Raw genomic sequence first — 54,525 nt, forward strand, 5'->3', positions numbered from 1 at the left:
TAAAGACTGTCGGAGCTGACCGGTACTAATAAGCCGATAACTTGATAATCACTACACTCATACCGTTGTAAAGGCTGGTAGGAGTGGTCAGAGATTGCTTGCGTCCACTTTGTGGTTCCCAGAAGACGGGCACCCCGCATCCTCCTTCGGGAGGAGCGGAACAATTGAATACACGCACGGCGTGTAACCCAGATTTGACCATGTGCCCTCGGGTGCGTGTGTCGCCAGGGTTACGGCGGCCATAGCGAGAGGGAAACGCCCGGTCACATTCCGAACCCGGAAGCTAAGACTCTCAGCGCCGATGGTACTGCAGGGGGGACCCTGTGGGAGAGTAGGACACCGCCGGACACCATTCACGATGGCCACCCAGAAATGGGTGGCCATCGCTGTTTAACCACCACCTCGGATCCCCGCTGCTCACTGGAGCGCGGTGCGGGTTAGGGTGGTGCGACGGTTACGGCCGTCCTCCCCGCCCTCGGGCGGGTCAACTCCACAGAGCATCACCACGACAGGCGAGGAACGCATGGACGACTCAGGATCCGACCGCAACGACCGGGACTCCGGACGTCGTGACGAGCGGCCGCCTCGCGCCGGCGGCCCCGGCCGCTCCTCGAACGATCGCGGCGGCTCGGGCGACTCCCGCCCCCGCCGCGACGGTGATGCTCGTCCTCCCTATCGTGGCGGTGGCGATTCCCGTCCGCAGCGCGACGGGGACTCTCGTCCTCCGTACCGTGGTGGTGGGGACTCTCGTCCGCAGCGTGATGGGGACTCCCGTCCGCAGCGCGATGGGGACTCCCGTCCTCCTTACCGTGGCGGTGGGGATTCGCGTCCGCAGCGTGATGGTGACTCGCGTCCTCCTTACCGCGGTGGTGGCGATTCCCGTCCGCAGCGCGACGGGGACTCCCGTCCTCCTTACCGTGGCGGTGGGGATTCGCGTCCGCAGCGTGATGGTGACTCGCGTCCTCCTTACCGCGGTGGTGGCGATTCTCGTCCGCAACGTGACAGTGACTCTCGTCCTCCTTACCGCGGGGGTGGGGATTCCCGTCCTCAGCGCGATGGGGACTCCCGTCCTCCGTACCGGGGTGGTGGGGATTCCCGTCCGCAGCGCGATGGGGACTCGCGTCCTCCCTATCGCGGTGGCGACTCGCGTCCGCAGCGGGACGGTGACTCTCGGCCTCCCTATCGCGGTGGCGAGTCGCGTCCCCAGCGTGACGGGGACTCCCGTCCTCCTTACCGTGGCGGTGGAGATTCGCGTCCGCAGCGTGATGGTGACTCCCGGCCTTCCTACCGTGGTGGTGGCGACTCTCGTCCGCAGCGTGACGGGGACTCGCGTCCGCCGTTCCGCGGTGGATCGCGCGATGGGGGAAGCAGGCCGTGGTCGGACGATCGTCGGGGCGGCGGAGACCGCCAGGGCGGCGGACGCGGACGCGAGGGCTTCGGCGGCGGACGCGGCGGCCCCCGCGAGGAGCCGGAGCTCACCGAGGAGGAGCGCGAGCGGCGCTCCCTCCAGTCGGTGCGTCCGCGCCACGACGACCCGGACCTTCCGGACGACGTGCAGGCCAAGGACCTCGACAAGGTCGCCCGCAACGAGCTGCGCACGCTCTCGAAGGACAACGCCGAATGGGTCGCCCGTCACCTGGTGATGGCCGGCCGCCTCCTCGAGGAGGACCCCGAGCTGGCGCACCGCCACGTGCTCTCGGCGGCCCGCCGCGCGGGACGTATCGCCGTGGTCCGCGAGTCGCTGGCCATCTCGGCGTACGCGACGGGCGACTTCGCCCTGGCGCTGCGCGAGCTGCGGACCTTCCGTCGGATCTCCGGCTCGGACGAGCAGGTGCCGCTGATGGTCGACTCCGAGCGCGGCGTCGGCCGACCCGACAAGGCGCTCGAGCTGGGACGGTCGATCGACCGCACCACGCTGAGTCCCGGCGCGCAAGTGTCGCTGGCCATCGCCATGTCCGGCGCCCGCCTCGACCTCGGGCAGGCGGAGCTCGCTCTCATGGAGCTCGAGATCCCGCAGCTGGACCCGGACCGCGCGTTCTCGTACAGCCCGGATCTCTTCGCCGCCTACTCGCTCGTCCTCGAGGAGGTCGGCCGCTCCGAGGAGGCGGCCGAGTGGCAGCGTCGCGCCGACATCGCGGCGCAGGCCGTCTTCGCGGCCGAGGGCGGCGGTGATGACGAGACGATCGAGGTGATCGAGGAGGAGCACGAGTCGGCCGACGCCGCGTCCGCTCCCGATCGCGCCGAGGAAGGGACCGCGGTCGACGACGCGGACGACTACCTGGACGACGAGGACGGCCCGACCGCCGTCGACGACGCGGACGAGGACGAGGTCCACCGGACTGTGTCCGAGGAGATCGCCGACGACGACGACGACGACGACGCGGACGCGGACGACGCCGATGCGACCGCTGACGCCGAGGCCGACGTCGTCGACACGGACGAGCCGACCTTCGCGGACGAGTCCCTCGAGTCCGACGATCTCGCCGAGACGGACGCGGACGAGGCTCTCGACTCGGCCGAGCCGACCGCCGACGAGTCGGTCGAACCCGCCGACACCACCGAGGAGGACGCCGATGTTCCGCAGCAGCAGGACTGAGCCCACTCCGCTCGACGGCCGCGACTCCGTCCTGGCCGACCTCGACGGGGTCGTCTACAAGGGTGCCGACGCGATCCCCTTCGCGGTGGAGAGCCTCAACCGAGCGGCCGAGACGCTGCGGGTCGGCTACATCACCAACAACGCCTCCCGCACGGACGCGTCCGTCGCCGGGCACCTCTCCGAGCTGGGGCTGAGCGTCCGGCCCGAGGACGTCGTCACCTCCCCGCAGGCGGCGGTCGTGCTGCTCGCCGACCTGGTGCCGGCCGGCTCGACGATCCTCGTCGTCGGGGCGGAGGGCCTCACCTCCGAGGTCGAGCGCGCCGGGTTCACCGTGACGCGCAGCGCGGAGGACTCGCCGGCGGCGGTCATCCAGGGCTTCGCACCCACGGTCGGCTGGGAGCAGCTGGCCGAGGCCTCGTTCGCGCTCCACACGGGGATCCCGTGGGTCGCGACGAACACCGACTGGACAATCCCCGTCGCGCGCGGCATCGCCCCGGGCAACGGGACCCTCGTCTCGGCCGTGCACACCGCGGTCGGCCGGCTCCCGGTCGTCGCGGGCAAGCCCGAGCGGGCCATCTTCGACGCGGCGACCGCGCGCTTCGGCTCGACGAACCCGCTGTTCCTCGGCGACCGGCTCGACACCGACATCGCCGGCGCGAACGGCGCCGACATGGAGAGCGCCCACGTGCTCACCGGGATCGACCGGGCCAAGCAGCTCCTCGCGGCGGAGCCCAAGCTCCGGCCGACGTACATCCTCGGCGACCTGCGCGAGCTGCACCTGCCCTACCCGGCGACGACGGTCTCGCGGAACGGCACGCACGCCGTCCGCGGCGCCAAGGTCCGCCTCGACGGCGACTCCGTGGTGATCGTGGACGCCGGCGACGACGCGACCGATCTGCTCCGGGCCGCCTGCTCGGTGATCTGGTCGTCCGGCCGCGCGATCTACGGCCTCGACGTGCCGGAGTCGCTCTACAGCTGAGCCTGCTCGGCGGGCTCCCGGCGTCCCTCGCGGCGCAGGAGCCCGTCGAGCCGGCCGGCCAGACCGACCGCGACGATCGCGATCAGCGCGGCGTACGAGAAGGTCGCGGCGAAGACCCCGGTCCCGGCCCCGATCAGCCCGGTGACCGCCGCCGCGAGGAGGCCCGTCAGCGCGAGGGAGACCGAGGCGCCGGTCGAGTCGGCGATCTGCAGGGCCGAGCTGTTGAAGCCCTCCCGGCCCGGAGCGGAGAGCGCGAGCGTCATCGTCCCCATCCGCGGGAACATCGTGCCCATGCCGCCGCCGGCCAGGAACCAGCCCACGCCCGCGACGATCGGGCTGAGGGCGAGCACCGTGACGAGCAGCACGACTCCGATGCCGGCGAGCACGAGCGACGTGCCGAGCCGCATCGCTCCGCCGTGGCTGAGGCGGGTACCCGGGCGTCCCTGGATGTTCGAGCCGAGAGCCCAGGAGACGGCGCCCGCGGTGAGCATGGCGCCCGAGAGCCAGGGCGGCAGGCCGTACTGCTCCGAGAGCAGCAGCGGCAGGTAGACCTCGGTGCCGAAGAACGCGGCGGCGACGAGGGCGCGGAGGAGGATCACCGACGGCAGGACGCCCCGGGCGCGCAGCGTGCCGGCGGGCAGGAGCGCGCGAACCGCCACGACCACGACCACCACGGCGGCCGCGGCCAGGAGCCCGGCGAGGTCGGGCGCGAGTTCGGCGCTCGTGCTCAGCACGACGACTCCGGCCGAGACGACCACGGCGCGGGCGATGCGGCCCACTGCCCGGCGATCGAAGGGGAGGCGCTCGCGCGGCTCGAGCGAGCGGAGCGTCGGCGCGATCGCGGCGCTCGCGAGGGCCACCAGGGCGACGACTCCGAAGAAGACCCAGTGCCAGCTCGCGAGCTCGGCGACGACTCCGGCCACCAGCGGCCCCACCAGCGACGGCACGACCCAGGCCGCGGCGAAGGCGCCGAAGATCCTCGGATGCAGCTCGCTCGGGTAGACCCGCGCGACGAGCACGTAGAGGGTGACGGTGATCCCTCCGCTGCCCAGCCCCTGCAGCAGGCGGGCCGCCACGAAGACCGGCATCGACTGCGCGGCACCGGCGGCGACGAGACCCAGGGTGAAGAGCAGGATCGCGACCACGAGCGACGGCGTCGGGCCGCGGCGGTCGGCCGAGGAGCCGGCCGCGACCATCCCGACCACGGCGGCGGCGAGCGTCGCCGCGAAGGCCAGGGGGTAGAGGGCGCGGCCGTCGAGGTCGGCGCTGACGATCGGCATGATCGTCGTCACGGCGAGCGACTCGAACGCGCAGAGGAAGACGAGGCTCGTCGTTCCGATGGTCGTCAGGAGGAGGGGAGCCGAGGTGATGCCGCGGCGATCACGAGAACGCACCTGCTCAACAGTACGCCGAGCGCAGAGCCGGTCAGCGGTAGACGGCCCAGTCGTCCTTCGCGAGCACCGTCGGGGTGCCCTCGATCTCGACCAGCCAGCCGCGGTCGTCGCGCTCGAGGTAGCGCCCCTGCACGATCTCGGGGGCCCAGCCGCCGTCGCGGGAGGAGATCCAGCGGACGAAGCGGACGGTGCCTCCGCGCCGGAACAGTGTGCCGTTGTGGTCGCTCATGCGGGGATCTTCTTCACGGAGAGGTCGTCGGGCGACGAGGTTTCGGGGAGGAGGTGGAGGCCGAGGCGGCCGTTCGAGGCGTTCGAGAGCTCGCGCAGCCAGTGCGGGTTCAGCTCGATCGCGGCGGTGCCGTCGTACTCGTAGCGGGTGGGGATGCCGGGGTGGAGCCACAGTTCGGACCGGCGGCCCTCGGCGTCCTCGATCGTCAGGAGGAAGCCCTCGCCGCGGCGGAACCGCGAGGTGATCACGGTCTGGAGGTGGGCCAGGGCGCGGTCCTCGAAGGAGTGCGAGCTGGCGGGTGCGCCGTAGAGCAGTCGTCCCATCGCGCGCACCTCCTCACCGTCGGCGGCGCACGGAAGGCGTGCCGCACCGTCGACACTAGGTATTGCTAAGTCGGTTGACTAACAGTCTCCGCGCCGACTGCGCTTTCGGGACACACGCCGTCCGATCGCCGGAGAAGTGGTTCGATGGGGGCAGCGAGTTCCCGTCCGGGGCGCCTGCCGCTCGGAAGGTGCACCTCGATGGACGCTCGGCCAGACCTGTTCGCTCTGCTCGCGCGATTGCGCACGGCGGAGCGCGACTACGACGGCCGCGTGGAGCGCCGCCTGGGCATCGGCGCCACGGATCTCGCGGCCCTGCGGCTGATCGGGGTCGGGGAGCGGCGCGACGAGATCGTCCGCGCCGTCGACCTGTCCGCGGCCCTGTCGATCACGACGGCGGCCGTCTCCCTCCTCGTCGACCGCCTCGCCCGCGCCGGCTACGTGAACCGCACTCCCGACCCGTCCGACGGCCGCGGCCGCATCCTCTGCCTGACGGAGCGCGCGCAGAAGGCCATCGTCGGCACCGACGACCCGACCTACGAGCAGATCCGCGCGATGGTCGCGAAGGTGCCCGAATCGGAGGCCGCGACCGTCGCGGTGCTGCTCGACGGCCTCAGCCGCATCCTCGAGGGGCAGCCGCCGCCCGAGCTCGTCGACTGATCAGCGCTGCAGCGTGGCGCTCGGCGACTCGCCGAACCGCTCCGCGTAGGCCGCGCTGAAGCGGCCCGCGTTCCCGAAGCCCCAGTGCCGGGCGACGGCGGCGACCGTCGTCCCGAGGGGCGGACTCACGGCGAGCTCCTCCCGGGCGCGGTCGAGCCGCACCAGGCGCAGGTAGGCGATCGGGCGCATCCCGAGCACCCGCTGGAACGCGGACTGCAGGCCCCGGACGGTCAGGCCCGACGCCGCCGCCATCTCGGCGGGGCCGATCGGCTCGCTGCAGTGGGCGTGCACGTACTCGACGGCCGTGCGGATCCGTGCGTTCCGGGGGGCGAGGAGCTCGGGCGGGACCGGAGCGGACTCCGGAGGGTAGAGGTCGAGCAGCGCGGAGGCCGTGGCACGGGTGAGCTCGTCCCAGAGCAGCTGCTCGACGCGCTCGCTGCGCAGCGCGCGGGCGGAGTCGGCGACGGCCGTGCGCCACCGGCGGATCGCCGCGGCGTCGGGGCGGTGCTCGGAGTCGAAGACGAGGGAGCCGACGAGGCCGCGCTCGGCGGCGACCCGGTCGACCACTCCCCGGTCGAGGTGCACCAGGCGCTGGTCGAAGTCGACGTAGTCGAAGGCGAACGGCCGGCCGACGGGGAAGAGGACGGGACGGTTCTCCTCCATCGCGATCGAGGCGCGGCCGACGTCGATCCGGCCGGAGCCGCCCACGATCCACTGCACGACGACATCGTCCGAGTCACCCACGCCGCCCGCGAGGCGCCCGGACATCCGCGAGGTGCGGAGGGTCATCCCGCCGTCGCCGATGGCGGCGTAGCGGTAGCTGAAGTCTGCAGCGGTGGTGGCGGCGCGCCACTCGTCGCCGTTGTAGAGCCGCGCGAGGCTGTGCCGCGCCTCGTCCGGATCCTCGCCGCGGGCCTCCAGCCGGACGCGAGGGTGGTGATCGTCCACAGGTCGTTCCGGTGCCTCAGCGCGTGAGGCGCTCGATGAGCTCGCGGTAGCGCGCGGCCGTGCGCTCGACGATCTCGGACGGGAGGGTCGGCGGGAGGCCCTGGCCGTCCCAGTTGTCGGAGAGCCAGTCGCGCACGATCTGCTTGTCGAACGAGCGGCCGCGGATGCCGGCGTCGTAGTCGTCGGCGTCCCAGTAGCGGGAGGAGTCGCTCGTGAGGACCTCGTCGCCGAGGGTGACGACTCCGGTCCCGCGGTCGACCCCGAACTCGAACTTCGTGTCGGCCAGCAGCACGCCGCGGGCCAGGGCGATGGTGGACGCCTCGCGGAAGACGGCGAGCGAGAGGGTGCGCAGCGCCTCCGCGGCCTCCTCCCCGACGATCTCGACCGTGCGCTCGAAGGTGATGTTCTCGTCGTGCTCGCCCTGCGGGGCCTTCCACGCGGGGGTGTAGATCGGCTCGGGGAGCGCGTCGCCGTCGTGGAGGCCCTCGGGGAGCGGGACGCCGCAGACGGAGCCCGTCTCCCGGTACTCCTTCCAGCCGCTGCCGGAGAGGTAGCCGCGCACGACGCACTCGATCGGGAACATGTCGAGCGTCTTCACCAGCATCGACCGGCCGCGGACCGCCTCGGGGATGTCGCCGGGGATCAGGTGGTTGGGGACGTCGGAGAGCTGCGCGAACCACCAGAGGGAGAGCGTGGTCAGCAGCTCGCCCTTGCCGGGGATACCGGGCTCGAGGACCGCGTCGTACGCGCTGACCCGGTCGCTGGCGACGACGAGCATGCGGTCGGCGCCGAGCACGGGGTCGGCGTCGTCGGGGGTGTAGAGGTCGCGCACCTTGCCGGAGTAGGCGTGCTGCCAGCCGGGCAGCGGCGCCGTGGTGTCGAAGGACAGGGAGTCGTCGCGGGTCACCGCACCATTCTCCCCGATCCGGGGGGCTCCGCGGCTCCTGAAGACCTCCTGTGTCCTGGCGGATCGGGGCTGTCAAGCACGCGCGGCCGCCGATCCCGCGCGCCTAGCGTCGAGACATGACTTCGCAGAACGACCAGACTCCGCAGAACGACCAGTACACGTTCCAAGACCCGACCGCGATGTTCGCCGACATCGACACGGAGGCCCAGTACCAGGAGGGCTCCGGCCTCGACTCGAAGATGGACGACCCCGCCGACCGCGGCGAGTCGACCTACCGCGGCTCCGGCCGTCTGACCGGGCGCAAGGCGCTCGTCACCGGAGGCGACTCGGGCATCGGCGCGGCCGTCGCCATCGCCTACGCCCGCGAGGGCGCCGACGTCGCGATCGTCTACCTCCCCGAGGAGGAGTCCGACGCGAAGAAGGTCGTCGCGTTGATCGAGGAGGCCGGCCGCACCGCCGTCGCCATCCCCGGCGACATCACCGACCACGACTTCGCGGTGGGCGCCGTCGCGAAGGCCGTCGAGGGCCTGGGCGGACTCGACATCCTGGTCAACAACGCGGGCAAGCAGCAGCACGTCGAGGACTTCCTCGAGCTCTCGGACGAGCAGTTCGACGAGACCTTCAAGACCAACGTCTACGCGATGTTCTGGATGACGAAGGCGGCCGTGCCGCACCTCGCCCCGGGCTCCGCGATCATCAGCACCTCGTCGATCCAGGCCTACCAGCCGTCGCCGATGCTGGTCGACTACGCCAGCACGAAGGCCACGATCAACACGTTCTCGAAGGCGCTCGCGCAGCAGCTCGCGCCCAAGGGGATCCGCGTGAACGTCGTCGCCCCGGGCCCGATCTGGACGCCGCTGCAGACCGCGGGCGGCCAGCCGTCCGACAAGCTGCCCGAGGTCGGCTCGCAGACGCCGCTCGGACGCTGGGGCCAGCCGGCCGAGCTCGCTCCCGCCTACGTGTTCCTCGCCTCCCCGGAGTCGAGCTACGTCGTCGGCGAGACGCTGCACGTCAACGGCGGCATGCCCACGCCGTAACACTCGGCGCTCACGGCGGGCCCGGTCGCGGCGCGGAGGAACCCTCTTCCGTGCCGTGGCGGGGCCCGCCGTTTTGGTTGTCGTAACAATCGACTGCTGTGCAGGTTCGTGCGCGAGAGTCGGTGCATGACCGATTCCCTGCCGATCCTCGACCTGTCCCGCCTCGACCAGGGGGAGGCGGAGGCCGCCGCCTTCCGCCGCGACCTCCGGGAGACCACGCACGACGTGGGCTTCTTCTACCTCGTCGGCCACGGCGTGCCCCAGGACCTCCTCGACGACGTCGTCGCCGTCTCCCGCCGCTTCTTCGACCTGCCGGAGGAGGAGAAGCTCGCGATCGAGAACACCCTCAGCCCGCAGTTCCGCGGCTACACCCGCTTCGGCGCCGAGCTCACCAACGGCGACGTCGACTACCGCGAGCAGGTCGACATCGGCATCGACCGACCGGCCGTTCCCGCCGGGCCCGGCGTCGCCGACTACGAGCGCCTCGAGGGGCCGAACCTCTGGCCCGAGGCGCTGCCGGAGTTCCGCGAGGTCTTCGAGCGCTGGCACGCGGAGCTCGCTGCGGTCGCCATCCGGCTGCTGCGCACCTGGGCCGTCGCACTCGACGCCCCGGAGGACGTGTTCGACGAGGCGTTCGCCGAGCGGCCGTTCTCGCTGGTGAAGGTCGTCCGCTACCCGGGCACCTCCGACCCGGAGCCCAAGCAGGGCGTGGGCGCGCACCGCGACGGCGGCGTGCTGACGCTGCTGCTGGTCGAGCCCGGCAAGGGCGGCCTGCAGGTCGAGCACGACGGCTCGTGGATCGAGGCACCCGCGATGGAGGGCGCGTTCGTCGTCAACATCGGCGAGATGCTGGAGCTCGCCACGGGCGGCTACCTCAAGGCCACGCTGCACCGCGTGATCTCGCCGCTGATCGGAACGGACCGGATCTCGATCCCGTTCTTCTTCAATCCCGCGCTCTCGGCCACCATGCCCTCGCTCCCGCTGCCCGAGGAGCTCAAGTCCGGCCTCTCGGTCGACCCGACGAACGCGCCGATCCTCGAGACCTACGGCGAGAACGCGCTGCGCTACCGCCTCCGGGCCCACCCGAACGTGGCGGCCGCCCACCACGCGGACCTGCTCGCTCCCACCGTCTGACCCGGGAACGACGAAGGGCCCCCTCCCGCGCGAGCGCAGGAGGGGGCCCTTCGTCGTCAGTGCGTCAGCAGCGCGCGGCGGCGACGGGGACCGTCGCGGTGAACGCGGGCTGGCCGGTCGCCGATCCGGTCACCGTCACCGTGCCGGCCGGCATCGAGGCCAGGCGGGTGGTGAAGGCGGCGGAGGCGGACGAGCCGGGAGCGACCGCGGTGAACGACTTCGAGCCGTAGGCCGAGGTGATCGTGACGTCCGCGGCAGCGGTGTCGGTGTTCTTCACGGTCGCGGTGAGCACGATCTTGCCGGCGACGCAGCGCGTGGCGACGGCGGGGACGAGCTCGAGGGTGTCCAGCGGGACGGCGGCCGAGACCGACGTGCGCACCAGCTTGTCCGCGTACCCGGTGTAGGAGGCCGTGACGCCGGTCACGTCCGCCGGGACCGAGACGCTCGCCGAGCCGCCGGAGAGCGGGACGGTCGAGGTCCACGAGCCGCCGGTGAAGGTGACCGAGCCGACGACGTCGCCCTTGTCGGCCGCCGCGACCGTCGCCGTGACCGTGCGGCCGTCGGCGGTGAGGGTCGTGGTGGAGTCGACGGCGGTGACGCCGGTCCAGTTCTTCATGGCGGTGAGGACCGTCTGCGGGACGCTCACGAACGCACCGTGCCGCGGGCTGGCCGGGAGGCCGGCGCGGCTCTTGGGCGAGACGTTCCAGTCGGCCGACTGCGAGAGGCGGTTCGTCTGCGAGCTGCCGGCGATGGCCGCTCCGGATGTGAGGAAGGCCTTGTAGCCGCCGTCGCCGTAGTTGTCGACGAGGAACGCGTAGCCGTCGCCCGTGCCGGTGGTGTCGTTCGGGTCGCCCGCGTTCAGCTTGATGATCTCGGGTCCCTCACCGGCCTGGCCGGTCTCGAGCGAGGTCATCCGGGTGTCGGTGAGCTGCCAGGTGGTGTTCGGGTCGGCACTCCAGTTCGAGGAGGTCGTCCCGGCGGTCAGGACCTTCGACTTCTCGAGGAAGATGTCCTTTCCGGCCTCGAGGGTGCCGGCGGCGCCGCCCTCCTCGTTCTTGGTGAAGCGGTAGTAGTAGTCGCCGATCTTCGTGATCGTCGAGTCGATCCGCGCGTAGCCGGTGTCCTGCCAGGTGGCGGGAGGAGCGGTGAAGGTGCGGAAGTCGCGGGTGATCACGGAGAAGACGCGGGCGTAGAGCTTGTCGCTGTTGGTCTTCGTCGCGTCGGAGTAGAGGCGCGAGGAGAAGAACACGACGTAGGACTGCAGGGCGTCGTCCCAGTACGCCTCGGGCGCCCAGGTCATTCCGGCGGCCGGCTGGTTCACCGTGATGCCGGTGTCGGCGCCGTTGGTACGGGTCCACTGCACCAGGTCGGTCGACTCCCAGACCTCGATCTTCAGGCTGCCCTTGGACTGGGCGTCGCCCCAGCCGGTGCCGCAGGAGATGCAGAGGTCGGTGGCGACCATGTAGTACTTGTCGCCGTTGTGCGAGCGGAGGATGAACGGGTCGCGCAGGCCCTTCGTGTCGGTCGTCGAGGTGATGACCGCCTTGCCGCCGTTGACCGGCGAGAAGGTGAAGAAGTCGTTGCCCGAGGTCGCGGCCTGGTAGATCTTCTCGTCGCCGTCCGACTTGAAGTACGCCGAGGCGTAGCCCGCGTCGGGAGCGGTGCGGCCGAGCTCGGCGACCGTCAGCGTGAAGGCGCGCGTCTCGGTGACGCCGTTGAGGGTGGCCGTCGCGGTGAGGGTGACGGTCCTGTCCCCGGAGCCGTAGGCCGGTCGGGTGACCACGCCGCCGCCGCGGTAGGGGTCGGCCGCGCCGACCGCCGGAGCCGCGTAGGAGGTGTTCGTCGGTGTGACGAGGGCCGGGTCCGAGGAGGTCCAGGTGATGTCGGTGCCGTTACGGGCGCCCTTCACTGCGAGGGGGAGGTTCTCGGTGGTGCGCGTGGCGAGCTTCAGCGCGTCGAGGTCGTCGTTGATGCTCGGGGCGAGCACGACCACCTCGAAGGCGATCGTCGCGCCCTGGGCGGTGGTCGCCGTCAGGGTGACCGGGGTGTTCTGCGCGATCGAGCGCGAGACGACGCCGGTGGCCGAGACGACCGCGCTGTTCGAGGAGGTCCAGGTGAGCGGGACGCCGCTGGTGGAGGCGGGCAGCGTCAGGTTCGAGGAGACCTGGGTCAGCGACGGGTTGCCGGCCAGCAGGACGGGCTGGATGTCCGAGCGCAGCAGGGCGGAGGTCGCGGACGCCTTCGCCGCGGCGGTCGGCATGCTCGAGGCGACCTGCTCGGCGGTGAGGGAGGTGTCCCAGAACTTCACGTCGGTGACGTCGGCGGTCACGAGCGCGTCGCCGGAGTAGAGCGAGCGGCCGAGGTAGCCGAGCGTGGACCCGGTCGGGACGATGCTCGCCATCGACTTCGTGGTGTTCGCGGTCGAGATCTGCGTGCCGTCGCGGTAGAGGGTCAGCACGGTGCTCGACCCCGTGCCGGTGCCGACGAGCGTGAGCGTCGTGAACCCGGGGTTCAGCGTGCCGCCGAACGGCATGCGGGTCTCGCCGTTGTTGGTGGGCTCCTTGACGCGGATGCCCGCGAGGACCTGTCCGCTGGGCGAGCCGTCGGGGTTGCGCGGGTTCACGAAGACGTGGTTGCCGAGCTGCGTGGTGTTCCACGGGCCGACGCCGTCGCCGATGACCCAGCCGAACTGGTTGGCGGTGGTCTGCGTCTTCACCGTGTACTCGACGGCGAACGCGTTGTCGGCTCCGGTGACCAGGCCCTGGGGCAGGCTCGCGTAGCCGTCGTTCTTGAACCGGGCGACCTGGTCGCCGCCGGCGTTCGCGAAGGACGCGTCGGTGAGGCCGGTCAGGGTGGCGTTGCGTCCGTTGCCCGAGATGTCGAGCAGGGCCGAGCCGGCGTGGGACATGTCGTAGTGCGCGGTGGGCGCCGGGACGTCGACGGCCTGCGCCGAGACGGGGACGAGAGCGCCGGTGAGGGCGACGCTCGTGCAGGCGAGAGCGGAGAGGAAGAGGGATCGCACGCGGCGCCGAGGCGCGGCGGCAGGGGGCTCCGGGGAGCGTCGTCTCATCGTCGAGACCTTTCCTTCAGGGGAGGGATGCGTCGAGCCGAGGGGACCGACGCGTGTGTTCACGTTAACATGTGAGCCGCCTCAGAGCCATGGGGGAATTGCTCCGGCGGCGAGAGCGAACCATGCGACAGGGGAGCGCTTCGGCGCAAGACCTGCACCCCCGAGCGCCCAGGGCGTAGCGTGAGCGCACCGCATCCTGGCCCCCGGTGACGGAACCATGCCCATCCGCCTGCCCTGCGAGGACTTGACCATGACGACGCTCTTCCACACCGGTGGCTCCCTCTCCCTCGACGACGCGACCGCCGACGCCGTCCTCCGCTACTCGCTCGCGCTCGCGCAGCGGCACCGGATGAGCACGGTCAGCGTCGCCGACGACTCGGCCCCCTCCTCCGTCGTGACGCTCACCGTCGGGCTCGGCGTCCCCCTGGTGGTCGCAGGGGCCGGTAGCGCAGCGGCGGAGTCGAGCACCGAGATCCTCGAGCGCCTCGACGCGCTCGACAGTGCGGGCGGACCGGTGCCCGCCTCGGACGTCGACCCCCGCGCGACGTGGGAGCTCGAGAACGAGTACTGAGCTCTGAGCCGCGGCGCCGCCGGCGCGGATCCGCCCCGCTCCTGCTCCGCGCGCGCGGAGCGTCAGCGCCGGTAGTCGCGGATGATCTCCTGGGCGAGCGTCGTGATCGGGGTCGACGTCGCTCGCGCGCGGACCCGCAGCACCTCGAAGGCCTGCTCGACCGTGGTGCGGTGGGCGTAGGCGAGGATCCCCTTCGCCTGCTCGATCAGCACCCGGCTGTCGAGGGCGTGCTGCAGCTGCTCCTGAGTGACCGTGCTCTGCTGGAGCGCGCGCTGGTGCAGGATCCCGATCGTCGCGACGTCGGCGAACGCCTGCACGACCGCGATGTCGTCCGGATCGAGCCGCCCCGGCCGGGCCTGGAAGAGGTTGAGGGAGCCGATCGTCGTCCCCGCCGAGCGCATCGGCACGCAGTGCGCCGAGAGCACGTCGAGCTCTACCGCCAGCGTCCGGAACTCCGCCCACTCCTCGCCCACGGCGCGGGCGTCCTCGACGATCACCGGCCGCCCGGTCTCGAAGCACTGGATGCACGGGCCCGACCCGCTGTCGAGCTGGAGCAGCTCGATCAGCCGGGTGTCCTCGTCCGTGGAGGCGAGCACCTCGAGGGAGCCAGTGGAGTCGGCGAGGACGAGCCCCGCCGAGACGGCGTCGAAGAGGGTCGCGCTGCTCTCCACGAGGGTCTGGGTGAAGTCGACGACGTCGTAGTCGTCGACCAGTGTGTCGGAGAGGGCGACGAACGTCTGGATGACGCTGCGCTCGCGGGAGTTCGTCACCATGTGTCGTCCTGGGCGGTGAGAGGGCGGTCGGGGAACCCGTCGTGCCGGGCCACGATGCCGGAGGCGACATCGACGACGGAGCGCTGCTGGGCGAAGGCGTGGGCGCGCAGCAGCAGCTGCGCCTCCTCGGCCGTGCTGCCGTAGCGCGCGATGATCATGCCGGTCGCCTGGTGCACCACGCGTCGCGAGCGCGGATTCGTGCTCTCCTCGACCTCGTTGTCGCGCAGCACCGCGGCCAGCACCAGCAGCGCCGTCGCGGTGGTCGAGGCGCTGATCCGGCCGAGGAGGGAGTCGCTGAGCGACGTGGGGCGGCGGGAGTAGAGGTCGACCGCGCCGATCGAGAGCCCCGCGATCGAGAGCGGGAAGGCGAAGACCGCGCGCACCGCCGTGGGGCCGATCGCCTCGGTGAAGAGCGGCCAGCGCTCCTCCGCGCCGGTGTCCGGCACCGAGACGGGGCCGGCAGCGCGGATCGCCTCCCAGCACGGGCCCTCGCCGAGGTCGATCTGGATCTCGTCCAGCCGGCTCGCGGTGCTGTCGCTCGCGGCGACGGTCTCGCCGCCGAAGGGGCTGCCGAGCGTGGAGATCGCGACGCCGTCGATCGGATACCCGCGCAGATACGGGTCGCAGAGAGCGTCGGAGTCGGTCACCGCGCCCATTTTAGCCGTCGGCTCCGCTCGGAGCGACGCTCCGCCGGACCGGCGGGGACCACGACGCGGTGACGCGCGGGAGCCCGCCTGGCTGCGCTGCCCGGGCGCAAAAGCCGACGGCCCGTGAAGCGGCTCGTCGGGCGCGGACGGTGCGCGGTGCGGGGCGACGGGAGGCGGAGGACGGCGGCCTGCACGGCGACGGAGCGGCTCAGGCCGGGGTCGATCGAGCCGGGACGCTCGAGGGCGGCGATGAGGTCGTCGAGGACGGCGAAGGCGGGATCTGTCATCACGGCTCCTGGCCGGGTGTCCGCGGCCGTTGTTCTGCGCGCCGGGGCGCGGGCGGTGTCGATCGGGTGTCGCCGTGCGGGGTCCGCGCACGACGTCGACGAGGTCCTGCACGACGGTACGGGGCGCGGATCGACCGGACGACGTGGTTGACCTCCCCGAGGTCCGCCGCTACTCGTGCTCTGCGTTGAGCTCGTCGAAGTCGTTCGTGATGATCGACAGCGGGGTGTACGGCGTGATGAGGAGGAGCGCCGGATTCGCGCGTCCCTCGCCGTAGTTGACGGTCAGCCACTGCGGGGTCGGGGAGGCGAGGGCGGCCTCGACCTCGGCGCGGAACTCCTCGAGGCTCCTGTTGTTGACCGTGTAGGCGGTGCCGTTGTAGATCAGGTCGATGCGCTTCACAGCTGATCGCCCTTCGCCGGAGGACGCACCGGTTCGGCGGGCTCCGAGATCACGTACAGCCCGCCCGCGGAGTTCGCGAGGTCGGTGAGCGCGGAGATCCAGGCGGGGTTGATGCGGGGCATCCGGCCGCCGAAGTACTTGTAGCGGAGCGCGTGGGAGGGGTGGATCCAGATCGCGCTGCGGCCGTCGCCCATGCTGTGGTCGTCGCGCCAGCTGAGCAGGAACGACTCGTTGCGGCGCAGCTTCGCGGTGATGACGATCTGCAGGTGCGCGAGCACGCGGTCCTCGAAGTCGATCTCGACGGTCCCGTCGTAGTGCAGCTTCCCCATCGGCGTCTCCAGCCCCTGATCTCCGGCAGGCAGACGCCCGCCGTTGCCTCCACCCTTCCGCAGACCGGACGGATCAGACAACCCGGGTCTGCCATTCTCTGCTCGATCTGTCCAGGTCTTCCGTCAGCGGCGGTCCTCTGTCAACCTCCTCCCTCCACGCAGCCGGCGCTGCCGAGCATGGGCGGCATGAAGCACATCCTCTTCGCCGACAAGACGATCCTGGTGGGGGACGAGGCGGCCGACGCACTCGTCGAGTACGCCGTCGCCCTCGCCTCGAAGGGCGCGGCCGACACCGTCGAGTACACGGGGATCGGCGCCGACGGCGGGACGGTCGACGCCACCTTCCTCGTGAACGCCGCGGCCGCCCTCATCGTCGAGACCACGCCGAGCGACCTGCCCGAACCGGACAACGCGGCGGAGGTGGCGCGGCTGCGCGCTCGTATCGACGCGCTCACCGGCGAGCATCCGGTGCAGCCCGGCGACGGCGAGCTGACCAGTGGTGCCGACTACGAGGACTCCTACGAGCAGTGAGTGGTTCCCCGTGGTGCGGACCCGGACCCGGACCCGGACCGGGGCGCGACCGGCGTCCGCTACCACTGCGAGGCTCCGCAGTGAACCCCCTGATCGGCTGAGGGGAGGCGGACGTACCGTGGCCCTGCGGGTCGCCGACGACACGATCACCGGTCGACCGCTACGGGCACGGCCGCGGGTCGGCCGGGGAGGACGGACACCATGACCGGAGACCATCCCTTCTGGGTGCGCCTCGCGCGCAAGGAGCCGCAGTGCGCCATCGTGCGCGGCCGGGTCTTCGAGATCGGCGCCCCCGACGAGCGGGACGGCGCCTTCCTCCTCACGGTCTGGGAGAAGGGGCGGCCCGTCGGGCACGTCCTGAACGTGGATCCGCCCGCCTACAAGCCGTGCGGACCCGGGCACCCGGTCGAGCCGCAGCGGGTCGACGGGGTCGAGGAGCTGCTCGAGCTCCTGGTGCCCCAGCGCACCCGGCTCGCGGCGCACGGCTGACGCCGCTCTCGTCCGCGGGGGCCGCCCGAGTCCTGTGCACCGGGAGCGGGGCGAGCGCTGAGCACCCGCCGGCGGACGCCCGGGACGGGGGAGTCGTGCGGCCGGGCGGCGGCTGGCATCCTGACCTCGGTGCGACGAGCGCGCCCGCGAGGGGGAGCCCGATGAGCACCACCGAGGACGTCGACGACGGGACCGCTGAGTTCGGGTACCGCCCCTCCCTCACCCGCGGCATCGGCCGCTTCGGCAGCTTCGCCGCGGGCGTGAGCTACATCTCGATCCTGACCGGCACGTTCCAGCTCTTCTCCTTCGGCTTCGCGCTCGGCGGTCCCGCCTACTGGTGGTCCTGGCCGATCGTGTTCACCGGGCAGCTCATGGTCGCGCTGTGCTTCGCCGAGCTCGCCGCCCGCTACCCGGTCGCCGGCTCCGTCTACAACTGGAGCAAGCGCCTCGCCGGGCCGACGGTGAGCTGGCTGGCGGGCTGGCTGATGGCCACCGCGTCCGTGGTCACGCTCGCGGCCGTCGTGCTGGCGTACCAGGCGACGCTCCCGCAGATCTGGAGCGGGTTCCAGCTCGGCGGCTCCGCGGGGGTGAGCGCGGTGGTCTGGGGAGCGCTGCTGATCGCGTTCACCACCGCGGTCAACGCGCGCGGCGTGCGGCTGATGGCCCGGATCAACAGCGTCGGCGTGCTGATCGAGCTCGTCGCGGCGGTGCTGCTGGTGGCGGTGCTCGCGGTGAACGTGGTGCATCCGCCGACCGTGCTCCTCGACACCAGCGGCTACGGCGGGAGTACGCCGGGCGGGTACGCCGGCGCGTTCCTCATCGCCGCGATCGCGTCGGCGTACGTCATGTACGGGTTCGACACCGCGGGCTCGCTCGGCGAGGAGACGGTCGACCCGCGCCGGACCGCGCCGACGGCGATCCTGCGGGCGGTGACCGCCTCCTTCGTCCTCGGCGGCCTCATCCTGCTGCTGGGGATCCTCTCGGCGCCCGACCTCGCCGACCCGGCGCTCGGGCAGGCGTCGGGCGGGCTGCAGCGGATCGTGCTGCAGGTGCTCGGCGGCCCCCTCGGATCGGTCCTCCTGCTCTGCGTGGTCGTCGCGATCACGGTGTGCGCGCTGGCGGTGCACACGGCGGCCATCCGACTGATCTTCGCGATGGCCCGCGACAACGCCCTGCCTGGCAGCCGCGTGCTCGCCCGCGTCGACCCGCGGCGCGGGACACCGGTGGCGCCGGCGCTGGTCGTCGGGGTGCTCGCGGTGCTGATCCTGGTCGTGAACATCGGGACGCCGGCGATCTTCACGGCCGTGACGAGCGTGGCGGTCATCCTGATCTACCTCGCCTACCTGCTGGTGACGGTGCCGCTGCTGATCGCCCGGCACCGCGGCCGGTGGCCCGCAGCCGCGCCCGGGCGCTTCTCGCTCGGCCGCGCGGGCCTGCCGGTGAACGTCGTCGCGGTGCTCTGGGGCGCGGCGATGACGGTCGACCTCGCGTGGCCGCGCGTCGAGGTCTACGGGGAGGAGCTGCGCTGGAGCGCGGTCGTCGTGATCGCCGCGGTCGTCGGGATCGGCCTGGCCTGGTTCCTCCTCCGCGGCCGGCACCGCCTCGGCACCCTGCCCGCGCACGCGCTCCCCTCGCCGCCGCCGCAGGGCTGAGTCGCACGAGAAGGCCCGTTCTCGAGGGGGCAGGACGATCCCTTCCGGGCGACTCGGCGGCGGCACCGGGAGGAGGATGGGGGAGCGGGTGCTCGGCCGAGCGCCGCGGGAAGGAGCGCGCGTGCGGAACCGCCTGGCGACTCCGTCCCTGCTCGCGCACGCCGTGCTCATCCAGGCCGTCGCGTTCCTGCTCCGGCCGGCCGCCGTCTACCAGGCGATCCGGCTCGACGTGCCGGCCTGGGCGCTCGGGGCGCTCGGCGCCTCGTTCGCGCTGGTGCCGCTGCTGATCGCGCTGCCGGTGGGCGGGCTGGTCGACCGGGTCGGCGCCCGGGCCGTGATGGCCGTCGGCTCGCTCGTCGCGGTGGGAGCGGCCGCGGTGCTGCTCCTGGCGGGCGGGAGCGTCGCGGGGCTGCTCCTCGGCATCGCCCTGCTCGGCGCGGGGCACCTGGGCTGCGTGGTCGGGCAGCAGACCGTCGTCGCGGGCGGCACCGGAGGGACGCGGCTCGACAGCCGCTTCGGCTACTACACGTTCGCCGCGTCGCTCGGGCAGGCGATCGGGCCCGCGTTCATCCCGGTGCTCGCGGGCGGCTCGGTGCGGCCCGACCCGGCGCCGCTGTTCCTCGTGGGCGGGATCCTCGCGGTGCTGCTGCTGGTCTCGACGGCGGGGATCCGCAGCCCGTCCCCGCGCGGACCCGCGGCGGAGGGGGCTGCGGCTCCGGGCTCGACGCTCGGTCTCCTCCGGGTGCCGGGCCTCGCGCGCGCCCTGCTGACCAGCGCGACCGTCGTCGCCGCCGTCGACCTGACCGTCGTCTACCTCCCCGCCCTCGGCGCCGAGCGCGGGCTCCCGGCCGGCGTCGTCGGGGCCCTGCTCACCGTGCGCGCGCTCGCGTCGATGGCCTCGCGGCTCCTCCTCGGCGCGGCCACCGCCCGGCTCGGGCGCACCCGGGTGATGGTGGGCGGCATCCTGATCTCGGCGCTCTGCCTGGTGCTGGTCGCCCTGCCCGCGCCGACCGTGCTCCTCTTCGTCGCGGTCGCCGCCCTCGGCCTGGGCCTCGGGATCGGCCAGCCCATCACGATGTCGTGGCTGATCGAGCGCACCCCCGCCGACCGCCACGGCCGCGCCCTCGCGCTGCGCCTGGCCGGGAACCGCCTCGGGCTGATCGCCCTGCCCAGCCTCCTCGGCGTCCTCGCGGCAGCGGCCGGAGCGGGCGGTGTCCTCATCGGCACCGGTGCCGCGGTCGGCGCGACCCTCCTCCTGCTGCGCGGGGTGCGCCTGGACTGAGGTGCCCGGGGGCGCAGCGGATCGGCGGCGCGAGCCGCGTTCCCGGGCCTCTCCGTAGGAAGACCGGAGGGTCAGCTGCCCGGCTCCTCCACGCGGACGTCCTCGGCGGCCTTGTCGGCGCGCCAGCCGCGCCAGACCGGCTGGCGGAGGGTGCCGGAGGCGGTGCGCTCGCGGTAGCGGACCTCGCCGACCAGGACGGGCGACACCCAGTGCACGCCGCGCGACTCGAGCGGAGGGACGGAGACGGCGGGCTCCTCGGTGGCGTGCTCGGCCAGGCGGTCGACCAGGCCGCGGCGCTCGCGGTCGCTGAAGCCGGTGCCCACACGGCCGGAGTACGCGAGCCCGTCCTCGCCGGGGATCGCGGTCAGCAGCGCCCCGACCGACCCCTGGAGGCCGCCCTCGCCCTCGCGCCAGCCCACGATCACGACCTCCTGCAGCCGGTGGTGGGTGAGCTTGATCCAGTCGCGCGAGCGGCTGCCCTCCTGGTAGCGCGAGTCGCGGCGCTTGGCGACCACGCCCTCGAGGCCGAGGGTGCGGCTGGTGGCCATCGCCTCCTCCAGGTCGCCGTCGAACACGGACGGGACGTGCACGCGCTCGTTCTCGGCGACGAGCTCGACCAGTGCCGAGCGACGGGTGTCGTAATCGCTCCCGGTCAGGTCCTCTCCTGCGCGCTCGAGCAGGTCGAAGACCATCAGGTGCACCGGAGTGGACCGGGCGGCCGCCTCGATCTCGCGCGGCTTCGTCAGCCCGCCGCGGGTCTGCAGGGCGCCGAAGTCGGGGCGCCCGCGAGCGTCGAGGGCGACGATCTCGCCGTCGAGCACGGCGTCGGCGGCGGCCTCGGCGAGCGGGGCGAGCAGGTCGGGGAACGCCGCGGTCAGGTCGTTGCCGTTGCGGCTCGTGAGGGTCGCGGTGCCGCCCTGCACCCGCACGAGAGCGCGGTAGCCGTCCCACTTCATCTCGATCGCGGCCCCGGGGTCCACGTCGCCGCGGCGTCCGGCCGTGGCGAGCATGGGGCGGTGGCGGCGCGGAGCGGAGTCCTCGGCCGGGCGGTCTGCGGAGGGTGCGCTGCGGGGAGCGGGCGACGCGGCGGACGCGGCCGCCCGGCCCCGTCGCTGCGTCCCGTGCCCGTGAGCGGGACCCGGCGCCATCAGGTGCAGGAGCCAGTTCTTCTCGGCGCCCTCCCTCGAGCCCGTGTGCAGCAGGGCGTAGCGACGGGGCTCGCCGCCGAGCCCGCCGTCGGGGCGGCCGGTCAGCACCGCGATCACCTCCTTCCCCTCGCGCCACTTCTCGAGCGCGTAGGTGCCCTCGTCCCAGATGCGCACCTCGCCGCCGCCGTACTCGCCGGCCGGGATCGTGCCCTCGAAGGTCGCGTACTCGAGGGGGTGGTCCTCGGTCTGCACCGCGAGCCGGTTCGGGTCGCCCTCCAGCGGCGGGCCCTTCGGCACCGCCCAGCTGACCAGGACGCCGTCGTGCTCGAGCCGGAAGTCGTAGTGCAGGCGCCGCGCGTGGTGCTCCTGGATGACGAAGGAGTCGCCCGAGGAGGAGCCCGCGGACCCCGCCTCGGGCACCGGCTCCGGCGTCCTCGACGCGTCGCGCATGCTGCGGTAGGTCGCCAGGCGGTCGGAGGAGGCGTCCGTCGCGGCGAAGCCCGCCATCCGCTCCGGGGTCGGCTCGAGCCCGGCACCCCGGGCGGCGAGCAGCGGGCGGAGGAGGTCGCCGTCGCTCCGCAGCCGCTCCACCACCTCGTCGGGCGACAGGTGGCGCAGGTCCTCGGCACCCAGCTCCTCCCACGTGCGGGGCGCGGCGGCGGCCGGCCGGAGGCGCCCGCGGAGGGAGTAGGGGGCGATGGTCGTCTTCGCCGCGCTGTTCTGGCTCCAGTCGACGAGGACCTTGCCCTCGCGCAGGGTTTTCTTCATGTCCGAGACGACGAGGTCGCGGTGGTCCGACTCGAGCGCGCGCGCCAGCTCGTGCGCGACCGCCGAGATCTGGTCGCTGGAGGCGGAGGCGTCCAGCGGGCAGTAGAGGTGGATCCCCTTGCTCCCACTGGTCACCGGCAGCGGAGCCAGCCCCATCCCCTCCAGCAGGTCGCGGGCGAGGAACGCGACCTCGGCGCACTCGGCGAGGCCCGCCCCCTCGCCCGGGTCGAGGTCGAGCACGAGGCGGTCGGGCGGACGGCGCTCGCCGTCGGAGCCCACCCGCCACTGCGGGACGTGCAGCTCGAGCGCCGCCTGCTGCGCCAGCCAGGTGAGCCCGGCGACGTCGTCGACCAGCGGGTACTCGACGTCGCGCGACGAGTGCGCGAGCCGGGTCCGGCTCAGCCAGTAGGGGGCGGAGGAGGGGAGGTTCTTCTCGAAGAAGACCTCGCCCGGATGCTCGGCGGTGCCCACTCCGTCGACCCAGCGCTTCCGGGTGACCGGGCGGCGCGCGAGATGGGGCAGCATCGCGGAGGCGACGGAGGCGTAGTAGGAGAGCACGTCGGCCTTGGTGAAGCCCGTCTCCGGGTAGACGACCTTGTCGAGGTTCGTCAGCCGCAGCCTCCGCCCGCCGACCGAGACGATCTGCTGCGAGGCGGCCATCCCCCCATGGTGGAGGCAGGTGCGCGCCGAGGGAACCCCGGACCGTCGCGGGAACCCGCAGCGAGCCGCCTCCACGACTCGGGGTTCCCTCGGCGGCGGGGAGTAGCGTCGACGCACCACGTCCGAAGGAGCCCTCCGTGCCCGACACGATCGCCGACATCCCCCTCACCACGATCGACGGCACCACGTCGACCCTCGCCGACTACCCGCCCGTGCGGCTGATCGTCAACGTCGCCTCCCGCTGCGGCCTCGCCCCGCAGTACGAGAAGCTCGAGGCCCTGCAGAAGAGCTACGGGGAGCGCGGATTCACGGTCCTCGGCTTCCCGAGCAACCAGTTCCTCCAGGAGCTGAGCGACGAGGACAAGATCAAGGCGTACTGCTCGACGACCTGGGGGGTCACCTTCCCGATGTTCGAGAAGGTCCGCGTCAACGGCCGCTCGGCGCACCCGCTCTACGCGGAGCTCACCAAGGCCGAGGACGAGAACGGCAAGGCCGGCCGGGTGAAGTGGAACTTCGAGAAGTTCCTGATCACGGCCGACGGCACGGTCCACCGGTTCCGCCCGACGGTCGAGCCCGACGACCCGCGGATCGTCGACCTGATCGAGGCGTCGCTCCCCAACTGATCCCGCTCAGGGGCGGGCGCGGGGCGGAGCACGCCACCCGTCGCGGATCAGCGGTCGCGGAGCCCCAGGGCAGAGCGGGCGTCCGCGGGCTCGACGCCCTCGGGGCAGACGATGTCCGAGACGTCGAACGGCGTCGCGCGCGAGAACGGGATCATCTCGATCCCGTCGACGTGGCGCAGCAGCACGAGGCCGCCCTCGCCCTCGCGCAGGCTCCGTCGCACCTGGCGCAGGAAGATGCCGGCCATGTCGAGCTCGACGACGAAGGAGCGGCCGCTCACGTCGATCCGGCAGCCGATGACCGGCTGGGAGCCGACGGAGACGGAGTCCGGCACGCGGCGCGGCTCGATCGGCTGCTCCTTGCGGAGGGTCCGCACCGGGGTGAGGGTGGGCAGGCCGGTCGCTCGCGCGGTGTCCGTCATGGTCGTCTCCGTCCGTCGACGTCCGCCGATGGTTCCGGGGACGTCTTCTCGACGGTACTTCGCGTCCCCCGCAGAGGGGACGGGGTTGACGGCCGCGCGATCAGGGGGCAGCGGGGCCCCAGGAGCGGCGGAGCTCAGGAGCCCTGGCGCTGCTCCTCGGGCTCCGGCAGGACCGAGAGCTCGCCGTGCATGCTGGCGACGCTGAGCATCTGCTCGATCCACGCGCGGTTGAGCTTGGGCTGGTGCGCCTCGGTGAAGCGGAAGTGCAGCGGCACCGACGGGTGCAGCCAGACGGAGCTCCGGCCGTGTCCGGTGGAGGCGTCCTCCATCCACGAGAGCGAGAAGGCTTCGTTGCGGCGCAGCTTCGAGAGGACGGCGACCTTCAGGTGCGCGAGGACGCGCTCCTCGAATTCGATCTCGAGGTTCTGCGGTCCGTAGATGAGCGTGGCCACGGGCCCCCTTCGTTCATCGGGCCGGCCCTGGCGGACGGCTCCTCGGGGGACGGTATCCGCTCGGACCCCGGTGCGGGGAATCGGGCGGGAGACACGCCGGACCCCCATTGACAGTCCCGCGGACGGGACGTAACACTGCCGGGCGTGCTGGGCGCCACGTTAGCCGACGCGTGACGGCGGAGTCGATGCTCCGTCGCGGATCTCCCGTCGGCCGGGGCCGGCCCGGGAGCGAGCGCGGGCACCTCCGGCTGCCGGTCGCGCCGCTCAGGATCCCGTCACGGCCCGGCCGGCGCGTCCCACCCCTCCTGCGGAGTCGCACAGGTGCCGCGGAAAACGTACTGCGACGGCAGCTTCCGCTGGTGGGAGGACCAGTCGATCGCCGGCCGCCGCTGCTCCGGAGGCAGGTAGCCGAGCCGGTACACCGCCATCAGCTCCAGCTCGTCGGGCACGGCGAGCAGCGACTCGATCCGCGCCCAGGCTCCCGGCACCTCCATCGGGAACGACACGAACTGGATCCCCATCCCCAGCTCGACCGTGCTCAGCCAGACGTTCTCCATCGCGGCGCCCATGCTGAACACCGAGTAGAAGGAGGAGAGCTCGCCCGGCCGGTACTCGGAGCGGTCGAGCATCACCCCGAGCAGCAGCGGCGATCCCGCGACGAGCCGGCGGTTCTCCTCGCCGAGCGTCTGCGGGACGCGGAGGGAGTTCATCAGGAACTGCCCGCGCTTCGTGAAGACCTGCTTCGTGAAGGGGCGGAGCGGAGCCGGCAGCTTGTCGAACAGCATCCCGTCGCGCCGCTGCTCCATCTCCTCGCTGCTGAAGCGGAAGTAGGGCTTGTAGCGCTCGAAGAACGTGCCGTTCGACATCGCGGTGGTCATGCTCTCGCCGCTGATCGCGGCGATCCGGTCGATCGTCTCGCGCTCCTCGACGAGCACGAACCGCCACGGCTGGCTGTTGAGCTGCGAGGGCGCCCGGCCGGCCACCTCCAGCAGGAGCCGCTGGTGCTCCTCGGAGACGGGGTCGGGCAGGAACGCGCCGTTGGTGGTCTTCCGGCGCCGGACGACATCGAGGAACTCCATGCCTCGATCCTGCCCCGATCGATCGCGCAGAGGGGGGAGCGGCGGCGGCCCGGGGCGCGCGCGGTAGCATCGAGGGTCCTGTGCAGGCTCGAGGGAAGCGGTGGAACGGTGAAGACGAGGGTCATCTTCTACCTCCTCGGAGGTGTGTTCGTGCTCGGCGCGGGCATCAACTCGGTCGTGGGCAGCGGCTTCTCGGTGCCGAACCTGCTGACGATGCTCTGCGGCGCGCTGATCCTCGCGATCGCCGGCTGGCAGGCGCTGCGCTCGTACCGCTCCGACCCCGACCGCGACGTCGAGCCCCCGCGCTAGAAGCCGGGGCGCGTCAGCGCAGGGCCGACCCGGCCCTCAGACGCTGGAGCACGCCTCGGCGCCGCGCCGGCCGCCGCGTCCGCCCGAGAGCGGCGAGCACGAACGGAGCCGCCGCCAGCGCGATCGCCGGGTGCCGGCGTCCGTGCGTCCCCGCGAAGGGGATCACCGCCAGGGGGACGGCGGCGGGAGCCAGCGCGGACGCGGCGCGGGTGTCCGACCGCCGCAGCGTCGCCCAGGCCAGAGCGGTGAGCGTCGACGTGCAGATGTAGAGCGCGTGATGGATCCAGTGCCAGCGGCCCGTGCGGAGAGCGCCGGTGGCGACGGCGGTGCCGAGGGCGCAGTTGGCGGAGTAGCTGACAGCGGCGGCGCGCAGCCAGAGCGGACCGGAAGCGCTCGCCCTCCGCCGCGTCCTCACACCTCGCCCCGCGCGAGCAGCAGCCGGTAGGGCGCCGCGCGCTCGACCCGCCACCCCTCGGGCGCCACAGCCCGCAGCTCGGCGGCGGTGAAGCTGCGCCGCACCGACAGCGACCCGTCGTAGTGGAGGAACGAGCCGGCCGCGATCGGTCGCGTGGCCAGCAGGTAGGCCGTGTAGGCCAGCCGCGAGCGCTCGATGTCATTGTGGAGGGCGCGCGGGGCCAGGCGCTCGCTGTCGGCGAGCAGGTCGGCGAGTGAGTCCGGCGACAGGTGGTGCAGCACGTGGTTGGAGGTCACCAGGTCGAAGTGCTCGCCCTCGGCGACCAGGTCGGCGCTGCTCGCGCGGCGGAACTCGACTCCGGGCGGCGCGGGCGTCGACGTGGCGAAGGCGGAGGCGCGCTCGTCCGGATCGACGGCGGTGATCGCCAGGCGGAGGCCGTCCTCGCGGGCCCAGCCGGCGAGGGAGCGGGCGACGTCGCCGCCTCCGGAGCCGATGTCGAGCAGGCGGAACGGCTCGTCGGGCCGCAGCAGCGGACGCAGGCGCGAGCGGTAGAGGCCACGCCACCCCGAGACCAGCCGGTTCACGGTGCCGAAGCGGGCGTAGGTGGCGTCGAGCAGGGTGCGGTCGCAGTCCGGGTCGTCCATCAGCTCCTGCTCGGAGACCTCGCGGTGGCGCAGGTCCGGCGCGAGAGGGGCTCGCGGAGTCACTCCCCGCCCCGCTTGGTGAGCAGCGCGAGCTCGACGGTGAGGCCGGGGCCGAACGCCATCGCGCCGATCCGCTCGCCGTCGGCCGCCTCGCCGTGCAACAGGCGCCGCAGGATGAAGAGGACGGTCGCGCTCGACATGTTGCCGTTGGTCCGCAGCACCTCGCGCGACGGGGCCAGCTGCTCGTCGCTGAGGGCGAGCGAGGCCTGCACCTTGTCGAGGATGCTGCGGCCGCCGGGGTGGATCGCCCAGCGCTGCACGTCGCTCCGCTCGACCTCGGCGCCGGCCAGCAGCGGGGCGACGGCCGCCTCGATGTTCGCTCCGATGATCGAGGGCACGTAGGTGCTCAGCCGCATCGAGAAGCCGTGGTCGCCGATCGTCCACGCCATCTCGGTCTCGCCCTCGTCGGTGAGCGTCGTGGCGAGCGCGTCGAGCTCGAGCACCGGGGTGCCGGGCGCGGCCTCGCGGGCGGTGACGACGGCCGCCGCACCGCCGTCGGCGAAGACGGAGGTCGCGACGATCTGCTCCGGGTCGTTGGAGCTCGTGAGGTGGATGGTGCACAGCTCGACCGCGACGACGAGGACGACCGCCTCCGGGTCGGCCTCGCAGAACTGGCGGGCGGCGCGCAGGCCGGGGAAGGCGCCGTAGCAGCCCATGAAGCCGAGGTGGAAGCGCTGCGTCGAGGGCGCGAGGCCGAGGCGGCGGACCAGCTGGTAGTCGGGCCCCGGGGCGTAGAAGCCGGTGCAGGAGACCGTCACCACGTGGGTGACGTCCTCGGGGGTCATCGACGCGGACGCGAGGGCGCGGCGGGCCGCCTCCGTGAAGAGCTCGGGAGCGCGCTCGGTGTAGACGGCGTTGCGCGCGGCCGTCCCCGGGTCGAGCACCAGGCCGCTCCCCGCGTCGTAGAAGACGCTCGCACCCTCCCGCTCGACCCGGTCGAGCTCGTCGACCACCGTGCTGCGGGTGTCGATCCCGGACGCGTCGAAGGCCGCGCCGATCAGGCGGGACCCGAGCCGGGTCATCGCGGGCTGGGACGCGAAGAGGTCGCGCACCTCGGACTGGCGCAGGACCGTGGTCGGCACCGCCGTCTCGATGCTGCGGATGTGGACACTCACCCGCAGGAACCTATCGCGGAATCCTGCGGGTGAGCGGTGCCCTGGAGCGTGATCAGAGGATCGGCTTCCCGCCGGTGACGGCGATCGTCGACCCGCTGATGTAGCTCGCCTCGTCGGAGGCGAGGAGGACGTAGGCGGGGGCCACCTCGGCCGGCTGCCCGGGGCGGCCCAGCGGGACCTGCTCGCCGAACTCGGCGACGGCCTCCTCCGGCATGGTCGAGGGGATCAGCGGCGTCCAGATCGGGCCGGGCGCGACGGAATTGGCGCGGATGCCCTTCTCGCCGAGCGCCTGCGCGAACGAGGCGGTGAGGCTGAGGATCGCCGACTTCGTGGCGGCGTAGGGGAGCAGCTGGTACGACGGCTGGTCGGACTGCACCGAGCTCGTCGCGATGATCGATGCGCCCTCCTTCAGGTGGGGCAGCGCCGACTTCACGAGGTGGAAGTAGGCGCTGATGTTCGTCGCGATCGTGCGGTCCCACTCCTCGTCCGGGATGTCGGTGACGCTCTCGCGGCTCATCTGGAAGGCGGCGTTGCTGACGAGCACCTCGAGGTGGCCGAAGCGCTCGACGGTCTCGGTGACGACGGCGCGGCAGTGCGCCGGGTCCTGCAGGTCGCCGGGGAGGAGCAGCGCCTCGCGGCCGGCCTCCCGGACCCACTTGGCGGTGTCCTCGGCGTCGTCGTGCTCGTCGAGGTACGAGATCGCGACGTCGGCGCCCTCGCGCGCGAACGCGATCGCGACGGCCTTGCCGATGCCGCTGTCGCCGCCCGTGATGAGGGCGACCTTGCCGCTGAGGCGGCCGGTGCCGCGGTAGGTGGTCTCGCCGTGGTCGGCCTTCGGCGTCAGCTCGGCCTCGGTGCCGGGCGGTGTCTGCTCGGGGGATTCCGGAGTCATGACTCTCCCTCTCGTGTCGTCGGTCGGTCCCTCCATGCAAGCGGGTGGGAGGGAGGGGGCGCAGGGGGTTGACGCCCGGACCGCTCCGTCGTGTCGTCAAGCCCGCGACACCGAGGGCTCCCTGGGTCTTGACTGAGCGTGTCGCCCTTCTTCGGGGCGCTCGGCCAGGAGGTTCGACATGAGCACGACAGACAGGGATCCGGCTGACGGCGGACTGCCGCGACGGGCAGAGGGCTCGGCAGCGGGCGGCACGGCGCGCATCGACTCCGCGGGGGATACGGGAGCGGCTGCGGCGACGGACCGCTCCGCGACTCCGGACCGTTCCGCCTCCTCGGACCGCTCCGCTTCGACGGACCGCTCCGCCTCGACGGACCGCTCCGACTCCGCGCACTCGGTCCCCGAGCACCGCGCGCCCGTCGACCCCGACTCCGCCGAGGCGAAGCAGGCCCGTGCGGCCGCGCGCAAGGACATCCACCAGCGCGAGCGCGACCGCTTCGGCGGCTTCAAGATCGGCTGCGCCTTCTTCGGCTGGCTCGCCGCCACCGGACTCGCCGTCCTCCTGACCGCCCTCGTCACCGCGATCGGGGCCGCCGTCATCGGCACCCAGGACGTCACCGGCGACCTCGCGGCCGACCCCGCCGCGTTCGGCTGGGCGGGCGCGATCGCCCTGCTGGTCATCCTCCTCGTCGCCTACTACTGCGGCGGCTACGTGGCAGGCCGCATGGCCCGCTTCAGCGGAGCGAAGCAGGGCGTCGGAGTGTGGGCCTGGGCGGTCGTCGTCGCGATCGTCGTGGGCATCGTCTCGGCGATCACCGGCGGCAGCCAGGCGCTCTCCGCGGTGAGCGGCTTCCCGACGATCCCCCTGGACGCCGGCGACGCCACGGCCGCGGCGGTCGTGACGGCGCTCGCCGCCCTGGTCGTCGCGCTGGTCGGCGCCGTGCTCGGCGGTCTCGCCGGCATGCGCTTCCACCGCCGCGTCGACCGCGAGGGCCTCTCCGGCCTCTCCGTCTGACGCTCCCGTCCCTCCTCTCTCCGCGAGACGCCGCTCCGGTACGCCACGCACGCCGTGCAGCGCACCGGAGGGGCAGCTCCCGGAGGGGAGGTAGGGTCCTTCGCGTGACGGGGGAGCGAGGGACGCGGCTGGCGGGCGAGCTGCGGGAGTGGGACGCGGGCGCGCTCGCGGACCTGCGGGACGAGTACCTGGCGTTCCTCGAGCAGCGCGGCGAGTCGGCGCTCGAGCGCGACGGCGGCCCCGAGCACGTCACGGCGAGCTGCTTCGTGCTCTCGCCGAATCTGGCGCAGGTGCTGCTCTGCTTCCACCGCAAGGGCCGGTTCTGGGTGCAGCTCGGCGGTCATGTCGAGCCCGGTGACGACTCCACGGCCGACGCGGCCCTCCGCGAGGCGCAGGAGGAGAGCGGAGCGGCACGACTGCAGCCGCTCGGCGTCCTGCCCCTCGACCTCGACCGGCACGCGCTCGGCGACGGCTTCGGCCGCTGCTCCCGCCACTGGGACGTGGGCTACGGTGCGATCGCCGATCCGGACGCTCCCGTGACCGTCAGCGACGAGAGCGACGACGTGGCCTGGTGGCCGGTCGACGCGCTGCCCGCCGAGGTGCCGCCGGGGTTCGCCGAGCGGCTGGCCGGGGCGCTCGCCGCGGCGCGTCTCCTCCGCGATGCGGGGTCGCTCGGCGGCTGATCGAGGCCCGCCTCCACCCACTCCGCGTCCCGGCAGCGCGCCTGCGACGAGTCCTCCCCGTGACTCCGGCGCCGTGCGGCACGATGGGGCGATGAGCAGCACCGCTGACCCCGTCGTCGTCCTCGCCGGTGCGAGCGGATTCCTCGGGACGGACCTCGCCCGCCGCTTCACCGCCGACGGCTGGACGGTGCGGAGGATCGGCCGCTCCGGGCCGGACGCGCGCTGGGGCGACACCGTCGGCATCACCCGCGTGCTCGACGGTGCGCGCCTCCTGGTGAACCTGGCCGGCAAGAGCGTCGACTGCCGGTACACCGCGGCGAACCGCGCCGAGATCCTCCGCTCGCGCGTGGCGACCACCGCGGAGCTGCACCGGGCGGTCGCGGCGGCCGCGACTCCTCCGCCGGTCTGGATGAACGCGAGCACGGCCACGATCTACCGGCACGAGGAGGAGCGGGCGAACACCGAGGACGAGGGCGTGCTCGGCGAGGGCTTCTCGGTCGACGTGGCGCGGGCGTGGGAGTCGGAGTTCTTCGCCGGGGAGACGCCCGGCGTGCGGCGCGTGGCGCTGCGGATGTCCATCGTGCTCGGAGACGGTCCGGCGACGGCGATCCTGCTGCGGCTGGCGCGGCTCGGCCTCGGCGGTCCGCAGTTCGACGGGCCGTGGCCCTCGACGCGCGCGCGCCGCGAGGCCGGTGTGCACCACGAGCACCGGCGCACCTGCGGCCGTCAGCACTTCAGCTGGATCCACGTGGAGGACGTCCACCGGTCGATCCGCTTCCTCGAGGAGTCGACCCTCGACGGGCCGGTGAACCTCGCGTCGCCGAATCCGAGCGACAACACCGAGCTCTCCCGGCTGCTCCGCGCCGCCGTCGGCCGCCGGATCGGCGTGCCGGCTCCGCGCTTCGTCCTCGAGCCCGCGACGCTCCTGCTCCGCACCGAGTCCGAGCTCCTGCTCAAGTCCCGCTGGGTCGTGCCCGCCCGCCTCGAGGACGCCGGCTTCACCTTCGCGCACCCCCACCTCGCCGAGGCCCTCCGCACCCTGGCCTGACCCGCCCCCGCGAGGCGACCGACCTCCGCCGCGAGCCCGTGTCGCGGAGGTCCGAGTCCGAGCGCGGATCCACCCCACCCCGGCCACCCTCGAGGCGTCGACCGGAACGCGTGCCGAGCGTTCTGGACGCGCCGACCGCGCCCCGCTCTCCGAGTACCCGGCCGGTCTCTGAGTCGACCGCGCCACGCCGCGCGGGGAGCGGCGTGGCCGACATCACGCTGAGGTCGCTCTACTTCGCGACCTTCGCCGCGATGTCGCTCCGATACAGCCCGCCGTCGAGGTGGATCAGGTCGAGCGCGCGGTACGCCCGCTCCCGCGCCTCGGCGAAGTCGGCACCGCGTGCGACGACGTTGAGCACGCGGCCGCCGGTGGCGACGAAGCTCCCGTCGACCAGCTGGGTCGCCGCGTGGGCGATGGTGACGCCGGGGACGTCCGCCGCCGCGTCGAGTCCGGTGATGGTCCGTCCGGTGACGGCGTTCTCGGGGTAGCCCTCGCTCGCGAGGACGACGGTGACGGCGACCTCGTCCGTGAACGCGGGCCACGGGACGGAGGCGAGCGCGCCGGTGGCCGCCGCGTGCAGCAGCGCGGACAGCGGGGAGGCGAGGCGGGGGAGGACGACCTGGGTCTCGGGGTCTCCGAAGCGGGCGTTGAACTCGATCACGCGCAGGCCCGCGTCGGTCACGATGAGGCCGCAGTAGAGGAGTCCGACGAAGGGGGTGCGCTCGCGCTCGAGCTGCCGGATGGTCGGGATGGCGACCGTGTCGATCACCTCGTCGACGAAGGCGCGCTCGCTCTCCCAGCGGTCGGCGAGCCAGGGGAGCGGGGAGTAGGCGCCCATGCCGCCGGTGTTCGGCCCCTCGTCGCCGTCGCTCAGGCGCTTGAAGTCCTGCGCGGGGGAGAGGGGGACGACGTCGTGGCCGTCGGAGAGGAGGAAGAGGGAGACCTCCTGGCCGGCGAGGAACTCCTCGATGAGGACGTCGCCGGACTGCAGCCAGAACTCGGCGTGCGCGATCGCGGCGCTGCGCGACTCCGTCACCAGGACGCCCTTGCCCGCGGCGAGGCCGTCGGCCTTGACGACCGAGGGGAGTCCGTACTCGTCGATGGCGCGGGTGGCGTCGACCAGGGTGGAGACGCGGGTCGCGCGGCCGGTGGGCACGCGGGCCATGTCCATCACGCGCTTCGCGAAGGTCTTCGAGCCCTCGAGTGCGGCGGCGGCCCGGTCGGGGCCGAAGGTGGGGATGCGGCGCTTGCGGAGCGCGTCGGCGACTCCGGCGACCAGGGGCGCCTCGGGGCCGATGACGACGAGCTCGATGCCCTGCTCCACCGCGAAGTCGCTGACCAGCCGGGGGCTGTTCGTGTCGAAGTGGATGACCTCGACGTCGCGCGCGATGCCGGCGTTGCCGGGCGCCGCGATGATCTCGTGGTGCTCCTCCTCCGCGAGGAGAGCCGTGATGATGGCGTGCTCACGGGCACCCGAACCGAGGACGAGGATCTTCACCTTGACAGGATAGGGCGCCCCGCGCCGGGGCTGGTCCCTGTGACGTCCTCCTCCGCAGGGCGGCGCTGCGGACGCCGACACGCCGGGCGGAGCCCCGCGGAGGCCTCCGGGAGCGAGCGGCGGCGGCAGGATGGGTGGATGGCCAAGGGCAGGATCGACGAGGCGAGCGGGCAGTCCGCGGTGCGGGCGGCGCTCGCCGGAGGAGCGGACCGGAACACGACGGCGACGGCGGTGCGGTTCCTCCTGCAGATCATCGAGACGAACGTCCCCGGGCGCAGCGTCGAGGTGCGCGTTCCGCCGTTCGGCGCGGCCCAGTGCGTCGAGGGCCCGGGCCACACCCGCGGGACTCCGCCGAACGTGATCGAGATGGACGCGGCGACCTGGCTGCCGCTCGCGACCGGCTCGCTGCCGTGGAGCGAGGGTCTCGCGAGCGGGCGGATCCACGCCTCCGGAGTGCGCGCGGACCTCACGCCGTTCCTCCCCATCCTGCGCGTCGGCTGAGCGTCGGCGAGTTAACTTCTCGTAAACGCGGCGGCGAGCCGTCGTCAGAACGTTTGACCTGGGCTCCGCCGTCGGGTTGTCTGGGAATAACCCCCTCACGCGGCACGAATCCTCTCCGGATCCACCGCTCGATGCTTGGAGTCCCCTTCACGATGCGCAGTACTTCCCCGGGCCGACGCGGCCTCACCCGACTCCTCTCCGCGACCGCCGTCGGCGCCGTCGCCGGAGCGGCCCTCCTCGGCGCCACGCCCGCCGCGGCGGCCGAGGGCGATGTCGCCATCGACATCCTCTCGATCAACGACTTCCACGGGCGGCTCGCCGCCGACCGCGCCGTCGCCGGAGCCGCCGTGCTCGCCGGTGCCGTCGACTCCTACCGCGCCGCCAACCCGAACACGCTGTTCGTCTCGGCCGGCGACAACATCGGCGCCTCGACCTTCGTGTCGAAGGTGCAGGGCGACATCCCCACGCTCGACTCGCTCAACGCGATGGGCCTCGACGTCAGCACCCTGGGCAACCACGAGTTCGACCAGGGCCGCGCCGACGTCGACGGCCGCGTCGTGGACGCCTCGGCGTTCCCCTACGTGAACGCGAACCTCTACGACACCGCGACCGGCGAGCGCGCCTACTCCCCGTACGTGATCACCGAGCAGGACGGCGTCTCCGTCGCCTTCATCGGCGCGATCACCGAGGACCTCGGCAAGCTCGTCAGCCCCGCCACGATCTCGACGCTCTCCATCGAGCCGATCGCCGAGAACGTCAACGAGGTCGCCGCGCAGCTCCAGGACGGCGACGCCGCCAACGACGAGGCCGACGTGGTCGTCCTGCTCCTGCACGAGGGAGCCGACGCCGACGCGGCCGAGCTGAACACTCCGGAGGCGGACCCCAAGTTCGGCGCGATCGTCAACGCGGTCGCCCCGAACGTCGACGCGATCGTCTCGGGCCACAGCCACCAGGAGTACGACGCGGGCATCGACGCGGGCCGGGCCTTCCCGACCGTCGTGTCGCAGACCGGCAGCTACGCCGAGAACATCGGCCGCATGTCCCTGACCGTCGACCCGGCGACCAAGCAGCTCACCTCGCTCACCAGCGAGGTCGTGCCGCTGACGAAGGTCGTCGACGACCCGACCTCCGACGACCCGGCCAAGACGATCGTCGTCGGCGCCTTCGAGCCCGACCCCGAGGTCGAGACCATCGTCGCCGACGCCCAGGCCGTCGCCGTCCGCGAGGGCAGCGTGAAGGTCGGCACCATCACCGAGGACATCTCGCGCGCCTACCGCCCGGACGGCACCACGACCAACCGCGGCTCGGAGTCGACCCTCGGCAACCTCGTCTCGGACGCCCAGCTCTGGGCCACCCGTGAGCTCGGCACGCAGATCGCCTTCTCGAACGCGGGCGGCCTGCGCGACGACCTCTCCTTCACCGCGACTCCGGACCAGCCCGGCGACGCGGACGGCGTGGTCACCTACGCCGAGGCCTCCGACGCCCAGCCCTTCGCGAACACCCTGGTGACCCTGCAGCTGACCGGCGAGCAGATCTCCGACCTGCTCGAGGAGCAGTGGGTGGGCAGCTCCAGCCACCCGCAGCTGAACCTCTCCACCTCGAAGGACCTCACCTACGTCTTCGACGCCACGGCGCCCGAGGGCTCGCGCATCTCGCAGGTGTTCTTCCAGAACGAGCCGATCGACCCGGCCGCGACCTTCACCGTCGTGACCAGCAGCTTCCTCGCGAGCGGCGGCGACGGCTTCAGCACCTTCACCGAGGGCACCGGCACGGCCGACTCCGGCCGCATCGACCTGGACGCCTTCGTCGGCTACATCCAGGACCTCGGCACCGTCAGCCCCGACCCCGTGCAGCGCACGATCGGCCTGACCGACAACGTCCCGGACTCGGGCGAGTACGCGGTCGGCGACACGATGACCGTCGACCTCTCCTCGCTCCTGTTCAGCACCGGAGCCGCGGCCGACACCACCGTGACCGCGAGCGTCGACGGCACCGTCGTCGGCACCGCGACGATCGACCCGACCCGGGCCGTCACCGACGACTCGACCGGTCGCGCCTCGTTCTCGGTCCCGATCGACGAGAGTCTGGCGGGCGGCGCGCACACCGCGACGTTCGTGCTCGACACCACCGGCACCGAGATCAGCGTCGGCTTCGCCGTCGCGGCCGGCGCCGGAGCGGGCACCCCGACTCCCGGACCGACCACGGAGCCGACGCCCGCGCCGACCACGCCGCCCACCACGGGCCCCGCGCCGACGCCGACCACTGCTCCGGTCGCCGGCTCGCACCACCTCGCCGAGACCGGAGTGGACGCGACCCCCGCGTTCGCCGCCGGGATCGCCGCTCTGCTGCTCGGTCTGGGCATGACGGTCGCGCGCCTGCGCCGCCGCACCGCCGCGAAGTAGCCGCACCGCGCGCACGACGGGCCCTCGACTCCGGTCGGGGGCCCGTCGTCGTGTGCGGGGCGAGCCGATGGTCGACCCCCGGGAGCCGCGGCGGGGGGCGCTCCCCGAGGAGCGGCAGCAGCCCCCGGAGACGCGAGAACGCCGCCTCCCGGTCGGGAGACGGCGTCGGAACGCGATGAGGTGCTGTCGCGGAGCGGCGGGGCTCAGTGCTGCGCGGGGACCTGACGGTAGCCGTCGCGGCTGGCGACGAGCACCGTCGACACCGTTCCCCATGCGGCGAGGCCACTGAGGACGACGAGGATTGCGATGCTCATGAGTGTTCTGCCTTTCGTTGCGGCGGCTTCTGATCGATCCGCCGAGATGCTGTGTACAACGTCCAGTGTCCGGCCCTGTGTTCCGTAGGACAATCGAACTGTTCTTGCCCTGACGTGTAGTTTCTCTACATGGACGTGCGGCGACTGGAACTGCTCCGCGAGCTCTCGATGCGCCGCTCGATCACGGCCGTGGCGGAGGCGACGCACCGCACGCCCTCCGCGGTCTCGCAGCAACTCAAGGTGCTCGAGCGCGAGGCCGGCGTGCCGCTGATCGAGCGCTCCGGCCGCGGCGTGGTGCTCACGGCGGCGGGACGCGAGCTCGCCCGGAGCGCCACCGAGATCGCGATCGCGCTCGAGCGGGCCGACGCCGTCTGGCAGACGTTCAAGAACAACCCGATCGGCGAGGTCACCATCGCGACCTTCCCCACTGCGGGCCAGATGCTCCTCCCGAACGCGCTGGTCGCGCTCCGGAGCGTCGAGGGACTCGTCGTGCAGTGCGAGGACGCGGACCCCGGCACCGACGAGTTCGCCGACCTGACCGCCGACTTCGACATCGTGCTCGCCCACTCGCCCACCGGCAGAAGCGCCTGGGCCGGCCGCGGCCTCGCGATGGCGGAGCTGATGATCGAGCCTCTCGACATCGGCCTGCCGGCCGGGCACCGCCTCGCGGACCGGGCGACGGTCTCGGCGGCGGATCTGGTCGGCGAGACCTGGATCGGCGTCCCGGACGGGTTCCCGTTCGAGCGCGTGATGCAGGACATCGAGACCGCGTCCGGCGAGGCGGTGCGGGTGGAGCAGCGCTTCGCGTCGACCCGCGTGACCGAGGCGTTCGTCGCGGCGGGCCTGGGGATCGCGGTGCTCCCGCGCTACACGGCGGGCGGCGCGGGAGTGGTGGTGAAGCCGCTCCGTGGAGTGAACTCCGTGCGGCACATCGTCGCGCTGATGCGGCCCGACCGGGCGGAGCGGCTCTCGGTCCGCACCGTCGTCCGCGAGCTGCGCGCCCAGGCGGGCCGGCTCGTGCACGCGCTCTGAGCGATCACGGTGCCTCGCCCTCGCCCGCGCGGGGGAGAATGGAGGCATGAGCGATCCCGCCCGCCCCGAGGTCACCCGCGAAGAGGTCGACGTCCGCCGCTCCCCGCGCGTCTGGCGCATCCTGACCCTCGGCGTCGGGCTCGGAGCGATCGCGGCCTTCGTGCTGACCTTCGCGCTGCCCGAGACTCAGGGCTTCTCCCGCGGGCAGGTCTTCGGCTTCAGCCTGCTGCTCTTCGTGACGCTGTTCGGCGCTCTCGCGGGGCTCGTCGTGGTGCTGCTCGACCGGGTCGTCGGCCGGAAGGTCGTCCGGACCACCGCCGAGCGGATCGTCGAGCGCGAGGACGCGGCCGAGGAGCCCGTGGCCGAGGAGGCCCTGCCCGACGTGCGGACGACGTCCGACGAGGACGACCCGCGGACGGGGTCCGACCGGGTCTAGCAGGCGGAGGCGGGCCGCATTGCGGCCGCGGCACTCCGCCCTGCGCTGAGGGTCCCGCCCGCGGCTCGCGCTCGCGGACGGGACCGCGGCGTCAGCGTCCCCGGCGCGACGAGGAGCGGCGGCTGCTGCTCGGGGTGGACGTCGGGCGCTTGGCGGCGGCGCGCTTGGCCTTCTGCGACTTCGAGATCTTCTTGGCCACGAAGGTGAGCAGGAACGGCAGGATTCGGTAGATCACGGGGGACTCCTCGGGTGCATGCGCGCGGGGCCGCGCACCCTCCGATCATGGAGCGGCGCACGGATCCGCGGCACCCGTTGCGCCGCGCCCGGCGCTGTGCAGAGCTCAGCTCAGCTGCGTGCGCTCCACCCAGTCGAGGTACTCCGGGGTGACGGTGCCCGTGACGTACTCGCCGGTGAAGCAGCTGGTCTCGAGGTCGGTGACGTCCGAGCCCTCGAGGATCGCCGCCTTCATGTCGGCGACCTCCTGGTAGATCAGCTGGTCGGCGCCGATCGCCTCCGAGATCTCGGGGATGCGGCGGTTGTGGGCCACGAGCTCCTGGCGCGAGGGCATGTTGATCCCGTACACGTGCGGGTAGCGCACGGGAGGCGCGGCGGACGCGAAGGTGACCGTGTTCGCGCCGGCCGCGCGGGCCATGTCGACGATCTCCTTGGAGGTGGTGCCGCGGACGATCGAGTCGTCGACGATCAGGACGTTCTTGCCCTTGAACTCGCTCGACATCGCGTTGAGCTTCTGACGCACCGACTTCTTGCGGACCGCCTGCCCGGGCATGATGAACGTCCGGCCGACGTAGCGGTTCTTGTAGAAGCCCTCGCGGTACTCGATCCCGAGCTTCTGCGCGACCTGCATCGCGGCGGGGCGGGAGGAGTCGGGGATCGGCATGACGACGTCGATCGCTCCGCCCGGGGTGTACTGCGCGATGGTGTCGGCGAGCCGGTCGCCCAGGCGCAGGCGCGCCTCGTAGACCGAGATTCCGGACATCACGGAGTCGGGGCGGGCGAGGTAGACGTACTCGAACGAGCACGGGATGAGTCGCGGATCCTTCGCGCACTGGCGGCTGGCCATCCGGCCGTCGGGGGTGATGAAGACCGCCTCGCCGGGAGCGACGTCGCGGACGATCTCGAAGCCCTGCGCCTCGAGCACGAGCGACTCGGAGGCGACGACCCAGTCGTCCGGCGCGCCCGTGTTGCTGCGGCGGCCGACGATGAGCGGGCGGATGCCGAAGGGGTCGCGGAACGCCAGCAGCCCGACGCCGGCGATCAGCGCGATCGTGGCGTAGGAGCCCTCGACGCGTTCGTGCACGCGGGCGACGGCGTCGAACACCTCGTCGGCGTCGAGGTCGCGGCCCGACATCGAGGCCTGCAGCTCGTTCGCCAGCACGTTGACCAGCAGCTCCGTGTCGGAGGTGGTGTTGAGGTGGCGGCGGTCGATGCGGAAGAGCTCCTCGGTGAGCTCGCGCGTGTTCGTGAGGTTGCCGTTGTGGACGAGGATGATGCCGTACGGCGCGTTCACGTAGAACGGCTGGGCCTCCTCCTCGCGCTCGGCGTTGCCCTTCGTCGCGTAGCGCACGTGGCCGAGGCCCATGGATCCGAGCAGCGAGCGCATGTCGCGGGTGCGGAACGCCTCGCGGACCTGTCCCGCGGCCTTCTTGATGTGCAGGGTGCTGCCGTCGGCGGTCGCGATGCCGGTCGAGTCCTGGCCGCGGTGCTGCAGGAGGGAGAGGCTGTCGTAGATGGACTGGTTGACCGGTCCGGAGGACACGATCCCAACGATTCCGCACATGCCGGAGGGGCTCCCAAGGGGATAGCAGGGGGGTTTGACGGTCCATCCTGGCACGCGGGGGACTCATCCCCTAATGGTTCGCCGTGGGCGGATCCGTGGTCGCGGGGGTGCTCAGGGCGGGGCCGACCGGCGGATCGGCCGGGCGGTCGGTCGGGGAGCCGCGCGGCCGCTCAGCTGCTCGGAGCCGTCCAGGCGCCGGCGAGGCTGCGGTCCAGGACGCGGCGCCAGCCCTGCGGAGCCGCGGACTCGCGGCTGGTCGTGCCCGCCATCCAGAGCAGGGCCATCAGGTCGTCGTGGGTGAAGTCGGGGGAGAGGGATCCGTCGCGGTGGGCGGCCTCGACGAGATCCCGGCCGAGCTCGATCGAGCGGTCGCAGGCCTCGATGAGGGCGACCGCGTCGGGGAAGCGGAGCAGCATCGCGTCGTTGAGGGCGGGGTCCTCCAGCTGGAGGTCGATCATCCCGGAGACGAAGCGCTCCAGGCGTCCGCGGGAGGACCGCTCGGCGAGAGCGCGCTCGGTCAGGCCCTTCAGCTTCTCGCCGGCGACGGCCGGGACGACGGCGTCGATGAGCTCCTCACGGGAGCCGACGCGGTTGTAGAGGGTGCCGATGCTCACGCCGGCGTGACGGGCGATGTCCTCGAGGGGGGCGGCCAGGCCGCGGGAGCCGAAGACCTCGAGGGCGGCGGCGTGCAGCTTCTCGACGTTCCGCTGCGCGTCCCGGCGCAGGACCTTCTGCTCGTCCATGCGATCCTCCCGATGATCTTGAGGTGCCACTCAAGTTATGGTCCGATGAGTGTTGAGGCTGACCTCAACTTAGCAGCCCCGCTCATCGCGCCCCGGGGCGCACGACGACAGGACCTCCCATGCCCCTTCTCACCGTCGTCGGCGCGGGCCCCGGCCTCGGCCTCGAGATCGCCCGCGTCTTCGGCCGGGCCGGCTTCACCGTCGCCCTCGTCTCGCGGAACCAGGAGAAGCTGGACGGCCTGGCCGCCCGCCTCGCCGAGGAGGGCATCGAGGCGACGGGGTTCGCCGCCGACATCGCTCAGCCCGAGACCCTGACCGCCGCGCTGCGGGCGATCCGTGCCGACCTCGGTCCGATCGACGTCCTCGAGTTCTCCCCCGCCGACTCCGCGCTCACCCCGGTCGGCGTCCTGGACGTCACGCCCGAGAACCTGCAGCCGCAGATCGACTTCTACCTCGGCGGCGCGCTCCGCGCCGTCGGCGAGGTGGTTCCGGACATGATCGCCGCCGGCAGCGGGACGATCCTCGTCACCACCGGCGGCGGCTCCGTCTCCCCGCACGCGGCGCTGGCGAACATCAACATCGCCGCCGCGGGCCTGCGGAACTGGGTCCTCAACCTCCATTCCGCGCTCGAGCCCCGGGGCGTCTACGCCGCCCACGTGGCGATCACCGCGCTCATCGACGGCGGCCACCCGGACGCGGCGGCCGAGGTCATCGCCCGGTCCTACCTCGACCTCCACCGCAGCCGCGACCGCGCCGAGCTGCACTACGTGGCCTGGGACGCGTGACCGCGGGCGCGGAGCGGGAGCCGCCGGTGCGGCGGATCCGGATCCGCGCCGCGGCGGGAGAGGGCAGTCGGTAGGGTCGTCGCGTGAGTGATGAGACGAGCAGCTACGCCCGCGCAGGAGTCGACACGGCGGCGGGGGACCTCGCCGTCGAGCTGATGAAGTCGGCGGTGTCGGCGACGCACGACAGCCGGGTCCTCGGCGGGGTCGGCGGCTTCGCGGGTCTGTACGACGTCTCCTTCCTCCGCGACTTCCGAGCCCCCCTCCTCGCGACCTCGACCGACGGCGTCGGCACCAAGGTCGCGCTCGCCCAGGCGATCGACAAGCACGACACCATCGGGCAGGACCTCGTCGGCATGGTCGTCGACGACATCGTCGTGGTCGGCGCCCGCCCCTTCTTCATGACCGACTACATCGCGTGCGGCAAGGTCGTCCCGGCCCGCATCGCCGACATCGTCGCCGGCATCGCGCGCGCCTGTTCCGAGACGGGCACCGCGCTCGTCGGCGGCGAGACGGCCGAGCACCCGGGCCTGCTCGGACCCGACGACTACGACGTGGCGGGCGCGGCGGTCGGCGCGATCGAGGCCGACCAGGTGCGCGGCGCCGACCGCGTGCGCGACGGCGACGTCGTGGTGGCGATGGCCTCCTCCGGACTGCACTCGAACGGCTACTCGCTCGTGCGCCACATCCTCGCCGAGCGCGGCATCGGCTTCACCGACCGCTCCGAGGAGCTGGGCGGCGTGGTCGGCGAGGTGCTGCTGGAGCCGACCCGCCTCTACACCCGGCCCCTCCTCGACCTGCTCGACGACGCCGAGCTCGGCCCGGCCGTCCACTCCATCAGCCACGTCACCGGCGGCGGGATCGCGGCGAACCTCGCCCGGGTGCTGCCGCGCGGCTCCTGGGTCGAGGTCGAGCGGGCGAGCTGGAGCCCGTCCGACGTGTTCCGCGCGCTCGCCGGGATGTCCGGCGCGACGCTCGAGAGCACCGAGGGCACCTGGAACCTCGGCATCGGCATGTTCGCCGTCGTCGCGGCGGAGGCGGCCGACGGCGTGATCGCGCGCCTCGAGCGCTCGGGCGTCCCGTCGTGGGTCGCGGGCCGCGTCTCGACCGCCGCGCGCGCATTCGAGGGCTTCGAGCAGGGCGCGAAGGGCGTCGACGGCGGAGCGGTCCGCCTGGTCGGGTCCTACGCGGGCTGATCCCCGGAGGCGCCGCGGATCAGCGCGGTGCGGCGTGCGCGCGCTCCCAGGAGTGCTCGTGCCGGGTCAGCAGCCACGAGCCCGCCGCGCAGAGGGCGCAGGCGGCCGCGGTGGCGAGCAGGGCGGTCGCCCAGGTCGGGGCGTCGCGGCTGACGAGCAGGTTCGCGGAGGCGACCAGCACGCCGAGACCGGCGCCCGCGCTGGTGCCGAGCACGAACGGGCCGTCGCGGCGGCTCGCGACGCGCACCGCGACCATGCCGGCGACCGCTCCCGCGCCTCCGACGACTCCGATGCCCGCGCCGGAGGCCGCTCCCATGAGCAGGCCGAAGCTCACCAGCCCGGGCGGTCCGTCGGCGGCGAGGACGCCGGGCAGGTAGAGGACCAGGGCGACGGCGGCGCCGACCGCGCCGCCCACCAGGATCGCGCCGACCAGCAGGGCGGCGGTGACGTAGCCGACCCGCGCGACAGGCCGCGCGGATCCTCCGGGTTCGAACATTCGCGGCTCCATCGACGCGGCCCGCGGGGCAGCGGGCGGTCCTCGGACAGTACGCCCGAACGCCCCTCGGCGGAACCGTCGTCGGGGATCGGCGGGGCTAGCGCCGGAGGGTCTCGCTCGGGAGCTCGCCGAACCGCGTCGCGTAGTGCTGGGCGAAGCGGCCGCCGCTGATGAACCCCCAGCGTGCGGCGACGTCGCCGACCACCAGCGAGCCGATCGATCCGGCCGAGAGCTCCTCGTGCGCGCGCTCGAGGCGGACGTCGCGCAGGTAGTGCCGCGGGGTCTCGCCGAAGGCGCGCTGGAACGCCAGCTGCACGCCGCGGACCGTGAGCCCGGCCGCGTCGGCGATGTCGGCCACTCCGAGGGGCAGGTCGGCATTGGCCTGCACGAACTCCACGGCCCTGCGGAGGCGCCGCGCGCTGACCGAGGGCGGCACGGCCGGCAGCGGGGCGATGCGGTGGGCGAAGGTCTGCAGGGCGGCGAGCGCGGCGATGCGGGCGACGCCGTCGCGCTGCAGCGCGGTGGGCGTGTGCGCGGAGGCGAGGGTGTCGCGCAGGAGGCGGATCGCCGCCCACCAGGCGGTCGTGTCGCGCGCCACGGGGGCGAACCGCAGCGGGCCGGGCTCGGTGCCGTGCAGCTCGGCGGCGATCGCCTCGAGGTGGGCGGCCTCGAAGTGCACGAGCGCGTCGCGGTACTCGAGGGCCTCGAAGCCGAAGGGCCGGCCGCTCGGGAACATGGCCGGGCGCCCGACGACGAGGCGGTGCTCGTCGCGCCCCAGGTCGAGGGAGGCGCGCCCCGCGGTCAGCCAGAGGGCGACGTAGACGTCGCTCGGGGCCACCGTGCCGCGCACCCGGCCGAGGAAGGAGGCGGAGTGGAGGCTGACGGGCCCGGGCCCGGTCGTCGTGTAGCGGAACGCGAACGGCACGACCGAGCGCTCGGCCCGGAAGCCGGAGCCGTTGTACGAGCCGGCGTAGAAGTCGCGCGCCTCGTCGAGGTCGTTCCCGCGACGCTCCGACTGCCACACGGGCAGCCGTGCGGGCGGGGAAGTGCTCATCCGGTCAGTGTCCCAGGGGGCACCGACATTCTGCACTCAGTGGCGGAAAGCGGGAGAACGTGCTCAGCCGAGCGACCCGCGCTCCAGGTCGGGTCCCTCACCCGCCGGATCCCCGTCCGCACGCGAAACGGGGCCGCCCCGAGGGAGCGGCCCCGATTCACGGGAGGAGTCACGCACGCTTCTGGTGCGGCTCCTCGACGAGGTCCGTGTCGTCGCCGTCGTCCTCGGCGTCGATCCACTTCGAGTAGTCCGGCTCGTCCGGGTGGCTGAGCTCGCGCTCGAGCGCGCTGTAATCGACCGCCGGGCTGAACGACTTCAGCTCACGGGCGATCTTGGTGTTCTTCGCCTTCTGACGGCCGCGCCCCATGGGTGACCCCCTCACGATGACAGGCCAGACGGGCAGTGAGCCGGCTGGGGAAAAGAGCAGACAGGGAAAGTTGAAATCTACGCGGTAGTTTAGCAGACGGGGGACACGCCACCCCGGGCCTCGATCTGCCGGACGGCCGCCCATCCTCGACCGCGTCAGGAGCACCGTGGACAGCGTCGCCCCACCGCGTCCCGTCGTGGTGATCGGCGCGGGCCAGGCGGGTCTGTCCGTGGCCTACTACCTGCGCCGTCTCGGCCTCGTCCCCGGGCGCGACCTGATCGTCCTCGACCGCGGTCCGGAGCCCGGCGGGGCCTGGCAGTTCCGCTGGGAGGCCCTGCGGCTCGGCTCCGCGCACCGCGTGCACGATCTCCCGGGCATGGAGCGGATGGGGCTCTCGTTCCGCACGGCCGATCACCGGCGACCGGCACGGGACGTGGTCCGCGAGTACTACGGGCGCTACGAGGAGGAGCTCGGTCTCGAGATCCGCCGTCCGGAGTCGGTGCGGCGCGTCACGAGTGCGACGCCGCACGACACGGGGTCGCCGCTCGTCGTCGAGTCCGACCGCGCGGTCGAGCGCGCGAGTCTGCTCGTCAACGCGACCGGCACCTGGGGATCGCCCTTCGTCCCGCACTACCCCGGGCGCGACCGCTTCCGCGGCGTGCAGATCGACCCGACCGAGTACGTCCGCGCCGAGGACTTCGCCGGGAAGCAGGTGCTCGTGGTCGGCGGCGGCACCTCGGCGATCGGCTTCCTGCTGGAGCTCGAGCGGGTGGCGCGCTCGCTGACGTGGGCGACGCGGCGACCGGTGGTCTACCACGACGGCGAGCAGCTGGCGATGGAGTCGGCGGTGGAGGCGGTGGCCGAGCAGGACCGCGCCGCCCGCGCCGGGCTGCCCCTCCCGAGCATCGTCGGCGGCACGGGCGTGCAGCGCACCCGCCGGGTGGTCGCCGGGATCGAGCGCGGGCTCCTGCACGAGCGGGGGATGTTCTCGTCGATCGAGGAGGAGGGCGTGCGCTGGCCGGACGGCTCCTTCACGCGCGCCGACGCGATCATCTGGGCGACGGGCTTCCGGCCGGAGCTGCGCCACCTCGCTCCGCTCGGGCTGCGCGAGCGCGAGGGCGGCATCGCGGTCGCCGACGGAGCCTCACTGACGGATCCGCGGGTCTTCTTCGCCGGCTACGGCCCGACGGCCTCGACCATCGGGGCGAACCGCTCGGGCCGGCGCATCGCGCGCGCGGTCGTGGCGCGCCTGCCCTGAGCGCGCCTGCCCTGAGCCGGCCTGATCTGAGCCGGTCCGCCCTGAGCGGCGCGGCGCCTCAGATCCTGCCGTCCCAGTCCACCGGCACCACGGAGCCGCGGTAGCGGATCCCGTCCACGCGGATCGGCCCGGCGAGCGCGGGCGAGAGCGGCGCGACGACCAGGGTGTCGCCTCCGGGGGCGAGCCCCAGCGCCGCCGACAGCACGGCGACGGAGGCGGCCGCCGACCAGGCCTGCGGTCGGCAGGCCGCCGGGTAGGGCACCGGCGCGTGCACCTCGGCGGCGGGGTCGCCCGAGTGCAGCTCGGGCATCCGGTAGCCGAAGCCCTCGGCCGCGGCGATCAGTCCGCGCGAGAGGGTCGTCGCCTCCGCCCCGAAGCCCTCCCGGGCGAGCCCGGTGACGGCGATCGCGGTGTCGTGGGCCCAGACGGAGCCGCCGTGGTACGACAGCGGCCAGTAGCCGCCCGAGCCGGTGTCCAGGGTGCGCAGGCCGAAGCCCGAGTCGAGCCCGGGGGAGACCAGCAGCTCGGCGACCCGGGCGGCGTGCTCGGGGGAGAGGATGCCGGTGCCGAGGAGGTGGCCGAGGTTGCTGGTGATCGTGTCGACCGGGCGCCCGGCCGCGTCGAGCGCGATCGCCGGGTAGCCGCCGTCGGCGTCGTCGATCCAGAACGCCTCCGCGAAGCGCGCCTTCAGCGTCGACGCCGCCTCGCGCCACTCCGAGCCGTCACGGCCGAGGTGCTCGAGCAGCGCCGCTCCGCCGACCATGGCCTCGTGGGCGTAGGCCTGCACCTCGCAGAGCGCGATCGGACCCTCCGCGAGCGTGCCGTCGCGCCACTGGATCGAGTCGCCCGAGTCCTTCCAGCCCTGGTTGGCGAGGCCGTGCCCCGTGGTGTCGACGTACTCGAGGAACCCGTCGCCGTCGGAGTCGCCGTCGTCGCGGAGCCAGCGCAGCGCCGCCTCCAGAGCGGGCAGCAGCTGGGCGCCGGCAACCACTACCCGCTGCAGCTCGCGGCCGCGGTGCTGATGTCGATCCCGGTGGCCGTGCTGTTCTTCGTCTTCCAGCGGCGGATCATGAACACGACCGAGGGCGCGGAGAAGGGCTGACGCGGGTGCTCGGCGCGGGGTCCCGATGAGCCGCGCGTTCGGCTCTCGACCGGCAGGGGCCGGCGTCCTGATCGGGCAGTCGGAGCGCCCTCGCCGAGGCTGATGCGCGGCATCACGAACAGCGATCGGCTGCGAACTGTCATGCCCGTACAGTTTCCTCAGCACTCGAGGAGGAGAGCATGACGAGCAGCACGAGCACGAATCCGATCGCCGTCCTCGGCGCGGGCCCCGCTGGCATGGCCGCGGCGCTCGGGCTGAGGAAGGCGGGCCACGAGGTGGTCGTCTACGAGCGCTACCGGCGCGCCCGTCCGGCGGGCAACATCCTCAATCTCTGGCCGCCGCCCATCAAGGCGCTCCAGGACATGGGCGTGGACACCGTGGACCTCGGCGCACCGTGCCACACGACCTTCCGCAACGCGAAGGGCCGGGTGCGCGCCGACGTCGATCTGCCCGCGCACGTCGTGGACCAGTACGGAGGCGGATTCATCGGGATGCTCCGCCCCGACCTCTACGAGCGGATGCTCGCCGCGATGCCGGCGGACACCATCGAGTTCGACCGTCAGGTCGACAGGATCGACGACCACGGGGACGGGGTGACCATCACCTTCTCGGACGGAGTCCGCGTCGAGACGCCCCTTCTCATCGGCGCGGACGGCATCGACTCGATGGTCCGGCGCGGGCTGTGGGGAGCGACTCCGAAGCGCCCCCACGACCTGCACATCATCGGAGGGTTCACCTTCGCGGACTCCGTGGAGGCCGAGCCGAACGAAGTGGTGCTGAGCCACAACCGGACGGTGCAGGGGACGTACACCTCGATCCGCAGCCGTGGTCGCTCGGGATACCAGTGGTGGGTCCTGGAGGCCTGGGGCGACGACCAGGCGGCGCCCGCCGATCTGCGCGCTCACGCCGCCGCCCTCGCGGCAGGGTTCTCCGGTCCGCTGACGCAGCTCGTCGCCGCCACGCCCGGCGAGAACCTCCAGCGGTGGCCGATCCGCGACATCGAGCCGCTGGCGCAGTGGTCGAAGGGACGCATCACCCTCGCCGGCGACGCCGCCCACGCGAGCTCCCCCTACGCGGCGTACGGCGCGGGCATGTCCATCTGCGACGGGTACTTCCTCGGGCAGCTGCTCGCCGGCGTCGACCTGTCCGACAGCGCGGCGGTCGGCGGTGCTCTCAGCGAGTACGACCGCAAGCGGATCCCGCACACGAGGGAGCAGGTGCAGTCGGCGTACATGCTCGGCAGGCTCTTCCATCACGCGCCGGCGCCGCTGCGGCCGATCCGCGACTTCCTGCTGGACCACACGCCGTTCCTGCAGAAGCAGGTCGGCGAGCGCAATCCGCGCGAGATCATGGCGCAACTGGAGGAGATGAGCGGCGGCATCCTGTCGCGGGCATGACCGGGACTCCGAGTGCGGTCCGGCCGCCGCTGCAGGACCGCAGCCGCGCGAGCTGGGCCCGAGTCCTCGACGCGGGCCTCGCACTCCTCGAGGAGGACGGCGCGGACGCCCTCACCGTCGCTGCAGTGTGCCGGCGCGCACAGATCTCGCCTCCCTCGCTCTACGCGCGCGTCGACGGACGGAGCGGCCTGTTCCACGCCGTCTACGAGCACGGCATGACGGGCGTGGCGCGGTCGGAGGACGAGCGGCTGCGAGCCGTCGACGGATCCGCTCGTGCTGTCGTGGACGCCGTCACCGCGGTCTTCGACAGGCACCGGGCCTTCCTCCGTGCGGTGATGGTCGCCTCGTCGAGCGACCGCGCGCTGCTCGAGCGGGGCGCCCAGGAGTCCCGCCGCTTCGCGGACCGGGTGGCGCAGGTGCTCCCGACCGCCGACCCCGAGGCGGGGCGATCGGCCGCTCGGGCGCTCTACGAGACGAACTCCTTCCGCACGCTGCACGGCGATGCGTTCTGGAGCCCCGGCGGAGAGCATCGAGACGCGTTCATCAATCGGACGACCCGGCTCGTGGACACGATCCTCGGCTGACGCGCTCCTACCGCCGGACCTGGGCAGGCCGTTCGCCGGACCTCGCCGTGCCCCGACGCCCCTCCTGGGCTGCTCGACCGGCAGAGGCCGCTCACGCTGATCGAGCAGCGCGCGCAGCGCGCGTATCGAGATCCGCTTGTGTGCAGCGGATCTCGATACGCGCCTGGGGGACTGCTCGACAAGCGTGCGGGAGTGCCGCCGCTACTTCGCGAGGAACTCCAGGACGACGCGGTTCCACTCCTCCGGGTGGCTCACGGTCACTCCGTGCGGGGCGCCGTGGACGACGTGCAGCTCGGAGCCGGGGATCGCCGCGTGGGTGCGGGCGCCGGAGCCCTCGAACGGAACCGTGCCGTCGCCGTCGCCGTGGATGACGAGCGCGGGCACCGACACGTTGGGCAGGTCCTCGCGGAAGTCGGTGGTCGCGAACGCCGTCATGCAGGCGAGGGCCGCGTGCTTGGCCGACTGCTTCGCCAGAGCGATCGCCTCCTGGCGCTGTTCCTCCGTCACCTTCAGCACGCCGTCGACCGAGAAGAAGTCGGTGGTGAACTGGTCGTAGAAGTCGTCCTCGCTCTTCGTGAGGCCCGCGGTCATCTGCGCGGCCTGCGCCTTCTCGAGCGGGCCGTCCGGGTTGTCGTCCGTCTTCATCAGGTACGGCGGGACGGCCGAGGCGAAGACGACGCTGTGCAGGCGATCGGCGCCGTACTTCGTGAAGTAGCGGGCGACCTCGCCGCCGCCCATCGAGAAGCCGACCAGGGTGACGTCCTGCAGGTCGAGCTCGGTGAGGAGGGTGTGCAGGTCCTCGGTGAGCGTGTCGTAGCTGTAGCCGGTGAGCGGCTTGTCGCTGCGGCCGAAGCCGCGGCGGTCGTAGGTGACGACGCGGTAGCCGGCCTCGGCGAACGCGGGGACCTGCTCCTTCCACGACTCGCCCGAGAGGGGCCAGCCGTGGAGGAGGACCACGGGGCGGCCCGATCCGCCGGTGTCGTCGACGTGCAGGTCCGTGTCCTTGAAGAGTCCGTGGTGGGCGGTGATCTCGGCCATGGCGAGTGCTCCTTCCGGCGCCGACGATCGGCGTCACTCGATGTTCGAGGACGTCCCTGCGAGCGGATGGCCGGGGCGGGGAGGGTTGACAGCTCCCGTCACTCCGCGACGACGGCCGCGGCGAGGCCCCGCAGCGCGGTGTGCAGCCCGGGGCTCATGGGCAGCCCGGCGTCGAGCACCGCGTTCGCGGCGGCGACCAGCACCGGTGCCGCGGGGGAGGAGACCACGGTGAGGCCGGCGGGCGGATCCGCGTCGCCCGAGGGCCGCACGACCAGGACGAGCCGGGAGCTGGGAGCGCTCGTGCTGATCGTCGCTCCCGATCGGGCGGGCAGCACCGCGAGAGTGCCGCGGCCGACGAACTCGCGCTCCTCCCGACTGGCGACGGTGAACGCGCCCTCGAGCGGGAGCAGGAGCACCACCGACCCCGGGTCGGCGCGGGCGCTCGGGCGGAAGTCGATCGAGCCGGCCGTGTGCCAGATCCGCCGGAGGAGCACGCCCTCGGCGGCGGCCTCCTGACCGGTGACGGCGAAGGCGGGGTCGGGCCCGGCCTCGGCGTGGCGGGCCCGCAGCCAGTGCCGGGCGGAGTCGCCGCGGAGGGGCATCGGGCGGATCAGCGGATCGGACACGGCGGCTCCCGAGGAACGCGGACCTGAATCGGCCGAGACAGTGAGGAACCATCATCCTAGGAGCGGCGGGAGGCGTGGTCTCCGGAGTGGCGCGTCCTCACATGCCGATGCCGCCCCGGCCGCGCTGAGCGCGACGCCGGAGCGGCATCCGAAGGGTGGTGCGGACTACTGGAATCCGCCGCCACGGTCCTCCGGGTCCTCGATCGGGTCGGAGTCGGGAGTGTCGATCGAGTAGGTCACGTGGACCGCCTCGCCGACCTCCTTCGCGGAGACGGCGTTGTACACGAGGTGCGTCTCCTGGCCGTCGACGGCGGCGTAGACGTCGACCTCCTTCTCGTAGCCCCCCTCGGTGCTGACGCGGTTCTCGGTCTGGCCGTCGAACGGCCCGCCCTGGAAGAAGGCGAGGTAGCTCTCGCCCTCGGCGAGTGCGCGGATGTCGTTGCTCATGCCCCCAGGTCTACCACTCGGCGCCTTCCCGCCGCTCGGCCTTGCGCTCGACGGGCGGAGGAGGGCCGGGAGCGGCGGCGGCCGTGCCGCGAGGTGGCACTGCTCGACGGGATCTCTCCGCACGCGCCGTCAGGGCACGAGCCGCTGCGTGATCGAGGCCGTCGGCCCGCTCAGCGCGATCTCGGCGAGCGCGCCGTTGACCAGGGGCATCTGCGGCGGCTGGTGCCCGGTGTCGACGTCGAGGATCACCGGCACACCGAGGTCGCCGAGAGCGCGCCGCACCGCGTCCTCCTGGCTCAGCTCGGGCAGGGACGCGCCCTCGGTCCGGCCGATCAGGACGCCGGTCGCCTGCTCGAACCACCCCGCGAGCCGGAGGGAGGTGAGCATCCGGAGCACCGAGACGGAGTCGGACCCGGCCGCCTCCAGGTAGACGACGGTGCCCTCCGGCGCGTGCCGGCGAGCGAAGCCCGGAACGTCGCCGTAGGGCGTGCCCGCGAGCAGGGACACCGTCTCGAGGCATCCGCCGATCAAGCGGCCGGACATCGCCGCGTCCGCTGACCCGTCGAGCGAGCGCCAGCGGGTCGGCTCCTCGTAGGCCCGATCGCGGTCGAGCGGCTCGTCCGCCCACGCACCCCACGGACGGCTCCGGCGTCGCGGCGCGGCGTGCTGCGTGAACGCGGCTCCGGGCTCGAGGCCGGCGACCTCCGTCCAGCGGTGGAACCTGACCGGCAGCTCCCACGGCTCGTCCATCAGGTTGGCGCCGTGGATCGTCGCGAGCCCGGTCGTCGTCGTCAGGGGCAGGAGCAGCGTCGAGACGTCCGACCAGCCGACGAACCAGGGCCGGGCCTCCGCGAGGGCGTGCCAGTCGAGCCTCTCCAGCAGCTCGACGGCGAGCTCGCCGCCCCACGGAGGAAGGACCGCGTCCCCGCTCCGGAAGGCGTCGTGCAGGTCGGCCGCCCGATCCGCGGCGGACGCCGGAGCGAGTCCGCCGAGGAGGGCGTGCGGCCGGATCCGGACGTCGTAGCCCGCCGAGCCGAGTCGGCGCGCGGCGTCCTGCAGCCGGTCGTGCAGGTGCTCGGGGACTCCCATCGAGGGCGCGGGCACCTCCACCCGGCCTCCGGCGCGGAGGGGTGCGGGGTACGTGATGCTCGCCATCCGACGACGTTAACGCCCCTCTCGGTGACGGGCTTCGAATGCTCCGTCCGGCGAGTACCTCCGCGCCCTTCCTGCCTCGACTCGCGGCCGGCCGCTGAGCGCGATCGCCAGAGGGGTCGGCGCGAGTTCTGCGCCGCCACCCACTCGCGCGCAGCGCCGGCCGCCGCCGGGAAGAAGGATGGCCAGGAGGCGCACCGGAACGTGACGTCCCGGTCTCGCGCAGGCGTCTCGGCTCCGCTGCTGCCTGCGGCGATCAGCGCCACGCGGCGCCTTCAGCTCGTGAGGCGGCCGATCTCGTCCTCGGAGAGGAGGCGGTCGGAGTAGAGCGCGATGCGGGCCGCGGGGTCAGGGCTGTGCGCGTCGGGGCCCTCCCACCTCCGGTCGAGACCGAGTCGAGCGACCGTGCGGTGCGATCGCTCGTTGTGTTCAGCGACGACCGCGGTCACGGGGAGCTCCGGCCGGAGCCGCCGCGCCCGCGCGATGCCTGCGGAGGCGACCTCCTGGGCGTACCCCCTGCCCCAGTGGTCCGGATGGACGGTGAACGCGACGTTCCAGGCCGTGTCGGCGAGGAGGGTGCATCCGCCGATCCCGATCGCACCGTCCGCGCCGCCCTCGGGACTCCGCAGCCGGACGACCCAGCTGCTGAGGTCGTCCCGTTCCCACTGCGCCGTCCGGCGGGCGAGCACCGCCCGGGTCTGCTCGACGGAGCCGTGTCGGAGGAGGGGGTCGCCCGCCGCGATCCGCTCGTCGGAGTACAGCCGCCACAGCTCGTCCAGATCGCTCTCGGCGGGACGGAACAGCCGGAGCCGCTCGGTCGTCTCGTCGGGGCGATCACCGGCGCCGATGCTGCTGCCGCTCGCTCGAGGCGGGACTCGGGGCCATCGGGGCGGTCGCCGAGGAGTGAGGCGAGCGCGGTGACCGCGCCTGGACGTCCACCCGCTCAGCCCGTGATCAGGCCGGTGAGGCGGTCGGCGGCGGCTCCGACGGTCGAGACCGCATTGACCGTGACGAGGCAGGCGATTCCCCAGAACCAGGTGCGACCGGGTGCCCCGGCGCTGCGCCGCTCGAAGGCGAGCCACCAGGCGCCGACCACCGAGACGCACGCCGCGACCACCGAGCCGAGCGCCATGCGGACGTACTCCTCCGGTCCGGGGGAGGACCAGGCCGTGGTCGCGAGGACGATGAGCAGCGGGGCCACGATCATCCCCAGTGCGCCGAGCAGCACCGCATGGAGGTGACTGCGGGGAGGGGCCCCGGTCGTCGTCGTCGCGGTCCGCGTCCGTGTCGTGTCCATGCCGCGTCCCCCGTCGTCGCGGCCCGGTCCGCGCTGCCCCGACGCTATCCGCTCGCCGTTCCGCCGTCACCCCGCACCTCGAAGCGGACCGCGTGCCAGGGTGGCGTCAGCACCACGCCGCCCGCGCCGCCCCGGCCGAACGCCGAGAACGTAGGATGTCCGGGATGACGATCGGACGCCGCCTCTTCCTCTCGGGAGCCGCCACGGGAGTCGGGCTCCTGGCCCTCGCGGGCTGCACGCCGTCGCGTCCGGCGCCGACCCGCTCGGTCACGAAGGCCCCCGTGCCCACGCCGAGCACCACCGCCGTCCCCGCGCCGGCCGCCTTCGTGCGCTCCGCCTGGGCCGAGGATCCGTACGCGCTCGGCTCCGTCTCCTACCTGCCCGTCGGCGCGACGCCGCAGCACCGCACCGACCTGGGCACCGCGGTCCTCGACCGCGTCTTCCTCGCGGGCGAGGCCACCGACACGGAGGCGCCCGGCACGCTCCAGGGCGCCTGGAGCTCCGGGGTCCGCGCGGCCGCCGAGATCAGCGCCGTCGCCGACGAGGGCGAGCGGATCGCGATCGTCGGGGCCGGTCTCGCCGGAGCGGTCGCCGCGCGGCGCCTGTCCGACGCGGGCTTCGACGTCACCGTGGTCGAGGCGCGCGAGCGCACCGGCGGCCGCATCGCCACCGCGACTCCGGACGGCTGGCCGATCGCCGTCGAGACCGGAGCCTGGGCCCTCACCGGCGCGGGAGCCGCCCTGCGCGAGAGCATCGCGGACGCGGGCGTGGTCACGACCGCGATCGACCTCGCCGACGTCCGCTCGAGCGACGCCGACGGCGCGGCTCTCGACACCGGCACCACGGGTGCCGACGCCCTGACCCGTGCTCTCGAGTGGGGAGCGGAGCAGCCGGAGGATCTGGCGCTCGCCGAGTCGTTCGCCGGCTCCGGAGCGCCCGATCCCGCCGAGGCCGAGCCGGGCTCCGGCGACGGCGACGCCGCCCGCGTGGCGGCGCACCTCGCCGGGACGACCGCGCTGCGCACCGGCGCCGCTCCCGAGGAGCTCTCCTCCTGGTACGGACTGGGAGACGCCTCCGCCGCCACGACCGCGGAGGAGCTGAGCGACGACTCCGGCGACGCGCTGCTGACCGACGGGCTCGCGCCCCTGGTCGACACCTTGCTCGCTGACGTCGAGGTCTCGCTGCGCGCCGTGGTGAGCGGCATCGGCTACACGGAGACCGGCGTCAGCATCCGCCTGGGCACCGGCGAGTCGTTCACAGCCGACCGGGTGCTGGTCACCGTGCCGATCGGGGTGCTCCAGACGGACGCGATCGCCTTCGACCCGCCGCTCCCGTTCGCGCAGCGCGCGGCCGTCGCGGCCCTCGGCTCCGGTGTCGTCGAGACGCTGTGGCTGCGCTTCGACGAGGCGTTCTGGGAGGCCGACGCCCCCGCGCGCTGGTCGC

At 73.0% G+C, this 54,525-nt stretch carries 58 protein-coding genes, 1 rRNA gene and 1 pseudogene (1 of these 60 only partly in view); 27 read left to right on the plus strand and 33 right to left on the minus strand.

The window, feature by feature from the left end; genetic code table 11:
* The first annotated feature begins 231 nt into the window (after window positions 1–231).
* The 3 genes from rrf (at window position 232) to C5C44_RS11290 (ending at window position 3,575) form a co-directional block, all read left to right on the plus strand.
* Window positions 232–348: ribosomal RNA gene (rrf, locus tag C5C44_RS11275) — 5S ribosomal RNA — on the plus strand.
* A 1,165-nt stretch (window positions 349–1,513) separates the two neighbouring features.
* Entirely contained in the window at window positions 1,514–2,596 is a 1,083-nt protein-coding gene (locus C5C44_RS11285) for a hypothetical protein (protein ID WP_258066722.1), read from the plus strand.
* Window positions 2,574–3,575 carry an HAD-IIA family hydrolase gene (locus tag C5C44_RS11290; RefSeq protein ID WP_104226795.1) on the plus strand — a complete coding sequence of 334 codons (1,002 nt, stop codon included), beginning with the start codon at window positions 2,574–2,576 and terminating at the stop codon, window positions 3,573–3,575. Before C5C44_RS11285 ends, C5C44_RS11290 begins: the two co-directional genes overlap by 23 nt.
* Here the strand turns inward: C5C44_RS11290 and C5C44_RS11295 are convergent.
* The 3 genes from C5C44_RS11295 to C5C44_RS11305 are packed head-to-tail and all read right to left on the minus strand — an operon-like array spanning window position 3,566 to window position 5,521.
* Complete coding sequence (locus C5C44_RS11295) at window positions 3,566–4,969, minus strand: MFS transporter (protein ID WP_104335879.1); 1,404 nt, start codon at window positions 4,967–4,969, stop codon at window positions 3,566–3,568. The two genes, C5C44_RS11290 and C5C44_RS11295, sit on opposite strands and share 10 nt — an antisense overlap.
* Before the next feature lie 31 nt (window positions 4,970–5,000).
* Window positions 5,001–5,198 carry a hypothetical protein gene (locus C5C44_RS11300; RefSeq protein WP_068256013.1) on the minus strand — a complete coding sequence of 66 codons (198 nt, stop codon included), beginning with the start codon at window positions 5,196–5,198 and terminating at the stop codon, window positions 5,001–5,003.
* The gene (locus tag C5C44_RS11305; protein WP_104223794.1) at window positions 5,195–5,521 is read right to left on the minus strand and encodes a hypothetical protein; all 327 of its coding nucleotides are present in this window, start codon (window positions 5,519–5,521) and stop codon (window positions 5,195–5,197) included. The genes C5C44_RS11300 and C5C44_RS11305 overlap by 4 nt, the downstream gene beginning before the upstream one ends.
* A 198-nt stretch (window positions 5,522–5,719) precedes the next feature.
* Between C5C44_RS11305 and C5C44_RS11310 the strand changes: the two genes are divergently transcribed.
* Window positions 5,720–6,178 (plus strand): MarR family winged helix-turn-helix transcriptional regulator, encoded by a 459-nt coding sequence (locus tag C5C44_RS11310; protein ID WP_181027163.1) that lies wholly within the window; start codon window positions 5,720–5,722, stop codon window positions 6,176–6,178.
* Here the strand turns inward: C5C44_RS11310 and C5C44_RS11315 are convergent, their stop codons facing one another.
* Complete coding sequence (locus C5C44_RS11315) at window positions 6,179–7,126, minus strand: helix-turn-helix domain-containing protein (protein ID WP_104260834.1); 948 nt, start codon at window positions 7,124–7,126, stop codon at window positions 6,179–6,181.
* Between the two features lie 16 nt (window positions 7,127–7,142).
* A complete protein-coding gene (locus tag C5C44_RS11320) occupies window positions 7,143–8,033 on the minus strand; it encodes a phosphoribosylaminoimidazolesuccinocarboxamide synthase (RefSeq protein ID WP_258062286.1) in 891 nt (296 codons plus the stop codon).
* A gap of 116 nt (window positions 8,034–8,149) precedes the next feature.
* Between C5C44_RS11320 and C5C44_RS11325 the strand changes: the two genes are divergently transcribed.
* Complete coding sequence (locus C5C44_RS11325) at window positions 8,150–9,070, plus strand: glucose 1-dehydrogenase (protein WP_104223791.1); 921 nt, start codon at window positions 8,150–8,152, stop codon at window positions 9,068–9,070.
* Between the two features lie 126 nt (window positions 9,071–9,196).
* A complete protein-coding gene (locus tag C5C44_RS11330; protein ID WP_104223790.1) occupies window positions 9,197–10,204 on the plus strand; it encodes an isopenicillin N synthase family oxygenase in 1,008 nt (335 codons plus the stop codon).
* Between the two features lie 64 nt (window positions 10,205–10,268).
* Here the strand turns inward: C5C44_RS11330 and C5C44_RS11335 are convergent, their stop codons facing one another.
* A complete protein-coding gene (locus C5C44_RS11335; RefSeq protein WP_258066723.1) occupies window positions 10,269–13,226 on the minus strand; it encodes an immunoglobulin-like domain-containing protein in 2,958 nt (985 codons plus the stop codon).
* 298 nt (window positions 13,227–13,524) lie between these two features.
* Between C5C44_RS11335 and C5C44_RS11340 the strand changes: the two genes are divergently transcribed.
* The gene (locus tag C5C44_RS11340) at window positions 13,525–13,845 is read left to right on the plus strand and encodes a hypothetical protein (protein WP_104335880.1); all 321 of its coding nucleotides are present in this window, start codon (window positions 13,525–13,527) and stop codon (window positions 13,843–13,845) included.
* A gap of 62 nt (window positions 13,846–13,907) precedes the next feature.
* Here the strand turns inward: C5C44_RS11340 and C5C44_RS11345 are convergent, their stop codons facing one another.
* The 5 genes from C5C44_RS11345 to C5C44_RS11365 form a co-directional block, all read right to left on the minus strand.
* Window positions 13,908–14,618 (minus strand): GAF and ANTAR domain-containing protein, encoded by a 711-nt coding sequence (locus C5C44_RS11345; RefSeq protein ID WP_104239019.1) that lies wholly within the window; start codon window positions 14,616–14,618, stop codon window positions 13,908–13,910.
* Complete coding sequence (locus C5C44_RS11350) at window positions 14,612–15,265, minus strand: GAF and ANTAR domain-containing protein (RefSeq protein WP_104351715.1); 654 nt, start codon at window positions 15,263–15,265, stop codon at window positions 14,612–14,614. The genes C5C44_RS11345 and C5C44_RS11350 overlap by 7 nt, the downstream gene beginning before the upstream one ends.
* Entirely contained in the window at window positions 15,262–15,552 is a 291-nt protein-coding gene (locus tag C5C44_RS11355; RefSeq protein WP_104324314.1) for a hypothetical protein, read from the minus strand. Before C5C44_RS11355 ends, C5C44_RS11350 begins: the two co-directional genes overlap by 4 nt.
* 169 nt (window positions 15,553–15,721) lie before the next feature.
* Window positions 15,722–15,952, minus strand: coding sequence for a hypothetical protein (locus C5C44_RS11360; RefSeq protein ID WP_104226801.1), 231 nt, complete (start codon window positions 15,950–15,952; stop codon window positions 15,722–15,724).
* A complete protein-coding gene (locus C5C44_RS11365) occupies window positions 15,949–16,281 on the minus strand; it encodes an ATP-dependent DNA ligase (protein ID WP_104223784.1) in 333 nt (110 codons plus the stop codon). Before C5C44_RS11365 ends, C5C44_RS11360 begins: the two co-directional genes overlap by 4 nt.
* Window positions 16,282–16,467: 186 nt before the next feature.
* On the opposite strand from C5C44_RS11365, the gene C5C44_RS11370 reads away from it, so the two are divergent.
* From C5C44_RS11370 to C5C44_RS11385, 4 genes are all read left to right on the plus strand, one after another.
* Entirely contained in the window at window positions 16,468–16,812 is a 345-nt protein-coding gene (locus C5C44_RS11370; RefSeq protein ID WP_104260837.1) for a hypothetical protein, read from the plus strand.
* 201 nt (window positions 16,813–17,013) lie between these two features.
* Window positions 17,014–17,301: a hypothetical protein gene (locus tag C5C44_RS11375; RefSeq protein ID WP_104223782.1), complete on the plus strand. Its 288-nt coding sequence runs from the start codon at window positions 17,014–17,016 to the stop codon at window positions 17,299–17,301.
* 161 nt (window positions 17,302–17,462) lie between these two features.
* Window positions 17,463–18,953, plus strand: coding sequence for an APC family permease (locus C5C44_RS11380; protein WP_104250779.1), 1,491 nt, complete (start codon window positions 17,463–17,465; stop codon window positions 18,951–18,953).
* Between the two features lie 121 nt (window positions 18,954–19,074).
* Window positions 19,075–20,235, plus strand: a complete 1,161-nt coding sequence (locus C5C44_RS11385) for an MFS transporter (RefSeq protein WP_159940156.1) — start codon at window positions 19,075–19,077, stop codon at window positions 20,233–20,235.
* Window positions 20,236–20,306: 71 nt separating this feature from the next.
* Here C5C44_RS11385 and C5C44_RS11390 read toward each other — a convergent pair whose 3' ends face one another.
* Window positions 20,307–22,811 carry an ATP-dependent DNA ligase gene (locus C5C44_RS11390; protein WP_104335882.1) on the minus strand — a complete coding sequence of 835 codons (2,505 nt, stop codon included), beginning with the start codon at window positions 22,809–22,811 and terminating at the stop codon, window positions 20,307–20,309.
* A gap of 137 nt (window positions 22,812–22,948) precedes the next feature.
* On the opposite strand from C5C44_RS11390, the gene C5C44_RS11395 reads away from it, so the two are divergent.
* Window positions 22,949–23,434: a glutathione peroxidase gene (locus C5C44_RS11395; RefSeq protein ID WP_258059459.1), complete on the plus strand. Its 486-nt coding sequence runs from the start codon at window positions 22,949–22,951 to the stop codon at window positions 23,432–23,434.
* A 47-nt stretch (window positions 23,435–23,481) separates the two neighbouring features.
* Here the strand turns inward: C5C44_RS11395 and C5C44_RS11400 are convergent, their stop codons facing one another.
* From C5C44_RS11400 to C5C44_RS11410, 3 genes are all read right to left on the minus strand, one after another.
* Window positions 23,482–23,853 (minus strand): hypothetical protein, encoded by a 372-nt coding sequence (locus tag C5C44_RS11400; RefSeq protein ID WP_104223778.1) that lies wholly within the window; start codon window positions 23,851–23,853, stop codon window positions 23,482–23,484.
* Between the two features lie 134 nt (window positions 23,854–23,987).
* A complete protein-coding gene (locus C5C44_RS11405; protein WP_244229547.1) occupies window positions 23,988–24,305 on the minus strand; it encodes a hypothetical protein in 318 nt (105 codons plus the stop codon).
* Between the two features lie 275 nt (window positions 24,306–24,580).
* Window positions 24,581–25,384: a nitroreductase family protein gene (locus C5C44_RS11410; RefSeq protein WP_104335883.1), complete on the minus strand. Its 804-nt coding sequence runs from the start codon at window positions 25,382–25,384 to the stop codon at window positions 24,581–24,583.
* A 108-nt stretch (window positions 25,385–25,492) separates the two neighbouring features.
* Between C5C44_RS11410 and C5C44_RS11415 the strand changes: the two genes are divergently transcribed.
* Window positions 25,493–25,693 carry a hypothetical protein gene (locus C5C44_RS11415; RefSeq protein WP_104223776.1) on the plus strand — a complete coding sequence of 67 codons (201 nt, stop codon included), beginning with the start codon at window positions 25,493–25,495 and terminating at the stop codon, window positions 25,691–25,693.
* A 13-nt stretch (window positions 25,694–25,706) separates the two neighbouring features.
* Here the strand turns inward: C5C44_RS11415 and C5C44_RS11420 are convergent, their stop codons facing one another.
* The 4 genes from C5C44_RS11420 to C5C44_RS11435 are packed head-to-tail and all read right to left on the minus strand — an operon-like array spanning window position 25,707 to window position 28,819.
* A complete protein-coding gene (locus tag C5C44_RS11420) occupies window positions 25,707–26,108 on the minus strand; it encodes a hypothetical protein (RefSeq protein ID WP_104288445.1) in 402 nt (133 codons plus the stop codon).
* Window positions 26,105–26,815: a class I SAM-dependent methyltransferase gene (locus C5C44_RS11425; protein WP_258059460.1), complete on the minus strand. Its 711-nt coding sequence runs from the start codon at window positions 26,813–26,815 to the stop codon at window positions 26,105–26,107. The genes C5C44_RS11420 and C5C44_RS11425 overlap by 4 nt, the downstream gene beginning before the upstream one ends.
* Window positions 26,812–27,927, minus strand: coding sequence for a type III polyketide synthase (locus C5C44_RS11430; RefSeq protein WP_104250783.1), 1,116 nt, complete (start codon window positions 27,925–27,927; stop codon window positions 26,812–26,814). Before C5C44_RS11430 ends, C5C44_RS11425 begins: the two co-directional genes overlap by 4 nt.
* 52 nt (window positions 27,928–27,979) lie before the next feature.
* Window positions 27,980–28,819 (minus strand): SDR family oxidoreductase, encoded by an 840-nt coding sequence (locus C5C44_RS11435; protein WP_104233826.1) that lies wholly within the window; start codon window positions 28,817–28,819, stop codon window positions 27,980–27,982.
* A 178-nt stretch (window positions 28,820–28,997) separates the two neighbouring features.
* On the opposite strand from C5C44_RS11435, the gene C5C44_RS11440 reads away from it, so the two are divergent.
* From C5C44_RS11440 to C5C44_RS11450, 3 genes are all read left to right on the plus strand, one after another.
* On the plus strand, window positions 28,998–29,831 hold the full coding sequence (locus tag C5C44_RS11440) for a hypothetical protein (protein WP_258066724.1): 834 nt from the start codon (window positions 28,998–29,000) through the stop codon (window positions 29,829–29,831).
* Window positions 29,832–29,935: 104 nt separating this feature from the next.
* Complete coding sequence (locus tag C5C44_RS11445) at window positions 29,936–30,514, plus strand: NUDIX hydrolase (RefSeq protein WP_258066725.1); 579 nt, start codon at window positions 29,936–29,938, stop codon at window positions 30,512–30,514.
* Window positions 30,515–30,605: 91 nt separating this feature from the next.
* The gene (locus tag C5C44_RS11450) at window positions 30,606–31,562 is read left to right on the plus strand and encodes an epimerase (RefSeq protein WP_104335884.1); all 957 of its coding nucleotides are present in this window, start codon (window positions 30,606–30,608) and stop codon (window positions 31,560–31,562) included.
* A gap of 229 nt (window positions 31,563–31,791) precedes the next feature.
* On the opposite strand, the gene purD is transcribed toward C5C44_RS11450, so the two are convergent.
* On the minus strand, window positions 31,792–33,060 hold the full coding sequence (gene purD, locus C5C44_RS11455) for a phosphoribosylamine--glycine ligase (protein ID WP_104233829.1): 1,269 nt from the start codon (window positions 33,058–33,060) through the stop codon (window positions 31,792–31,794).
* 138 nt (window positions 33,061–33,198) lie between these two features.
* Between purD and C5C44_RS11460 the strand changes: the two genes are divergently transcribed.
* The 4 genes from C5C44_RS11460 (at window position 33,199) to C5C44_RS11475 (ending at window position 37,745) form a co-directional block, all read left to right on the plus strand.
* Window positions 33,199–33,561, plus strand: coding sequence for a sterol carrier family protein (locus tag C5C44_RS11460; RefSeq protein ID WP_104223770.1), 363 nt, complete (start codon window positions 33,199–33,201; stop codon window positions 33,559–33,561).
* A 131-nt stretch (window positions 33,562–33,692) separates the two neighbouring features.
* Complete coding sequence (locus C5C44_RS11465; RefSeq protein WP_104335885.1) at window positions 33,693–35,963, plus strand: bifunctional UDP-sugar hydrolase/5'-nucleotidase; 2,271 nt, start codon at window positions 33,693–33,695, stop codon at window positions 35,961–35,963.
* 443 nt (window positions 35,964–36,406) lie between these two features.
* Complete coding sequence (locus tag C5C44_RS11470) at window positions 36,407–37,309, plus strand: LysR family transcriptional regulator (protein WP_104223768.1); 903 nt, start codon at window positions 36,407–36,409, stop codon at window positions 37,307–37,309.
* A 46-nt stretch (window positions 37,310–37,355) separates the two neighbouring features.
* On the plus strand, window positions 37,356–37,745 hold the full coding sequence (locus C5C44_RS11475; protein WP_104233832.1) for a hypothetical protein: 390 nt from the start codon (window positions 37,356–37,358) through the stop codon (window positions 37,743–37,745).
* Between the two features lie 91 nt (window positions 37,746–37,836).
* On the opposite strand, the gene C5C44_RS17055 is transcribed toward C5C44_RS11475, so the two are convergent.
* The 3 genes from C5C44_RS17055 to C5C44_RS11485 all read right to left on the minus strand — a co-directional run bounded on the left by C5C44_RS17055 (window position 37,837) and on the right by C5C44_RS11485 (window position 40,286).
* Window positions 37,837–37,980 (minus strand): hypothetical protein, encoded by a 144-nt coding sequence (locus C5C44_RS17055; RefSeq protein ID WP_159940146.1) that lies wholly within the window; start codon window positions 37,978–37,980, stop codon window positions 37,837–37,839.
* Between the two features lie 105 nt (window positions 37,981–38,085).
* Window positions 38,086–39,543 carry an amidophosphoribosyltransferase gene (gene purF / locus C5C44_RS11480; RefSeq protein WP_104223766.1) on the minus strand — a complete coding sequence of 486 codons (1,458 nt, stop codon included), beginning with the start codon at window positions 39,541–39,543 and terminating at the stop codon, window positions 38,086–38,088.
* A 170-nt stretch (window positions 39,544–39,713) separates the two neighbouring features.
* Window positions 39,714–40,286 carry a TetR/AcrR family transcriptional regulator gene (locus tag C5C44_RS11485; protein ID WP_104335886.1) on the minus strand — a complete coding sequence of 191 codons (573 nt, stop codon included), beginning with the start codon at window positions 40,284–40,286 and terminating at the stop codon, window positions 39,714–39,716.
* Between the two features lie 119 nt (window positions 40,287–40,405).
* Here C5C44_RS11485 and C5C44_RS11490 point away from each other — a divergent pair, with 119 nt between their 5' ends.
* The gene (locus C5C44_RS11490) at window positions 40,406–41,071 is read left to right on the plus strand and encodes an SDR family NAD(P)-dependent oxidoreductase (RefSeq protein ID WP_104260845.1); all 666 of its coding nucleotides are present in this window, start codon (window positions 40,406–40,408) and stop codon (window positions 41,069–41,071) included.
* A gap of 83 nt (window positions 41,072–41,154) precedes the next feature.
* Complete coding sequence (gene purM / locus C5C44_RS11495; RefSeq protein WP_104260846.1) at window positions 41,155–42,264, plus strand: phosphoribosylformylglycinamidine cyclo-ligase; 1,110 nt, start codon at window positions 41,155–41,157, stop codon at window positions 42,262–42,264.
* A 19-nt stretch (window positions 42,265–42,283) separates the two neighbouring features.
* On the opposite strand, the gene C5C44_RS11500 is transcribed toward purM, so the two are convergent.
* The 3 genes from C5C44_RS11500 to C5C44_RS11510 all read right to left on the minus strand — a co-directional run bounded on the left by C5C44_RS11500 (window position 42,284) and on the right by C5C44_RS11510 (window position 44,181).
* Entirely contained in the window at window positions 42,284–42,760 is a 477-nt protein-coding gene (locus tag C5C44_RS11500; protein WP_104226816.1) for a hypothetical protein, read from the minus strand.
* 97 nt (window positions 42,761–42,857) lie between these two features.
* Window positions 42,858–43,814, minus strand: a complete 957-nt coding sequence (locus C5C44_RS11505; protein ID WP_104337536.1) for a helix-turn-helix transcriptional regulator — start codon at window positions 43,812–43,814, stop codon at window positions 42,858–42,860.
* Window positions 43,815–43,983: 169 nt separating this feature from the next.
* Entirely contained in the window at window positions 43,984–44,181 is a 198-nt protein-coding gene (locus C5C44_RS11510) for a DUF3073 domain-containing protein (protein ID WP_097167615.1), read from the minus strand.
* Between the two features lie 166 nt (window positions 44,182–44,347).
* Between C5C44_RS11510 and C5C44_RS11515 the strand changes: the two genes are divergently transcribed.
* Window positions 44,348–45,439 carry an FAD-dependent oxidoreductase gene (locus C5C44_RS11515; protein WP_104226818.1) on the plus strand — a complete coding sequence of 364 codons (1,092 nt, stop codon included), beginning with the start codon at window positions 44,348–44,350 and terminating at the stop codon, window positions 45,437–45,439.
* Between the two features lie 58 nt (window positions 45,440–45,497).
* Here the strand turns inward: C5C44_RS11515 and C5C44_RS11520 are convergent, their stop codons facing one another.
* On the minus strand, window positions 45,498–46,430 hold the full coding sequence (locus C5C44_RS11520; protein ID WP_374953973.1) for an amylo-alpha-1,6-glucosidase: 933 nt from the start codon (window positions 46,428–46,430) through the stop codon (window positions 45,498–45,500).
* Between C5C44_RS11520 and C5C44_RS17360 the strand changes: the two are divergent.
* From C5C44_RS17360 to C5C44_RS11535, 3 genes and pseudogenes are all read left to right on the plus strand, one after another.
* A pseudogene (locus C5C44_RS17360) lies at window positions 46,395–46,541 on the plus strand (carbohydrate ABC transporter permease); the annotation flags it as partial. The gene C5C44_RS11520 and the pseudogene C5C44_RS17360 overlap by 36 nt on opposite strands.
* A gap of 179 nt (window positions 46,542–46,720) precedes the next feature.
* Complete coding sequence (locus C5C44_RS11530; RefSeq protein ID WP_104335887.1) at window positions 46,721–47,938, plus strand: NAD(P)/FAD-dependent oxidoreductase; 1,218 nt, start codon at window positions 46,721–46,723, stop codon at window positions 47,936–47,938.
* Window positions 47,935–48,522 carry a TetR/AcrR family transcriptional regulator gene (locus C5C44_RS11535; RefSeq protein ID WP_104335888.1) on the plus strand — a complete coding sequence of 196 codons (588 nt, stop codon included), beginning with the start codon at window positions 47,935–47,937 and terminating at the stop codon, window positions 48,520–48,522. The genes C5C44_RS11530 and C5C44_RS11535 overlap by 4 nt, the downstream gene beginning before the upstream one ends.
* A gap of 201 nt (window positions 48,523–48,723) precedes the next feature.
* Here C5C44_RS11535 and C5C44_RS11540 read toward each other — a convergent pair whose 3' ends face one another.
* The 6 genes from C5C44_RS11540 to C5C44_RS17365 all read right to left on the minus strand — a co-directional run bounded on the left by C5C44_RS11540 (window position 48,724) and on the right by C5C44_RS17365 (window position 53,082).
* Complete coding sequence (locus C5C44_RS11540) at window positions 48,724–49,560, minus strand: alpha/beta fold hydrolase (protein ID WP_104335889.1); 837 nt, start codon at window positions 49,558–49,560, stop codon at window positions 48,724–48,726.
* Between the two features lie 98 nt (window positions 49,561–49,658).
* Window positions 49,659–50,186: a hypothetical protein gene (locus C5C44_RS11545; protein WP_104335890.1), complete on the minus strand. Its 528-nt coding sequence runs from the start codon at window positions 50,184–50,186 to the stop codon at window positions 49,659–49,661.
* A gap of 165 nt (window positions 50,187–50,351) precedes the next feature.
* A complete protein-coding gene (locus C5C44_RS11550; RefSeq protein WP_104223758.1) occupies window positions 50,352–50,633 on the minus strand; it encodes an oligoribonuclease in 282 nt (93 codons plus the stop codon).
* Window positions 50,634–50,762: 129 nt separating this feature from the next.
* Window positions 50,763–51,788 carry an LD-carboxypeptidase gene (locus C5C44_RS11555; RefSeq protein WP_104335891.1) on the minus strand — a complete coding sequence of 342 codons (1,026 nt, stop codon included), beginning with the start codon at window positions 51,786–51,788 and terminating at the stop codon, window positions 50,763–50,765.
* A 272-nt stretch (window positions 51,789–52,060) separates the two neighbouring features.
* Window positions 52,061–52,822 carry a GNAT family N-acetyltransferase gene (locus C5C44_RS11560; protein ID WP_258066729.1) on the minus strand — a complete coding sequence of 254 codons (762 nt, stop codon included), beginning with the start codon at window positions 52,820–52,822 and terminating at the stop codon, window positions 52,061–52,063.
* On the minus strand, window positions 52,729–53,082 hold the full coding sequence (locus C5C44_RS17365; RefSeq protein ID WP_146078830.1) for a hypothetical protein: 354 nt from the start codon (window positions 53,080–53,082) through the stop codon (window positions 52,729–52,731). The genes C5C44_RS11560 and C5C44_RS17365 overlap by 94 nt, the downstream gene beginning before the upstream one ends.
* Before the next feature lie 164 nt (window positions 53,083–53,246).
* On the opposite strand from C5C44_RS17365, the gene C5C44_RS11565 reads away from it, so the two are divergent.
* Window positions 53,247–54,525 carry the 5' portion of an NAD(P)/FAD-dependent oxidoreductase gene (locus C5C44_RS11565; protein WP_181132824.1) on the plus strand. The gene runs 179 nt beyond the window's last position, so only the first 1,279 of its 1,458 coding nucleotides appear in the window; it begins with the start codon at window positions 53,247–53,249; the stop codon falls past the right edge of the window.

The organism is Rathayibacter sp. AY1F6, assembly GCF_002932035.1.
In the GTDB taxonomy this organism is placed as follows: Bacteria; Actinomycetota; Actinomycetes; order Actinomycetales; family Microbacteriaceae; genus Rathayibacter.

Bases quoted from the DNA above. Each gene is read 5' to 3' on its own strand.
- C5C44_RS11290 (WP_104226795.1), top strand. From the start codon at position 2,574: ATGTTCCGCAGCAGCAGGACTGAGCCCACTCCGCTCGACGGCCGCGAC.
- C5C44_RS11300 (WP_068256013.1), bottom strand. From the start codon at position 5,198: ATGAGCGACCACAACGGCACACTGTTCCGGCGCGGAGGCACCGTCCGC.
- C5C44_RS11305 (WP_104223794.1), bottom strand. From the start codon at position 5,521: ATGGGACGACTGCTCTACGGCGCACCCGCCAGCTCGCACTCCTTCGAG.
- C5C44_RS11310 (WP_181027163.1), top strand. From the start codon at position 5,720: ATGGACGCTCGGCCAGACCTGTTCGCTCTGCTCGCGCGATTGCGCACG.
- C5C44_RS11325 (WP_104223791.1), top strand. From the start codon at position 8,150: ATGACTTCGCAGAACGACCAGACTCCGCAGAACGACCAGTACACGTTC.
- C5C44_RS11330 (WP_104223790.1), top strand. From the start codon at position 9,197: ATGACCGATTCCCTGCCGATCCTCGACCTGTCCCGCCTCGACCAGGGG.
- C5C44_RS11340 (WP_104335880.1), top strand. From the start codon at position 13,525: ATGACGACGCTCTTCCACACCGGTGGCTCCCTCTCCCTCGACGACGCG.
- C5C44_RS11345 (WP_104239019.1), bottom strand. From the start codon at position 14,618: ATGGTGACGAACTCCCGCGAGCGCAGCGTCATCCAGACGTTCGTCGCC.
- C5C44_RS11355 (WP_104324314.1), bottom strand. From the start codon at position 15,552: ATGACAGATCCCGCCTTCGCCGTCCTCGACGACCTCATCGCCGCCCTC.
- C5C44_RS11365 (WP_104223784.1), bottom strand. From the start codon at position 16,281: ATGGGGAAGCTGCACTACGACGGGACCGTCGAGATCGACTTCGAGGAC.
- C5C44_RS11370 (WP_104260837.1), top strand. From the start codon at position 16,468: ATGAAGCACATCCTCTTCGCCGACAAGACGATCCTGGTGGGGGACGAG.
- C5C44_RS11375 (WP_104223782.1), top strand. From the start codon at position 17,014: ATGACCGGAGACCATCCCTTCTGGGTGCGCCTCGCGCGCAAGGAGCCG.
- C5C44_RS11380 (WP_104250779.1), top strand. From the start codon at position 17,463: ATGAGCACCACCGAGGACGTCGACGACGGGACCGCTGAGTTCGGGTAC.
- C5C44_RS11390 (WP_104335882.1), bottom strand. From the start codon at position 22,811: ATGGCCGCCTCGCAGCAGATCGTCTCGGTCGGCGGGCGGAGGCTGCGG.
- C5C44_RS11400 (WP_104223778.1), bottom strand. From the start codon at position 23,853: ATGACGGACACCGCGCGAGCGACCGGCCTGCCCACCCTCACCCCGGTG.
- C5C44_RS11410 (WP_104335883.1), bottom strand. From the start codon at position 25,384: ATGGAGTTCCTCGATGTCGTCCGGCGCCGGAAGACCACCAACGGCGCG.
- C5C44_RS11435 (WP_104233826.1), bottom strand. From the start codon at position 28,819: ATGACTCCGGAATCCCCCGAGCAGACACCGCCCGGCACCGAGGCCGAG.
- C5C44_RS11440 (WP_258066724.1), top strand. From the start codon at position 28,998: ATGAGCACGACAGACAGGGATCCGGCTGACGGCGGACTGCCGCGACGG.
- C5C44_RS11450 (WP_104335884.1), top strand. From the start codon at position 30,606: ATGAGCAGCACCGCTGACCCCGTCGTCGTCCTCGCCGGTGCGAGCGGA.
- C5C44_RS11460 (WP_104223770.1), top strand. From the start codon at position 33,199: ATGGCCAAGGGCAGGATCGACGAGGCGAGCGGGCAGTCCGCGGTGCGG.
- C5C44_RS11465 (WP_104335885.1), top strand. From the start codon at position 33,693: ATGCTTGGAGTCCCCTTCACGATGCGCAGTACTTCCCCGGGCCGACGC.
- C5C44_RS11470 (WP_104223768.1), top strand. From the start codon at position 36,407: ATGGACGTGCGGCGACTGGAACTGCTCCGCGAGCTCTCGATGCGCCGC.
- C5C44_RS11475 (WP_104233832.1), top strand. From the start codon at position 37,356: ATGAGCGATCCCGCCCGCCCCGAGGTCACCCGCGAAGAGGTCGACGTC.
- purF (WP_104223766.1), bottom strand. From the start codon at position 39,543: ATGTGCGGAATCGTTGGGATCGTGTCCTCCGGACCGGTCAACCAGTCC.
- C5C44_RS11485 (WP_104335886.1), bottom strand. From the start codon at position 40,286: ATGGACGAGCAGAAGGTCCTGCGCCGGGACGCGCAGCGGAACGTCGAG.
- C5C44_RS11490 (WP_104260845.1), top strand. From the start codon at position 40,406: ATGCCCCTTCTCACCGTCGTCGGCGCGGGCCCCGGCCTCGGCCTCGAG.
- C5C44_RS11500 (WP_104226816.1), bottom strand. From the start codon at position 42,760: ATGTTCGAACCCGGAGGATCCGCGCGGCCTGTCGCGCGGGTCGGCTAC.
- C5C44_RS11505 (WP_104337536.1), bottom strand. From the start codon at position 43,814: ATGAGCACTTCCCCGCCCGCACGGCTGCCCGTGTGGCAGTCGGAGCGT.
- C5C44_RS11510 (WP_097167615.1), bottom strand. From the start codon at position 44,181: ATGGGGCGCGGCCGTCAGAAGGCGAAGAACACCAAGATCGCCCGTGAG.
- C5C44_RS11530 (WP_104335887.1), top strand. From the start codon at position 46,721: ATGACGAGCAGCACGAGCACGAATCCGATCGCCGTCCTCGGCGCGGGC.
- C5C44_RS11535 (WP_104335888.1), top strand. From the start codon at position 47,935: ATGACCGGGACTCCGAGTGCGGTCCGGCCGCCGCTGCAGGACCGCAGC.
- C5C44_RS11540 (WP_104335889.1), bottom strand. From the start codon at position 49,560: ATGGCCGAGATCACCGCCCACCACGGACTCTTCAAGGACACGGACCTG.
- C5C44_RS11550 (WP_104223758.1), bottom strand. From the start codon at position 50,633: ATGAGCAACGACATCCGCGCACTCGCCGAGGGCGAGAGCTACCTCGCC.
- C5C44_RS11555 (WP_104335891.1), bottom strand. From the start codon at position 51,788: ATGGCGAGCATCACGTACCCCGCACCCCTCCGCGCCGGAGGCCGGGTG.
- C5C44_RS17365 (WP_146078830.1), bottom strand. From the start codon at position 53,082: ATGGACACGACACGGACGCGGACCGCGACGACGACGACCGGGGCCCCT.